This window comes from Kitasatospora sp. NPDC059160 (genome assembly GCF_042755465.1).
Classification (GTDB): domain Bacteria; phylum Actinomycetota; class Actinomycetes; order Streptomycetales; family Streptomycetaceae; genus Kitasatospora.
The window spans coordinates 1-54,857 of sequence record NZ_JBHZCN010000043.1 but is presented as its reverse complement, the minus strand read 5'-3'; the positions used below and the strand labels follow the sequence as shown (position 1 = coordinate 54,857).

Annotated in this window: 55 protein-coding genes (1 of these 55 running past the window's edge); 40 read left to right on the top strand and 15 right to left on the bottom strand. The window is 73.6% G+C overall.

The features are described 5' to 3' along the window. Window positions 1-476, bottom strand: the 5' portion of a protein-coding gene (locus tag ACFXOZ_RS20180; protein WP_380591769.1) for a HipA family kinase. The gene continues 427 nt to the left of window position 1, outside the view; 476 of the gene's 903 nt are visible here — the first part of the coding sequence; its start codon is at window positions 474-476; its stop codon lies beyond the left edge, outside the window. Window positions 477-566: 90 nt separating this feature from the next. Between ACFXOZ_RS20180 and ACFXOZ_RS20175 the strand changes: the two genes are divergently transcribed. The 9 genes from ACFXOZ_RS20175 to ACFXOZ_RS20135 all read left to right on the top strand — a co-directional run bounded on the left by ACFXOZ_RS20175 (window position 567) and on the right by ACFXOZ_RS20135 (window position 11,335). Beyond that, a complete protein-coding gene (locus ACFXOZ_RS20175; RefSeq protein WP_375893977.1) occupies window positions 567-1,007 on the top strand; it encodes an SRPBCC family protein in 441 nt (146 codons plus the stop codon). A gap of 156 nt (window positions 1,008-1,163) precedes the next feature. Then, window positions 1,164-2,318 (top strand): glycosyltransferase, encoded by a 1,155-nt coding sequence (locus tag ACFXOZ_RS20170; protein WP_380591767.1) that lies wholly within the window; start codon window positions 1,164-1,166, stop codon window positions 2,316-2,318. Window positions 2,319-2,711: 393 nt separating this feature from the next. Continuing rightward, entirely contained in the window at window positions 2,712-4,235 is a 1,524-nt protein-coding gene (locus ACFXOZ_RS20165) for a sugar transferase (RefSeq protein ID WP_375893972.1), read from the top strand. Between the two features lie 6 nt (window positions 4,236-4,241). After that, window positions 4,242-5,558, top strand: a complete 1,317-nt coding sequence (locus tag ACFXOZ_RS20160; RefSeq protein ID WP_380591765.1) for an O-antigen ligase family protein — start codon at window positions 4,242-4,244, stop codon at window positions 5,556-5,558. After that, window positions 5,555-7,324: a lipid II flippase MurJ gene (locus tag ACFXOZ_RS20155; RefSeq protein ID WP_380591763.1), complete on the top strand. Its 1,770-nt coding sequence runs from the start codon at window positions 5,555-5,557 to the stop codon at window positions 7,322-7,324. The genes ACFXOZ_RS20160 and ACFXOZ_RS20155 overlap by 4 nt, the downstream gene beginning before the upstream one ends. Beyond that, window positions 7,314-8,165, top strand: coding sequence for a polysaccharide deacetylase family protein (locus tag ACFXOZ_RS20150; protein WP_375893967.1), 852 nt, complete (start codon window positions 7,314-7,316; stop codon window positions 8,163-8,165). Before ACFXOZ_RS20155 ends, ACFXOZ_RS20150 begins: the two co-directional genes overlap by 11 nt. Continuing rightward, window positions 8,162-9,277 (top strand): glycosyltransferase, encoded by a 1,116-nt coding sequence (locus ACFXOZ_RS20145; protein ID WP_375893964.1) that lies wholly within the window; start codon window positions 8,162-8,164, stop codon window positions 9,275-9,277. The genes ACFXOZ_RS20150 and ACFXOZ_RS20145 overlap by 4 nt, the downstream gene beginning before the upstream one ends. Before the next feature lie 46 nt (window positions 9,278-9,323). Further along, complete coding sequence (locus tag ACFXOZ_RS20140; protein WP_380591761.1) at window positions 9,324-10,178, top strand: Wzz/FepE/Etk N-terminal domain-containing protein; 855 nt, start codon at window positions 9,324-9,326, stop codon at window positions 10,176-10,178. Next, window positions 10,175-11,335: a GNAT family N-acetyltransferase gene (locus ACFXOZ_RS20135; RefSeq protein WP_380396292.1), complete on the top strand. Its 1,161-nt coding sequence runs from the start codon at window positions 10,175-10,177 to the stop codon at window positions 11,333-11,335. The genes ACFXOZ_RS20140 and ACFXOZ_RS20135 overlap by 4 nt, the downstream gene beginning before the upstream one ends. Before the next feature lie 7 nt (window positions 11,336-11,342). On the opposite strand, the gene ACFXOZ_RS20130 is transcribed toward ACFXOZ_RS20135, so the two are convergent. Further along, the gene (locus ACFXOZ_RS20130) at window positions 11,343-12,572 is read right to left on the bottom strand and encodes a glycoside hydrolase family 26 protein (RefSeq protein ID WP_380591759.1); all 1,230 of its coding nucleotides are present in this window, start codon (window positions 12,570-12,572) and stop codon (window positions 11,343-11,345) included. A 370-nt stretch (window positions 12,573-12,942) separates the two neighbouring features. Here ACFXOZ_RS20130 and ACFXOZ_RS20125 point away from each other — a divergent pair, with 370 nt between their 5' ends. From ACFXOZ_RS20125 to ACFXOZ_RS20085, 9 genes are all read left to right on the top strand, one after another. Next, complete coding sequence (locus ACFXOZ_RS20125) at window positions 12,943-13,923, top strand: hypothetical protein (RefSeq protein WP_375893955.1); 981 nt, start codon at window positions 12,943-12,945, stop codon at window positions 13,921-13,923. Window positions 13,924-14,129: 206 nt separating this feature from the next. Then, complete coding sequence (locus ACFXOZ_RS20120) at window positions 14,130-15,728, top strand: ABC-F family ATP-binding cassette domain-containing protein (RefSeq protein ID WP_375893952.1); 1,599 nt, start codon at window positions 14,130-14,132, stop codon at window positions 15,726-15,728. A gap of 327 nt (window positions 15,729-16,055) precedes the next feature. Beyond that, the gene (locus ACFXOZ_RS20115; protein WP_030059940.1) at window positions 16,056-16,289 is read left to right on the top strand and encodes a helix-turn-helix domain-containing protein; all 234 of its coding nucleotides are present in this window, start codon (window positions 16,056-16,058) and stop codon (window positions 16,287-16,289) included. Window positions 16,290-16,520: 231 nt separating this feature from the next. Beyond that, window positions 16,521-17,327, top strand: coding sequence for an enoyl-CoA hydratase/isomerase family protein (locus tag ACFXOZ_RS20110; RefSeq protein ID WP_380591757.1), 807 nt, complete (start codon window positions 16,521-16,523; stop codon window positions 17,325-17,327). A gap of 158 nt (window positions 17,328-17,485) precedes the next feature. After that, entirely contained in the window at window positions 17,486-18,019 is a 534-nt protein-coding gene (locus ACFXOZ_RS20105) for an Asp23/Gls24 family envelope stress response protein (protein WP_375893945.1), read from the top strand. A gap of 65 nt (window positions 18,020-18,084) precedes the next feature. Next, complete coding sequence (locus ACFXOZ_RS20100) at window positions 18,085-18,276, top strand: hypothetical protein (protein WP_063349611.1); 192 nt, start codon at window positions 18,085-18,087, stop codon at window positions 18,274-18,276. A 110-nt stretch (window positions 18,277-18,386) separates the two neighbouring features. Further along, the gene (locus ACFXOZ_RS20095) at window positions 18,387-18,665 is read left to right on the top strand and encodes an Asp23/Gls24 family envelope stress response protein (RefSeq protein WP_380591755.1); all 279 of its coding nucleotides are present in this window, start codon (window positions 18,387-18,389) and stop codon (window positions 18,663-18,665) included. Window positions 18,666-18,763: 98 nt separating this feature from the next. Continuing rightward, window positions 18,764-19,333 (top strand): DUF6286 domain-containing protein, encoded by a 570-nt coding sequence (locus ACFXOZ_RS20090; RefSeq protein ID WP_380591753.1) that lies wholly within the window; start codon window positions 18,764-18,766, stop codon window positions 19,331-19,333. Continuing rightward, window positions 19,330-20,001 (top strand): alkaline shock response membrane anchor protein AmaP, encoded by a 672-nt coding sequence (locus tag ACFXOZ_RS20085; RefSeq protein WP_375893937.1) that lies wholly within the window; start codon window positions 19,330-19,332, stop codon window positions 19,999-20,001. Before ACFXOZ_RS20090 ends, ACFXOZ_RS20085 begins: the two co-directional genes overlap by 4 nt. A 45-nt stretch (window positions 20,002-20,046) precedes the next feature. On the opposite strand, the gene ACFXOZ_RS20080 is transcribed toward ACFXOZ_RS20085, so the two are convergent. Further along, on the bottom strand, window positions 20,047-20,808 hold the full coding sequence (locus ACFXOZ_RS20080; RefSeq protein WP_375893936.1) for an SDR family oxidoreductase: 762 nt from the start codon (window positions 20,806-20,808) through the stop codon (window positions 20,047-20,049). Between the two features lie 108 nt (window positions 20,809-20,916). Here ACFXOZ_RS20080 and ACFXOZ_RS20075 point away from each other — a divergent pair, with 108 nt between their 5' ends. Further along, window positions 20,917-21,333 carry a MerR family transcriptional regulator gene (locus ACFXOZ_RS20075; protein WP_375894023.1) on the top strand — a complete coding sequence of 139 codons (417 nt, stop codon included), beginning with the start codon at window positions 20,917-20,919 and terminating at the stop codon, window positions 21,331-21,333. A 3-nt stretch (window positions 21,334-21,336) separates the two neighbouring features. Beyond that, entirely contained in the window at window positions 21,337-21,669 is a 333-nt protein-coding gene (gene trxA, locus ACFXOZ_RS20070) for a thioredoxin (RefSeq protein WP_375893934.1), read from the top strand. On the opposite strand, the gene ACFXOZ_RS20065 is transcribed toward trxA, so the two are convergent. Together ACFXOZ_RS20065 and ACFXOZ_RS20060 are read right to left on the bottom strand one after the other, a co-directional pair. Then, window positions 21,666-22,469 (bottom strand): SURF1 family protein, encoded by an 804-nt coding sequence (locus tag ACFXOZ_RS20065; RefSeq protein ID WP_380530845.1) that lies wholly within the window; start codon window positions 22,467-22,469, stop codon window positions 21,666-21,668. The genes trxA and ACFXOZ_RS20065 overlap by 4 nt on opposite strands. A 31-nt stretch (window positions 22,470-22,500) precedes the next feature. Then, window positions 22,501-23,496: a DEDDh family exonuclease gene (locus ACFXOZ_RS20060; protein ID WP_380396302.1), complete on the bottom strand. Its 996-nt coding sequence runs from the start codon at window positions 23,494-23,496 to the stop codon at window positions 22,501-22,503. Between the two features lie 145 nt (window positions 23,497-23,641). Between ACFXOZ_RS20060 and ACFXOZ_RS20055 the strand changes: the two genes are divergently transcribed. The 4 genes from ACFXOZ_RS20055 to moaA all read left to right on the top strand — a co-directional run bounded on the left by ACFXOZ_RS20055 (window position 23,642) and on the right by moaA (window position 27,990). After that, window positions 23,642-24,685 (top strand): zinc-dependent alcohol dehydrogenase family protein, encoded by a 1,044-nt coding sequence (locus ACFXOZ_RS20055; protein ID WP_375893927.1) that lies wholly within the window; start codon window positions 23,642-23,644, stop codon window positions 24,683-24,685. A 266-nt stretch (window positions 24,686-24,951) separates the two neighbouring features. Then, window positions 24,952-25,308 carry a DUF485 domain-containing protein gene (locus ACFXOZ_RS20050; protein WP_375893924.1) on the top strand — a complete coding sequence of 119 codons (357 nt, stop codon included), beginning with the start codon at window positions 24,952-24,954 and terminating at the stop codon, window positions 25,306-25,308. Then, complete coding sequence (locus ACFXOZ_RS20045) at window positions 25,305-26,924, top strand: cation acetate symporter (RefSeq protein ID WP_380396304.1); 1,620 nt, start codon at window positions 25,305-25,307, stop codon at window positions 26,922-26,924. The genes ACFXOZ_RS20050 and ACFXOZ_RS20045 overlap by 4 nt, the downstream gene beginning before the upstream one ends. A gap of 76 nt (window positions 26,925-27,000) precedes the next feature. After that, window positions 27,001-27,990, top strand: coding sequence for a GTP 3',8-cyclase MoaA (gene moaA, locus ACFXOZ_RS20040; protein ID WP_375894020.1), 990 nt, complete (start codon window positions 27,001-27,003; stop codon window positions 27,988-27,990). Window positions 27,991-28,166: 176 nt separating this feature from the next. Here the strand turns inward: moaA and ACFXOZ_RS20035 are convergent, their stop codons facing one another. The 6 genes from ACFXOZ_RS20035 to ACFXOZ_RS20010 form a co-directional block, all read right to left on the bottom strand. Continuing rightward, window positions 28,167-28,385, bottom strand: coding sequence for a hypothetical protein (locus tag ACFXOZ_RS20035; protein WP_375893920.1), 219 nt, complete (start codon window positions 28,383-28,385; stop codon window positions 28,167-28,169). 267 nt (window positions 28,386-28,652) lie between these two features. Beyond that, entirely contained in the window at window positions 28,653-29,036 is a 384-nt protein-coding gene (locus ACFXOZ_RS20030; protein WP_375893917.1) for a DUF3099 domain-containing protein, read from the bottom strand. Window positions 29,037-29,181: 145 nt separating this feature from the next. Beyond that, a complete protein-coding gene (locus ACFXOZ_RS20025) occupies window positions 29,182-29,730 on the bottom strand; it encodes an RNA 2'-phosphotransferase (protein ID WP_380530851.1) in 549 nt (182 codons plus the stop codon). 32 nt (window positions 29,731-29,762) lie between these two features. Next, the gene (locus tag ACFXOZ_RS20020; RefSeq protein WP_380530839.1) at window positions 29,763-31,160 is read right to left on the bottom strand and encodes a metallopeptidase TldD-related protein; all 1,398 of its coding nucleotides are present in this window, start codon (window positions 31,158-31,160) and stop codon (window positions 29,763-29,765) included. Beyond that, a complete protein-coding gene (locus tag ACFXOZ_RS20015; RefSeq protein WP_380591783.1) occupies window positions 31,160-32,713 on the bottom strand; it encodes a TldD/PmbA family protein in 1,554 nt (517 codons plus the stop codon). The genes ACFXOZ_RS20020 and ACFXOZ_RS20015 overlap by 1 nt, the downstream gene beginning before the upstream one ends. Before the next feature lie 156 nt (window positions 32,714-32,869). After that, window positions 32,870-34,015 (bottom strand): MBL fold metallo-hydrolase, encoded by a 1,146-nt coding sequence (locus ACFXOZ_RS20010; RefSeq protein WP_375893912.1) that lies wholly within the window; start codon window positions 34,013-34,015, stop codon window positions 32,870-32,872. 330 nt (window positions 34,016-34,345) lie between these two features. On the opposite strand from ACFXOZ_RS20010, the gene fabG reads away from it, so the two are divergent. Next, on the top strand, window positions 34,346-35,065 hold the full coding sequence (gene fabG / locus ACFXOZ_RS20005) for a 3-oxoacyl-[acyl-carrier-protein] reductase (RefSeq protein ID WP_375893910.1): 720 nt from the start codon (window positions 34,346-34,348) through the stop codon (window positions 35,063-35,065). A 2-nt stretch (window positions 35,066-35,067) separates the two neighbouring features. After that, window positions 35,068-35,835, top strand: coding sequence for an enoyl-ACP reductase FabI (gene fabI / locus ACFXOZ_RS20000; protein WP_375893907.1), 768 nt, complete (start codon window positions 35,068-35,070; stop codon window positions 35,833-35,835). Between the two features lie 95 nt (window positions 35,836-35,930). Here fabI and ACFXOZ_RS19995 read toward each other — a convergent pair whose 3' ends face one another. Continuing rightward, window positions 35,931-36,605 (bottom strand): FadR/GntR family transcriptional regulator, encoded by a 675-nt coding sequence (locus ACFXOZ_RS19995; RefSeq protein WP_375893905.1) that lies wholly within the window; start codon window positions 36,603-36,605, stop codon window positions 35,931-35,933. Window positions 36,606-36,731: 126 nt separating this feature from the next. Here ACFXOZ_RS19995 and ACFXOZ_RS19990 point away from each other — a divergent pair, with 126 nt between their 5' ends. The 3 genes from ACFXOZ_RS19990 (at window position 36,732) to ACFXOZ_RS19980 (ending at window position 38,880) form a co-directional block, all read left to right on the top strand. Further along, entirely contained in the window at window positions 36,732-38,021 is a 1,290-nt protein-coding gene (locus tag ACFXOZ_RS19990) for a CynX/NimT family MFS transporter (protein ID WP_380530834.1), read from the top strand. Window positions 38,022-38,096: 75 nt separating this feature from the next. Continuing rightward, window positions 38,097-38,219, top strand: a complete 123-nt coding sequence (locus ACFXOZ_RS19985; RefSeq protein ID WP_375893902.1) for an SGM_5486 family transporter-associated protein — start codon at window positions 38,097-38,099, stop codon at window positions 38,217-38,219. 133 nt (window positions 38,220-38,352) lie between these two features. Beyond that, window positions 38,353-38,880 (top strand): histidine phosphatase family protein, encoded by a 528-nt coding sequence (locus ACFXOZ_RS19980; RefSeq protein WP_375893899.1) that lies wholly within the window; start codon window positions 38,353-38,355, stop codon window positions 38,878-38,880. A gap of 77 nt (window positions 38,881-38,957) precedes the next feature. Here ACFXOZ_RS19980 and serB read toward each other — a convergent pair whose 3' ends face one another. Next, a complete protein-coding gene (serB, locus tag ACFXOZ_RS19975; protein ID WP_375893896.1) occupies window positions 38,958-40,208 on the bottom strand; it encodes a phosphoserine phosphatase SerB in 1,251 nt (416 codons plus the stop codon). A gap of 235 nt (window positions 40,209-40,443) precedes the next feature. Between serB and ACFXOZ_RS19970 the strand changes: the two genes are divergently transcribed. The 3 genes from ACFXOZ_RS19970 to ACFXOZ_RS19960 all read left to right on the top strand — a co-directional run bounded on the left by ACFXOZ_RS19970 (window position 40,444) and on the right by ACFXOZ_RS19960 (window position 45,030). After that, window positions 40,444-43,017 carry an FHA domain-containing protein gene (locus ACFXOZ_RS19970; RefSeq protein WP_380591750.1) on the top strand — a complete coding sequence of 858 codons (2,574 nt, stop codon included), beginning with the start codon at window positions 40,444-40,446 and terminating at the stop codon, window positions 43,015-43,017. Between the two features lie 170 nt (window positions 43,018-43,187). Continuing rightward, window positions 43,188-44,384 carry a GAF domain-containing sensor histidine kinase gene (locus tag ACFXOZ_RS19965; protein WP_375893892.1) on the top strand — a complete coding sequence of 399 codons (1,197 nt, stop codon included), beginning with the start codon at window positions 43,188-43,190 and terminating at the stop codon, window positions 44,382-44,384. After that, on the top strand, window positions 44,377-45,030 hold the full coding sequence (locus ACFXOZ_RS19960; RefSeq protein ID WP_360241205.1) for a response regulator transcription factor: 654 nt from the start codon (window positions 44,377-44,379) through the stop codon (window positions 45,028-45,030). Before ACFXOZ_RS19965 ends, ACFXOZ_RS19960 begins: the two co-directional genes overlap by 8 nt. Window positions 45,031-45,084: 54 nt before the next feature. On the opposite strand, the gene ACFXOZ_RS19955 is transcribed toward ACFXOZ_RS19960, so the two are convergent. Then, window positions 45,085-45,888 carry a hypothetical protein gene (locus tag ACFXOZ_RS19955; protein ID WP_380531449.1) on the bottom strand — a complete coding sequence of 268 codons (804 nt, stop codon included), beginning with the start codon at window positions 45,886-45,888 and terminating at the stop codon, window positions 45,085-45,087. A 150-nt stretch (window positions 45,889-46,038) separates the two neighbouring features. Here ACFXOZ_RS19955 and ACFXOZ_RS19950 point away from each other — a divergent pair, with 150 nt between their 5' ends. The 7 genes from ACFXOZ_RS19950 (at window position 46,039) to ACFXOZ_RS19920 (ending at window position 52,198) form a co-directional block, all read left to right on the top strand. Beyond that, the gene (locus tag ACFXOZ_RS19950; RefSeq protein ID WP_380591748.1) at window positions 46,039-46,830 is read left to right on the top strand and encodes an ABC transporter ATP-binding protein; all 792 of its coding nucleotides are present in this window, start codon (window positions 46,039-46,041) and stop codon (window positions 46,828-46,830) included. A 119-nt stretch (window positions 46,831-46,949) separates the two neighbouring features. Next, complete coding sequence (locus ACFXOZ_RS19945; protein WP_380591746.1) at window positions 46,950-47,372, top strand: NfeD family protein; 423 nt, start codon at window positions 46,950-46,952, stop codon at window positions 47,370-47,372. A 10-nt stretch (window positions 47,373-47,382) separates the two neighbouring features. After that, window positions 47,383-48,435, top strand: coding sequence for an SPFH domain-containing protein (locus ACFXOZ_RS19940; protein ID WP_350506797.1), 1,053 nt, complete (start codon window positions 47,383-47,385; stop codon window positions 48,433-48,435). Window positions 48,436-48,694: 259 nt separating this feature from the next. Continuing rightward, the gene (locus ACFXOZ_RS19935) at window positions 48,695-49,453 is read left to right on the top strand and encodes a sulfite exporter TauE/SafE family protein (protein WP_375893878.1); all 759 of its coding nucleotides are present in this window, start codon (window positions 48,695-48,697) and stop codon (window positions 49,451-49,453) included. A gap of 73 nt (window positions 49,454-49,526) precedes the next feature. Further along, window positions 49,527-49,706, top strand: coding sequence for a DUF1272 domain-containing protein (locus tag ACFXOZ_RS19930; RefSeq protein WP_360241223.1), 180 nt, complete (start codon window positions 49,527-49,529; stop codon window positions 49,704-49,706). Between the two features lie 59 nt (window positions 49,707-49,765). Then, window positions 49,766-50,071 carry a 4a-hydroxytetrahydrobiopterin dehydratase gene (locus tag ACFXOZ_RS19925; protein ID WP_375893876.1) on the top strand — a complete coding sequence of 102 codons (306 nt, stop codon included), beginning with the start codon at window positions 49,766-49,768 and terminating at the stop codon, window positions 50,069-50,071. A 165-nt stretch (window positions 50,072-50,236) separates the two neighbouring features. Then, window positions 50,237-52,198, top strand: coding sequence for a PQQ-binding-like beta-propeller repeat protein (locus tag ACFXOZ_RS19920; protein WP_380591744.1), 1,962 nt, complete (start codon window positions 50,237-50,239; stop codon window positions 52,196-52,198). An 83-nt stretch (window positions 52,199-52,281) separates the two neighbouring features. Here ACFXOZ_RS19920 and ACFXOZ_RS19915 read toward each other — a convergent pair whose 3' ends face one another. Further along, the gene (locus ACFXOZ_RS19915) at window positions 52,282-52,812 is read right to left on the bottom strand and encodes an HNH endonuclease (protein ID WP_375893871.1); all 531 of its coding nucleotides are present in this window, start codon (window positions 52,810-52,812) and stop codon (window positions 52,282-52,284) included. Window positions 52,813-53,110: 298 nt separating this feature from the next. On the opposite strand from ACFXOZ_RS19915, the gene tyrS reads away from it, so the two are divergent. Continuing rightward, window positions 53,111-54,415 (top strand): tyrosine--tRNA ligase, encoded by a 1,305-nt coding sequence (gene tyrS / locus ACFXOZ_RS19910; protein ID WP_375894013.1) that lies wholly within the window; start codon window positions 53,111-53,113, stop codon window positions 54,413-54,415. The last annotated feature ends 442 nt before the right edge of the window (window positions 54,416-54,857 follow it).

The window sequence follows — 54,857 nt, the reverse complement described above, 5'->3', positions numbered from 1 at the left end:
AAGATCAGTGCGGCGCCGTTGTCGATCAGCCAGAGCCGCTGGTGCCAGACCATCAGGTTGGGGTTGTGCACGGTGCGGTCGACGTTGCCGGTGAGCGCGTCCAGCCAGACCACCCGCCCCGCCTCTGTGGAGTCCACCGGGATCGCCCCGGGCCGGTAGTCGGCGGCCCCGGGCAGCAGGTCCATCCCGAGGTTGAGCCCGGCGCTGGCCTTGAGCAGGTCCTGGATCTCGGTGTCCGGTTCGTCGGCGGCCACCGCCGGATCGAAGTCCACCAGCCGCAGCTCCGGCACCCGCAGTCCGAGCCGCCGGGCCAGCTCGCCGACGATCACCTCGGCCACCAGTGCCTTGCGGCCCTGGGCGGCGCCGGTGAACTTGACCACGTACGTTCCCAGGTCGTCGGTCTCCACGACGCCCGGCACCGAGCCCCCGGCCCGCAGCGGGTCCACGTAGCGCAGCGCAGTCACCAGATCGAGCACACCCGCCACCCTATCCCGCCGTGCCACGTGATTGGCTTGCCGCTGAGACCGGTACGCAGAGCGGTACCCACCACACGAGGAGAGCAAGGCATGGGACAGGTGCAGGCCACCACCGAGCGGATCTACGACGCCGCGCCCGAGCGGGTGTACGAGGCGCTGGCCGACTACCAGGTGACCCGCCCGAAGCTGCTGCCCGCGCAGTACAGCGAGTACGAGGTCCGGGTCGGCGGTACCGGCGCCGGCACCCAGGTGCACTGGAAGCTGCAGGCCACCGAGAAGCGGGTGCGCGACTGCCTGTTCACCGTCTCGTCGCCGCAGCCGGACCAGCTGGTGGAGAAGGACGCCAACTCCAGCATGGTGATCACCTGGACCGTCGCGGCCGCCGGCGAGGGCCGCACCAAGGTCACCGTCACCGCCACCTGGCAGGGCGCCACCGGCATCGGCGGCTTCTTCGAGCGCACCTTCGCCCCCAAGGGCCTGAACCGGATCCACGACCAGGTGCTGGCCAACCTGGCCGCCGAGGTGCGCTGACCCGGGGTTCCCGCCCGACCCGGGGGAATCGCCCGGAGTTTCGAGCGGCTCGTCCGCCCGTACGAGCCGAAAGCCGTACGGGTGGACGGCCCACCACCTGCGGGTGACGGGGGCCGCCCCGCACGGGGGAGCCATCCTAGGCTCGCCGCCGTGCATATGACGATCCTTCACATTTCACAGCCGGTGGACGGCGGAGTCGCCCGCGTCGTCGTCGATCTGGTCCGGGGGCAGCGCGAGGCCGGGCACCGGGTGCTGGTCGCCTGCCCGCGCGGCGGGCGGCTGGCCGAGGAGGCCGCCGCGGTCGGCGCGCTGGTCCAGGACTGGCCCGCGGACCGCTCGCCCGGCCCGGGCACCGCCGCCGAGGCCTGGCGGCTGCGCCGGATCGTCCGGGCCGCCGGACCGGACGTGGTCCACCTGCACAGTGCCAAGGCCGGGCTGGCCGGCCGGCTGGCCGTGCGCGGCGCGGTGCCGACCGTCTTCCAGCCGCACGCCTGGTCCTTCGCCGCCGTGGACGGCGCGATGGCCGCCGCGACCCTGCGCTGGGAGCGCTTCGCGAGCCGCTGGGCGCACCGGCTGCTGTGCGTCAGCGTCCAGGAGCGGGCCGACGGCGTGGCCGCGGGGGTGCACGCCGACTGGGCGGTGGTGCCCAACGGCGTCGACGTCCGCCACTACGCGCCGGCCGACCGCCGGGCCGCCCGGATCGCGCTCGGGCTGGACCTGGACGCCCCGCTCGCGGTCTGCGTCGGGCGGCTGTGCCGGCAGAAGGGCCAGGACGTGCTGCTGGCCGCCTGGCCGGAGGTGCTGCGCCGGGTGCCGCAGGCCCGGCTGGCGCTGGTCGGCGGCGGGCCGGACGAGCAGCGGCTGGCGGAGACGGTCCGGGAGTCGGCCGAGCCGTGCCGGGTCCGGCTGGTCGGGGACGTACCGGATCCGCGCCCGTGGCTGGCGGCGGCCGACCTGGTGGTGCTGCCCTCGCGCTGGGAGGGGATGGCGCTGGCGCCGCTGGAGGCGATGGCGGCGGCCCGGCCGGTGCTGCTGACGGACGTGCCGGGGGCCCGGGAGTGCCTGCCGCCGGCGGAGCGCACGCAGTCGGTGCTGCCGCCCGAGGACGCGGACGCGCTCGCCACCCGGATGGCCGAAGCGCTGTCCGACCCGATCGAGTGCGAGCGACGCGGTGCCCGGCTGCGCGAGCACGTGACGGCCCGGCACGACGTCCGCACGGTGGTCGAACAGGTGGACGTCCTGTACCGCCACCTGCTGGGGGCCGGACCGGCGGCCGGACGGCGCAGGACCCGTGTCCCAGAGCGGATCTGATCGTTTCACATGCCGTGAATCCCCGCCGTTCCGGCGCCGGCGCATTCGCACCCTCAACCGGAAATGGAAGAGGCGTTAAATCCGAAATACCTATTAATGGGCGGCTGGAATGAAACGGCAAGTCAACTTCCGGCGCACATGCCTTGGTTCGGTATTGTCGGATTTTGCCTGCTTCGTTTCGATTTCACCCCGGGAATTCCTGTCCGGGCCCTTCGCAGCCGCGTCCGTGGTGACCAGCCCTTCCGCGATCGGCCCCCTCACCGGAGAACCGAAAGCCGCCAGCGATGGCAGGTGCTGTCAGGACCGCGCCCACCGGGCCGGGACGGCCGCCCCGTGCCGATCGGTGCCGGGGCACCGCCACCCCGGGCACACAGCAGGGGAGTTCGTGCGCTGATGACCATTGACCACGACAGCGTGCCGCGATCCGGAGGGCCCCTGTCCGGACCGCGGCTGCGCGGCACCGGGCTGCTCGACCGGCCGACCCGTACGGCGTACACCCGGGCGGTGGCGTCGCCCCGCCGGCACCGCCGGGCCTGCCGCTCCCGGCTCGCCCTGCCGCTCGCGCTGGTCCAGGTCGACGCGATCGCACTCTGCACCGGCACCGGCATCGCCAACCGCGCGATCGACCCGACCGCCCCGCTCGCCCCGCTGCTCGGCGCCGCCGCCGTCCTGCCCCTGCTCCTGCTGCTCAACCTGGCCGGCGGCCTCTACCGCACCCGGCTCACCCTGTCGGTCCTGGACGAACTCCCCGCCCTGGCCGTCCGCGCCGTGGTCGCCACCGCCTTCGCCGTCACCCTGGCCGGCTGCCTGGACGGGCGCTGGCCCGACTGCGGCCCGGCCACCCCGGCCCGGCTCACCGTCCTGCTCGGCGCCCAACTGCTGATCGCGGCCCTCGGCCGCGCCGTCCTCTACCACCTGGTCCGGCGGATCCGCCGCGGCCGCCCCGCCCCCGTCCTGGTGCTCGGCGCCGGCCGGCTCGGCCGCAAGGTCGCCGCCGCGCTCAGCCAGCACGGCGAGTACGGCATGCGCCCGGTCGGCTTCCTGGACGCCGACCCGCCGCTGCTGGCCGACGACACCGACCCGCCCGTGCTCGGCGGCCGCGAGGTGCTGGAGCGCGAGGTCCGCCGGCACCGGATCCACCACGTCATCGCCACCGCCGGCGCGGCCGACGAGGCCGAGACCGCCGCCGCCCTGCGCGACGCCGTCCGGCTCGGCTGCCAGGTCTGGCTGGTGCCCGCGCTGCGCGAGCACGGCTCGCTGCCCACCGCCCCGATCGCCGGCGGCGACCACCTCTGGGGCTTCCCCTGTCTGCGCCTCGGCAGCCCGGCCATGCGCCGCCCCGGCTGGGCCGCCAAGCGCGCCCTGGACGTCACCGCCGCCGGGTTCGGCCTGCTGCTGCTCGCCCCCGTCCTGGCCCTGTGCGCCCTCGCCGTCCGCTTCGACACCGGCCCCGGCGTGCTCTTCCGCCAGCAGCGCACCGGCCTGGACGGCCGGGTCTTCACCGTCCTCAAGTTCCGCACCCTGCGCCCCAGCAACGAGCACGAGTCGGCGACCCGCTGGAACATCTCCCAGGACCACCGGATGGGCGCCGTCGGCCGCCTGCTGCGCAAGAGCTCGCTGGACGAGCTGCCGCAGCTCTGGAACATCCTGCGCGGCGACATGAGCCTGGTCGGCCCGCGCCCCGAACGCCCCTACTTCGTCATGCGGTTCAGCCAGGCCTACCCCGAGTACGGCGACCGGCACCGCGTCCCGGTCGGCCTCACCGGCCTCGCCCAGGTCAACGGCCTGCGCGGGGACACCTCGATCGAGGAGCGGGCCCGCTTCGACAACCGCTACATCGAGAGCTGGAGCCTCTGGCAGGACGTCAAGATCCTGTGCCGCACGGCGGCCCTGATGCTCCACCCGGACGGGAGCTGACCCCGCGTGGCCCTGACCTTCCCGGCCCTTCCCCGGCCCGTCTTACGGCGGGCCCTGCCGGCCCTCGCGGACCGGTCCAGCCTGCTCGCCGCGGCCACCGTCCTGCTGGTGTGCGTGCCCGCGGGGGAGAAGGACGTCACCGCGGCCGTCCACGTCACCGCCGCCGACGTCGCCTCGCTCGCCCTGGTCGCCCTCACCGCGCTCAACCTGCTGCGCGGGCGCCTGCCCGCGATCAGCCGCACCACCTGCGCGCTGTTCGGCGGCATCGTGGCCGCCGCCGCCGTCGCCACCCTCGGCTCGATCGACCCGGCCACCAGCCTCACCGGCTTCGTCCGGCTCACCCAGGTGTTCGTCCTGGTGCCGGCCGCCGTGCTCTGCTCGCTGCGCGACCGCACCGACCAGCGGCTCGTCCTCGGCTCCTTCGTGCTGGCCGCGCTGATCCAGGGCGTGGTCGGGGCGAACCAGTACCTCACCCGCACCGGCGCCTCCTACACCGGCCAGCCGATCCGGGCCGTCGGCACCTTCGGCGCGCTGGACATCATGGCGATGTCCACCGTGGTCAGCTACGGCCTGCTCGCCGCCCTCGCCCTCGCCCTCGGCGAGCGCGCACCCGGCGGCGACGTACGGCTGCGCCGGGTGATGTTCGCCGCCGCCGCCTTCCTGGCCTTCCCGCTCGCCGTCTCGTTCAGCCGTGGCAGCTGGATCGCCACCGGCGCCGCCGTCACCGTGCTGCTGCTGCGCGCCGACGCCCGGCTGCTGGTGCGCAGCGCCGTGCTGGGCCTGGCCGCCGCGGTCGTCCTGATCGGCGGCCTCGGGCTCGGGGCCTCCGGCGTCACCGAGCGGCTCAGCTCGATCGGCTCCGTCTCCGCCGCACCCGACCAGTCCGTCTCCGACCGCTACGACCTGTGGGCCACCGCCGGGCGGATCTGGCAGGACCACCCCGTCCACGGCGCCGGGCCGAAGGCCTTCCCCAGGCTGCGCGACAGCCACGCCCCGCTGCGGCTCTCCTCCGGCAGCGACGCCGCCGACTCCACCATCGGCTTCCAGCGCGAACCGCTGCTCTCCCCGCACAACATGTACTTCCTGGTGCTCAGCGAACAGGGCCTGATCGGCATCACCGCCTACGCAGCGCTCTTCCTCGGCCTGCTGCTCGGCTGCCTGCGGCGCCGCCACACGACCTCGCTCGCCGCGCTCGCGCTGCTCACCTGGGTGCTGGTCGACTTCCTGTACGCCGACATCGGCGGCACCACCACCGTGCTGACCTCCGTCGTCCTCGGCCTCGCGGCCCGCGCCGCCGTCCAGGAGCGGGCGATGCCCCGGTGACCACCGACCAGCCCGCGCTCGCCCCCGCCCTCCCGGCCCCGCGCAGCGCTCCCGCCGGGCCGCCCGCCGCCGCCGAGCCGCCCGCGGCCGGGCCGGAGCGGCCGCCCCGGGGCGGCTTCCTCGTCAAGGCCTTCGGCGTCACCGCCGTGCTCAGCGCCGCCGGCTCGGGCCTCGGCCTGCTGCGCGACCTCCTGCTGGCCCGCTACTTCGGCGCGAGCCAGGGCACCGACGCCTTCCTGGTCGCCTGGACCGTGCCCGAGACGGCCGCACCGCTGCTGATCGAGGACGCCATGTCCTTCCTGATGGTGCCCGCCTTCGCCCTCGCCCTGGTGCTGCGCGAGGAGGACCCGGACGCCCCCGACCCGGTCCGCCAGCTGGTCCGCGCCACCCTGCCCTGGCTGCTGCTGGCCCTCAGCGGGCTCGCCCTGGCCGCCGCCCTCGGCGCCCCCCAGCTGGTGGAGCTGCTCGCCCCCGGCCTGCCCGACCCGGGCCTGGCCGTCGCCTGCACCCGGATCACCGCGATCACCGTGCTGCCCTTCGGCGTGGCCGGCTACCTGGCCGCCGCGCTGCGCGCCCACCACAGCTTCACCGCCCCCGCGGGCATCTACGTCGCCTACAACCTCGGCATCCTGGCCCTGCTGTTCGGCTTCCACGGCGTCCTCGGGGTCCGCTCCGCCGCCCTCGGCGTGGCGCTCGGCAGCCTGCTGATGGCCGTCCTGCTGGTCGGCCCGTTCCTGCGGCACCTGCGGACCGGGCCGGCCGCGGCCGGCCGCACCCGGCGCAGCCGCAACGCGCTGGTGCTGATGCCGCTGGCCCTGCTGCCGGTGGCCGCCTTCACGCTGACCCGGCAGTCCCAGGTCTTCGTCGAGCGCTACCTCGGCTCGGCGCTGCCGCCCGGCACCATCTCGCACCTCAACTACGCCGCCAAGGTCTCCCAACTCGCCATGACGGCGGGCATCCTGATCTGCACCGTCACCTTCCCGCTGGTCGCCCGGGCACTCGCGGCGGGGGACCTCACCGCGGCCCGCGACCGGGTCGAGAAGGACCTCGGGCAGGCCGCCGCGGTCGTGCTGCTCGGCACCGCCTTCCTGATGGCCTGTGCCCCCTCGGCGGTCTCGCTGCTGTTCGAGCGCGGCGCCTTCGGCCCGGGGGACACCGCCGCCACCGCCGCCGTCATCCGGGTGTACAGCTTCGGCCTGCCCGCCCAGGCGCTGATCGGCGTGATGATCCGCCCGTACTTCTCGCTCCGCCCGGTGGTCCGCCGGGCCGACGACCCGCGCCGCGAGGACGGCGGGCGCCGGCTGCTGGACTGGTACCCGGTCGCCGCGATGCTGCTCGGCCTCGGGGTGACCGTCACCGTCGGCCTGCTCGCCACGCCCCGGTTCGGGGCGCTCGGCCTGGCCGCCGGCAACGCGAGCGGGATCACCGCCACCGCCGCGCTGCTGCTGCGCGGGCTGGTGCTGCGCGGCATCCCGCTGCGGCTGCGCCGGGTGCTCGGCGACCACGGCCGGCTGGTGCTGGCCGCCGCCGGGGGCGCCGTCGCGGGCGCCGCCGCCGCGAGCCTGTCGGCCGACCCGCTGCTCTCGACCCTCTCCGGTGGCCTGACCGTGGTGCTGGCCTTCGCCGCCCTCGGCACCGGGCTCCGGGCCCGCGAGGTGCGCGGTCCGGTGCTGGCCGCCGCCCGGGCCGTGGGGCTCGGGCCCGACCGGCGGGCCCTGAACCTGCCGACCGTCCCCGACGAAGGGAAGTCTCCCCATGGACGATGAGCGGGGATCCGTCCGTCCGGCCCTGGCGGGCGTCACCGACGCCCCGCCCGACCGGGCGCGACTGCCCAGAAGCCGCCGCCAGGCCGGCGGACCCGCCCTGCCCGGCTCCTCCTCGCCGTGGATCCTGATGTACCACTCGGTGGCGGTCGAGGAGGAGGACCCGTACCAACTCACCGTCAGCCCCGAGCGGTTCGCCGAGCAGATCGCCTGGCTGCACCGGCGCGGCCGGCGCGGCGTCTCGGTCCGCGAGCTGATGCGGGCCCGCGCCCAGGGGCAGGACGACAAGCTGGTCGGCCTGACCTTCGACGACGGCTACGCGGACTTCGCCCGGTACGCCGTCCCGATCCTCCAGGCGTACGGCTTCACCGCCACCGCGTACGTGGTCGCCGACCTGCTCGGCCAGGACAACGGCTGGGACACCGAGGGTCCGCGCAAGAAGCTGCTCACCGTCCAGGAGGTCACCGAACTCGCCTCCGCTGGCTGGGAGATCGGCTCGCACGGCCTCGGCCACCAGGCGCTGCCCGGGCTACCCGCCGAGGTCCTCGGGGTGCAGACCCGGGAGAGCCGGCGCCTGCTGGAGGAGGTCGTCGGCGGTCCGGTCACCGGCTTCTGCTACCCGTACGGTGCCGTCGACCGGCCCGCCGCCGAGGCGGTGCGCGAGGCCGGCTACGACTACGCCTGCGCGATCGCCCACTCCCCGCTCACCGGCCGCTTCGCGCTGCCCCGCTGCTACGTCGGCGACCGGGACGGCGCCTGGCGGCTGCGCGCCAAGAAGGCCCGGCACCGGCTGCGCGACGCCGTCACCTCGCTCAAGCGCGGGCGGCGGGAGCGTCGGCCGTGAAGGTGCTGCACATCGTCACCGGGCTCGCCTCCGGCGGTGCCGAGCGCCAACTGCACCTGCTGCTGCGGCACCTGCCGCCGCACCAGCGCTGCGAGGTGCTCGCGCTGACCAACCCGGGCACGGTCGCGGACGCGCTGCGCGCCGACGGCGTGACCGTCCACCACCTCGGCATGCGCGGCAACCGGGACCTCGGGGCGCTGCCCCGGCTGGTGCGGGTGGTCCGGGCCGGCCGCTACGACCTGGTGCACACCCACCTCTACCGCGCCCAGCTGTACGGCCGGCTGGCCGCGCGGCTCGCCGGGGTGCGGGCGGTGGTGTCCACCGAGCACTCGCTGCACGCTGGGGTGATCGAGGGCCGCCCGGTCACCCGGGGCGTCAAGGGCCTCTACCTGGCCGCCGAACGGCTCGGCAGCACCACCGTGGCGGTGTCCCGGCAGGTCGCCCAGACCCTGCGCTCCTGGGGCGTCCCGCCGGCCCGGATCGAGCTGATCCCCAACGGCATCGACACCGCCGGCTACCGCCGGCCGCCCGCCGAGCGGGCCGCCGCTCGCCGCCGGATCCGGGCCGAACTCGGCCTGCCGGAGGGCGGTTGGGTGGTCGGCGGGGTCGGCCGGCTGGTGCCGGGCAAGCGCTTCGAGGTGCTGCTGGCGGCGCTCGCCGAACTCGACCCGGGGACCAGGCTGCTGCTGGTCGGCGAGGGCCCCGAGCGGGCCGGGCTGGAGCGCCGGGCGGCCGAACTCGGCGTCCGGGAGCGGCTGGTGCTCACCGGCGAGCGGGACGACGTGCCCGACCTGCTGGCCGCGATGGACGTGCTGGCGGCCCCCTCCACCGCGGAGACCTTCGGCCTGGGCGTACTGGAGGGCCTCGCGGCCGGGCTCCCGGTGCGGCACAGCGCCTGCCCGGCGCTGGACGAACTGCCGCCCAGCGCCGCCCCGCAGGCCCGCCGGATCCCCTCCGAGCCCGCCGCGTACGCCGCCGCCCTGCGCGACCTGCGGCAGCTGAGCGGCCACATCGCCGACCCGCTGCCGCACCCCCCGGCCGTCGGCCACTACGACATCGCCCGGGTCGCCGCCGACCTGGGCGCCCTCTACGACCGGCTGGCCCGCGCCTGAGCCGCCCGCCGCCGGACCGCCGTACCAGACCCAAGGAGCCACACCCATGACCACACCGCGCCGAAGCGCCCGCCACCTGGTCCGCCGCTGGTGGCCGGTGGCGCTCGCGGTGCCGCTCGGCGCCGCGGCCGGCGCCGGGTACGCCGTCGTCTCGCCCCCCTCGTACGCCGCCAGCGCCTACGTCCTCGTGGTGCCGCAGAACCCGGGGGAGGCGTCGACCGCCACCAACTTCGCCCAGGCGTACGGCCGGCTCGCGGGCCAGCCGCAGGTGCTCACGGTCGCGGCCGCCGAGACCGGCCACACCCGGTCCGAGCTGGAGTCCCTGGTCTCCGGGACGACCTCCCCGGACGCCCCGATGATCGAGATCACCGGCACCGGGAGGAAGGCCCAGGAGGCCGCCCGGACCGCCGACGCGGTGGCCCGCTCGCTGGTCGCCTTCGCCAACACCAGCAGCAGGGACACCAACGTCCGGCTGGTCACGCTGGCCCCGGCCGCCGAGCCGGACAAGCCGACCACGCCCTCCGGCAAGCTGGACGTCGCGGTCGGCGCCGCGGCCGGGCTGCTGCTCGGGTCGCTGGTGCTGATGACCCGCCGGCGCGGCGGCCCGGACGGCCCCGGGGCCGCGGAGGCCCCGACGGCTCCCGCGCCGACCGGGACCGCCGAGCCGACCGGGACTCCCGAGGCCCCCGCCCCGGCCCCCGCCCCGGACCCGGCCCCCGCCGCGCCCCGCCCGCGGGCCGAGGAGCCGGCCGGCAAGGCCCGCCCGAGGACCGGGCCGACGCCGGAGCCGGCGGGCGAGCCGAAGGCCGGTACGAAGGACGGGGCGAAGCCCGAGCCCGAGCCCGCCGCCGCGCCCGAGCGTCCGGCCAAGGAGAAGGCCGCGGCCCGGAGCGGACGATGAGCACCGAGACCCGCGCCGCCGGCCTCCCGGCCCAGTCCGCCGCGCCCGTCTGGACCACCGAGCTGCACCGCGAGGACGACGCGCTGGACACCGTCGCCGAGGAGTGGGACGACCTGGCGGCCCGCTGCCGCACCGCCACCTTCTTCCAGGCCGCCGCCTGGCAGCGCTCCTGGTGGCGCCACTACGGCCGCCCCGGCGCGCTGCTGGTGGTGCTGGTCCGGCGGGACGGCCGACTGGTCGGCGCCGGTGCCTTCCTGCGCCGCGGCGGCCCGTTCGGCGGCCTCACCGGCCTCGGCGCCGGGCTGGTCGACTACGGCGACGTCCTGCTGGACGACGACTGCGCCGACCGGGCCGCCGCCGAGTTCGCCGCCGCCCTTCCGCTCACCCGCCCCTGGCACTGGCTGGAGCTGCGCGAGGTGCACCCCGAGGCCGCGGTGCAGCGGGTCTACGAGCACTGGCGCGGCACCCGCCGCAGCCACCAGGACTCGCTCTGCCAGTACCTGCCGGCCGTCCCGATGGAGCGGCTGCTCAAGCGGGTGCCCGGCAAGACGGCCCAGCGCAGCCGGGTGAAGCTGCGCAAGATCGCCGAGGCCGGGGTGCAGGTCCGGTCCACGCCGGTCGAGGAGGTCCCGGCCGCGCTGGAGGGGCTGCTGCGGCTGCACTTCCTCCAGTGGCAGCAGCGCGGCGTCACCGCCGAGCACCGCACCGAGCGCTTCGCCCGGCACCTGACCGAGTCCACCACCGGCCTGGTCGCCACCGGCCGGGCGGCCGTCCACCAGTTCCACCTGGACGGCGAGCTGGTCGCGGTCAACCTGCTGCTGCTCTGCCCGTCCTTCGGCGGGCTGTACATGTACGGCGCCCACCCGGCGTTGCGCGAGCGGCTGGACATCGCCGGGCTGCTGTTCAGCGCGGCCCTGGACGAGACGGTCGGCGCGGGCATCCCGGTGCTCGGCCTGCTGCGCGGCCAGGAACCGTACAAGCAGCGCTGGCGGCCGGACCGGATGCCCAACCGGCGGCTGCTGCTGGGCCCGGCCGGAGCGGCCCCGGCGGCCGTCGCCCGGTCCGCTGCGGTGCTGGCCCGGCAGGCGGCGGCGCACCAGCTGCGCACCCGCTTCCCCCGGCTCAAGGAGGCGCTGCTGGCCCGCCGCCGGGCCTGACCGCCGCTCAGCGCCGGGACGGCGTCCGGGCCGGGGACGGGCTCGGCGAGGCCCCGGCCGACGGGCTCGCCGTGGCGGCGGGCGCGGTGGCCGGTGCGGTGGCGTCCGGCGTGGCGGTCCCCGACGGGGTGGGCGCGCCGGGCGGCCTCGGGACGACCGGCACGATCGGAGCGGGGGGCGCCGTCGGCACGACCGGCGGCGCCCCTTGCGAACCCGCCATCAGCTGCTTGAACGCCGCCGTCGAGCGCGGATTGCTGCGGCACTGGAAGAAGCCGTGCGGGCAGTAGTCGGTGACGGTCTGGTAGGCGGTGTCGTGGGTGCGCATCCAGTCGACCATCCGCCGGACGAACTCGGGGTTGTCGCCGTTGCGGAACAGCCCCCACTCCGGGTACGAGACCGGCTTGCCGTGCTTGGCCGCGAACTCCACCTGGTCCTGGAGGCCGTACGGCTCGCGCACGTAGTCGTCGAAGGTGCTCCCGGCCGGCTGGTCGTAGCTGTCCGTGCCGACGATGTCGACCACGTCGTCGCCGGGGTAGCACTTGGTCCACGGGATGGCGTCCAGGCCCCGGTTGGGGGTGAAGTCGAAGCGGAAGCGCTGCCCGGGCACCGAGCGCATCACCCCGACGATCCGGCGCCAGTAGGCCTTCCAGGCGGCCGGGTCGGGCTTGCAGCGGTGGGTGTAGGTGACGCCGTTCATCTCCCAGCCGAGGGTGAGCACGGTGTCCGCGCCGCCGAGCGCCACCAGCCGGCGGGCGAGCCGCAGGAAGTGGCTGTCGAAGTCCCCGCGGGCGCCCTGGCCCAGCAGCCTGGCGACCTCGCCGTCCGGCACGTTCGCCTCGTTGGGCACCAGCATCGGCACGCCGAGCACCAGCAGCCGGGACGGGTCGGCCAGCCGCCACTGCGACCACAGGCCGAGCACCACCGGCTCGCCCTCGATGTCCGCCCAGCTGTTGCCCGCCAGGTAGGTGTGGCCGACCTGCATGTTCGCGTTGCCCAGCCACTGGGCGTACTTGCCGATCTGCGGGATGTAGTCGTCCCAGGAGCCGACGAAGGCGCCGAACGGCGGCTCGTGCCGGGGCCGCTGGACCGGCGGGCGGGGGGCCGCGCCGCGCGGCTCGAAGGCGTCCGAGGAGAGGCTGTGCCGTTCGGTCCGGCTGAGCGGTGTCCCGGCCGGGACACTGGCCGTGGCCATCAGCAGCAGAGCGGCGGCGGCCAGCGTCAGGCGGCCCATGCGCATGGTCTCTCCTCCGGACGTCGCGGGAGCGGGGCGGGCGGGAGACGACACCGACGGACCGTCGCGCCACGCTCGCCGACAGTAGGCCCGGCGGAGGACGGAAAAGCCGAATGTCACCCTAAAGTGGGCGATATTCGAACGCCGTCTGCCGCAACACCCGTCCGGCCCGGCCCCGTGTATCAGCTCTGTAACGGTCCGGCGGGGTCCGCGGGGCCCGCCGCGCGGGGCCCCGCCGACCGGCCGGGGAGCCGACGGCGCAGGTGGGCGGGCGGGCGCACCGGGCGGGCGCGCACGGTCCGCCGTGCGGTCGCCGGTGGGCCCGGGCGGCGATTCCAGGCTGACTGGCGCACCCGCCGAAAGGTACGCTCCGGCCGTGTCCTGGAAGCCGCCGCGTGTCCTCACCCCCCGCTCGATCCTGCCTGCCCTGGCGGTGATGCTGGTCCTTGCGGCCGGTGCTGCGGCGCACGCGAACAAGCCGGTGCCGTTCGGCGACCGGGTGGCGGGGCCGGGGGACGCGGAGGCGACCCCGGTCAACTCGCAGTCGGTCAGCTCGGCCGACCTGGACCTGCGGGTGGTCGGCCCCGGCCTGGAGGCGTACCACAAGCAGACCGGCGAGCGGGCCTGGACGTACCGCCGCGAGGGCGCCGAGGCGCTCTACCTGGCGATGGCCGGGGACAACGCGATCGTGGTCTGGGACGACGGCCTGGTCACCTCCGTCCGCCCGGGCGACCACGAGGTGCGCTGGCACCGCGCCGTACCCGGCCTGGCCGACTACCTGCGCGCCGACGGCGAGCCGGGCGCCGACAAGCGCACCGACGCCCAGCGCAAGGACACCGCCAAGCAGCGGGCCGCGGCCGCGCTGCACACCGTGCAGCGGGACGGCTCGCCCTGGCTGGCCGTGGTGACGCCGACCCTGACCATGGGCCTGCGCGACGCCGACGGCGACCTGCGCTACAACGACCGGCCCTCCAACGGCTGCCTCTACGACCCGCTGCGCACCGTGCACACCGACTACGCCGTGCTCATCCCGCGGACCTGCACCAACAGCAGCGGGGTGGCCGTCTCCGGCGGCATCACCGGCTACCGGCTGGACAGCAACGGCTGGTCGATGATCACCGGCCCGGCCGCGACGGTGAAGGCGCTGGACGCCGGCCGGGTGGAGATCACCGACGGCCCGATCGTGCCGCCCAAGGTCTTCGACACCAAGGCGGCCGCCCCCGAGACCGGCTGCGCCAACCCGGACGCCCCGTTCGCCGCGGTCCGCCCCCAGGGCGGCTGCGCCGATCCCTCGGCGAGCCCGGCCGCCCCCGCCCCGAGCACCCCGGCGGACCCGGCGGCCACGCCGCAGCAGTAGCCGCGGGCGGGCCGGCGGGTACCCCGGGGCGGTACGCCCCCGGGGCGTTTCGCGCGGCCCGGTAGACTGGCCGTCATGGCTATCTTCTCCGGGCAATAGCGGGTGGTGGCGCCCGGTCCCGGCGCGCCGACCGCCGATGAAGCCCCCTTCCCGCCGCCCGGGTCCGCACCCGGCCGCCCGCCCACGTCCCAGGAGCAGTCCCAGCCATGATTTCCGCCAACGCCCTAGAGCTGCGCGCCGGTGCCCGGATCCTGATCGAGTCCGCGAACTTCAAGGTCGCCGCCGGCGACCGGATCGGCCTGGTCGGGCGCAACGGCGCCGGCAAGACCACGCTCACCAAGGTGCTGGCCGGTGAGGGCCTGCCCGCCGCCGGTACCGTCACCCGCTCGGGCGAGGTCGGCTACCTCCCGCAGGACCCGCGCACCGGCGACCTGGACGTCCTCGCCAAGGACCGCATCCTCTCCGCCCGCGGCCTCGACACCGTGCTGAAGAAGATGCGCGAGAACGAGGACCGGATGGCCAACGGCCAGGGCGCCACCCGGGACAACGCGATGAAGAAGTACGCGCGCCTGGAGACCGAGTTCCTCACCAAGGGCGGGTACGCCGCCGAGGCCGAGGCCGCCACCATCGCCGCGGCGCTGGGCCTGCCGGACCGCATCCTGGCCCAGCCGCTGCACACCCTCTCCGGTGGTCAGCGCCGCCGCGTCGAGCTCGCCCGGATCCTCTTCTCGGACTCCGACGTGCTGCTGCTCGACGAGCCCACCAACCACCTGGACGCGGACTCGATCGTCTGGCTGCGGGACTTCCTCAAGACGTACAAGGGCGGCTTCATCGTCATCTCGCACGACGTCGACCTGGTCGAGACGGTCGTCAACAAGGTCTTCTACCTGGACGCCAACCGCTCCGCCATCGACGTCTACAACATGGGCTGGCGGCAGTACCAGCAGCAGCGCGAGGACGACGAGAAGCGCCGCAAGCGCGAGCGGGCCAACGCGGAGAAGAAGGCCGCGACCCTGAACGCCCAGGCCGACAAGATGCGCGCCAAGGCGACCAAGACGGTGGCCGCGCAGAACATGGCCCGCCGCGCCGACAAGCTGCTCGCCGGCCTGGACCAGGTCCGGGTGAGCGACAAGGTCGCCAAGCTGCGCTTCCCGGACCCGGCGCCCTGCGGCAAGACCCCGCTGACCGCCAGCGGCCTGTCCAAGTCCTACGGCTCGCTGGAGATCTTCACCGACGTCGACCTGGCGATCGACCGGGGCTCCCGGGTCGTCGTGCTGGGCTTCAACGGCGCGGGCAAGACCACCCTGCTGCGGATGCTGGCCGGGGTGGAGCAGCCGGACACCGGCGAGGTGATCCCCGGCCACGGCCTCAAGATCGGCTACTACGCCCAGGAGCACGAGACGCTCGACCCCGAGCGCAGCGTGCTGGAGAACATGCGCTCGGCCGCGCCGGACACCGACCTGGTGCAGATCCGCAAGATCCTCGGCTCCTTCCTGTTCTCCGGCGACGACGTGGACAAGCCGGCCGGGGTGCTCTCCGGCGGTGAGAAGACCCGTCTGGCCCTGGCCACCCTGGTGGTCTCCTCGGCCAACGTGCTGCTGCTGGACGAGCCCACCAACAACCTCGACCCGGCCAGCCGCGAGGAGATCCTGGGCGCGCTGCGCGAGTTCTCCGGCGCGGTCGTGCTGGTCACCCACGACGAGGGCGCGGTCGAGGCGCTCGACCCGGAGCGGATCATCCTGCTGCCCGACGGGGTCGAGGACCTGTGGAACCCGTCGTACGCCGATCTGGTCTCGCTGGCCTGACCGGAAGTAGACGCCGGATCCGCTTTTCGGCCCAGAATATCTAGTCCTTTCGGCGTGTCCGGGAATGAAGAAGACCCGGATTCCGTTTAAGCACTTCCCGTCGGCCCGCCACTCGAACGTGGTCGGGCCGACGCTGCTGATCAGCTATTTCTCGGCATTCGGCGGCAGCCGCCCGGGGGCGTGCACTCTGCGTGAGCGCCCTGGTGCGCTCGGATCACCACCGCAGGACCACGCATTTGCGACATCGACCTTGTCGAATGGGTGGCCAGGACGCGGTGGATGGGTGATCATGGGAATCTGACCGAGCAACGCTACGAGGAGGCACGGGTGGCCGAGACTCTGAAAAAGGGCAGCCGGGTGACCGGTGCCGCGCGTGAGAAGCTCGCGGCCGATCTCAAGAAGAAGTACGACTCCGGGGCGAGCATTCGCGCTCTCGCGGAGGAGACCGGTCGTTCGTACGGCTTCGTGCACCGGATGCTGAGCGAGTCCGGAGTGATCCTCCGGGGCCGCGGCGGTGCCACGCGGGGCAAGAACAAGGCGACTGCCGGGGCCGGTTCCTGACGGTCAATCAGCTCTGAGCTGGATGGCGCGGCGGCCTGACGCCCGCCGAGGAGACGACGGCCGACCACGGCCGGGCGTCCGCCCTCGGGTCGAGTGGACCGGCCGCCGATCGTCATGTCCGCCCCCGGGCGCCGGGGGCCGTTCCGATCTCTGCGGGCCGGGGGCCTGCCCGTCCGCGCCCAGGTTTGTTACTCTCCGGTAGCCACGTCCCCAGCCACCGGAGGTTCCCGCATGACCGCCCCCGCCACTGACCCGCAGGCCCCGAGCTGGGAGCGGGACGGCGTCCGGCTGGAGACCGACGGCGAGCTCGCCGTTGTCACCCTCTGTCAGCCCAAGCGGCGCAACGCCCAGTCGCCCGCACTCTGGCGCGCCCTCGCCCAGGCCGGTCGCGAACTGCCCGGCAGCGTGCGGGTGGTGCTGCTGCGCGCCGAGGGCGTCTCCTTCTCCGCCGGACTGGACCGGGCGATGTTCACCCCCGAGGGCATCCCCGGCGAGCCCACCTTCCTGCAGCTGGCCGGCTCCGCCGACCAGGAGCTGGACGACGCCATCGCCGCCTACCAGGAGGCCTTCACCTGGTGGCGCCGCGCCGACCTGGTCTCCATCGCCGTCGTCCAGGGCCACGCCGTCGGGGCCGGCTTCCAGCTCGCGCTCGGCTGTGACCTGCGGGTGGTCGCCGACGACGTGCAGTTCGCCATGAAGGAGACCTCGCTCGGGCTCGTCCCCGACCTGGCCGGCACCAAGCCGCTGGTCGACCTCGTCGGCTACGCCCGGGCGCTGGAGATCTGCGCGACCGGCCGCTGGGTCGGCGCCGAGGAGGCCGCCGCGACCGGGCTGGCCAACCTGTCGGTGCCCGGCGCCGAACTCGACGCCGCCGCCCGGGACCTCGCCGCCGCCCTGCTGGCCGCCCCGCGCGGGGCCGTGACCGAGACCAAGGCCCTGCTCCAGGGGGCCTCCGGACGGTCGTACGAGGAGCAGCGTTCGGCCGAACGGGCGGCCCAGGCCCGCCGGCTGCGGGAACTCGCCGGGATCGGCGACTGACCCACCCGCCATTGCGCGCAGGCCCGGCCCCGGGGGAGCACCCCGGGGCCGGGCCTGCGGCGTTCCGGGGCGTGCTCGGCGGGCGGGGGTCGTGGCGGAATGCCAGAGTTGGGGAGGTTTGCGATATAGCTGGAGCCGCTACGAGGGAGATGCGCCCCATGCCTGACACTCCGACGCCCGCGACCCTGCACAAGAACCCCGGTGGCGGGCCCACCCCCGGCCCGCCCGCCGGTGCCCGGCCCGCGCCCGGCGCGGGCGGGGACGGCGGTCGGCCGTCCGCCGAGCGCGGCCGCACGGCGCTGGCGGTCGGTGTGGTGGAGAAGATCGCCGGGATGGCCGCCCGGGAGGTCTCCGGCATCCACGCGCTGGGCTCCGGACTGGCCCGCACCTTCGGCGCGATGCGGGACCGGGTCCCCGGCGGCAGGTCGAGCATCGGGCGCGGGATCAAGGCCGAGGTCGGCGAGAAGCAGACCGCGATCGACATCGCCCTGGTGGTCGAGTACGGCGTGGTGATCCCCGAACTCGCCCGCCAGGTGCGGGAGAACATCATCGACGCGGTGGAGCGGATGACCGGCCTGGAGGTCGTCGAGGTCAACATCGCGGTCAACGACGTCCACCTCCCGGACGAACCGGAGTTCGAGGAGGAAGAGGAGCCGGTGGCGTCGTCGGGGCAGCGGCCCAAGCTCAAGTAGCGCCCGGCCGCGGGACCGCCCGGGGTGTTGGTGTCGGCGTTCGGTGGAGGACGAGGGAGTAGCGGATGAACCTGGCCATCGTCGGCCTGGTGGTGGGCATGGCCCTCGGCTTCGCCGGGTACTTCGGCGGGTTCGCGGCGTTCCTGCTGGTGGCGGCGCTCGGGCTGGTCGGCTTCGTGGCCGGGCGGCTGCTGGAGGGCGACATCGAGCTCGGCGACCTCGGGGACCTGCTCCGCGGTCGCGACCGGCGGCGCTGATGGGGGCCGCCGTACCGGCGCCTGGTCCCGGCCCTAGCCCCGTCCCTGGTCCCGTCCCCGGTCCCGCCTCCGGTGCGGTGCGCCGGGGGCGGTTGCGGGTCGCCGACCGGGTGTACGAACGGATCGCCGGGCAGGCGGCGCGGGAGGTGGTCGCCGAGGCCTGGGGCGGGCGGTCGGTGAAGGGGGAGCCGCCGAAGGTCTCGGTGGCGCGGCCGGGCAGCACGGTGACCGTCCGGGTGGCGGTCGAGCTGCCCTTCCCGGCGGACCTGGCCGGACTCGCCCGGCGGGTGCGGGACCGGGTGGCGGCGCAGGTGAACGGGCTGACGGGGACGAAGGTGTCCGAAGTGGTCGTGGTGGTCGAGAAGTTGGTCGCCGGGGGAGCGTGGTGAAGGGGGACGCGGTGGCGGCGTCGGGGCCGGAGGGGTCGGGTTCGGAGGGGTCGGGTTCGGAGGGGTCGGGTTCGGAGGCGGTGGGGAAGGTGCCCCGGTTGCGGTCGGGGCGGGCGGCCGTCGCGGCGCCGGTCGCCACGCTGGTGCTGGTGGTGGCGGGAGCGCTGCTGTACGACGCGGTCGCGGTCCGGGCCGGGCAGCCGGCCCGGCGGTGGCGGGCGCAGATCGCGGACGAGCTGGCCACCCGGCACCTGGACGACCTGTGGGTGCTGGTCGGCGCCGGTGCGGCGGCCCTGGTCGGGCTGGGGCTTCTGTGGCTGGCGTTCGCACCCGGGCTGCGGCGCTGGCTGGTGCTGCGGCCGTACGGCGGGACGGGGGCGGCGATCGACCGGGCCGGGGTCGGGCACCTGCTGGCGGACCGGGCCGCCGGGCTGGCTGGCATCGAGCACCTGAGGGTCAAGGTCGGGCGGCGGCGGGTGCGGGTGTCGGTGAGCGGGCCGGTGGACCCGGCGGGGGTGCAGCGGCAGTTGCGGGAGGAGCTGGCGCGGGTGGGGTTGGCGCGGCCGTTGCGGCTGGACGTGCGGTCCTGGCGGGGGCCGGCGGGTGGGGGCGTGGCCGGGGAGTCGGCGGACGGGGTGGGGGAGCGGACCGGGGAGGCGGCGCGGTGAAGCGGACGGTCGTCAACCGGGTGCTGCTGGCGGTGGTGGGGGCGGTGCTGGTGGGAGTCGGGGTGCTGGTGCTGGCGGGCGGGCTCGACCTGTACCGGCGGCTGGGGGTCGATCCGCCGAGCTGGTGGCCGTTGACCTCGCCGGACCAGCCGGTGGTCAGCGCACGCTCCCGGGTGCGGTGGGTCGGCTCCTCGTGGTGGTGGCCGACGGTGATCGGGGGGCTGTCGCTGCTGGTGCTCGGGACGGCCTGGTGGCTGGTGGCGCAGCTGCGGCGGACCGGACTCGCCCACATCACGGTGCCGACGCCAGGGGCGCGGGGGCTGCGGATGCGGGTGAACTCGCGGGCGCTGGAGGAGGCGCTGGAGCACGGTACGGCGGTGCTGCCGGAGGTGCAGCGGGCCGGGGTCCGGCTGGTGCGGGCCCCCGGGCACCCGCGGCTGCGGGGCGCCGTACGGCTGACCCCGGGCGGGGACCCGGTCGGGCTGGTGGAGCACTTCGAGGACGGGCCGCGGACGGACGCGGTACGGAGTCTGGGGCTGGCGGAGCTGCCGGCCGACCTGCGGATCCGGGTGTTGCAGGAGGCTCCCGCCGGGGAGCGGCGGTCCGGGCGGCGTGGGTCTGGGCGGCGCGGGGTCGGGCGGCGGCGGGAGCGTCGTCAGCTGGAGTAGTGCGGGGGTCGAGGGGGCGAGGGAGTGGGAGCGGAGGGGCGGGGGCTAGAGGGAGCGGAGGGCGCCGCCGTCGACCGGGACCATCAGGCCGGTCAGGTAGGAGGCGGCGGGGGAGAGCAGGAAGGCGGCGACCTTGCCGAACTCCTCCGGGGTGCCGTAGCGGCCCAGCGGGATGTTGGCGCTGTGCTGGGCGCGGGCGGCCTCCGGGTCGGGGGCGAGGGCGTCCAGCTCGCGGACCCGGTCCGTGTCGATCCGGGCCGGGAGCAGGCCGAGCACCCGGATGCCGCGCGGGCCGAGCTCGTCGGCGAGGCTCTTCGCGGCCATCGCCAGACCGGGGCGCAGACCGTTGGAGATGCCGAGGCCGGGGATCGGCTGGCGGACCGAGCTGGAGAGCACGAAGCCGATCACCCCGCCGGAGGGGAGGGCGGCGGCCGCGGTGCGGGCGAGGCGGAGGGCGCCGAGGAAGACGGACTCGAAGGCGTCGCGCCAGGCGGACTCGGGGGTCGTCTCGACCGGGCCGGCCTGCGGGCCGCCGACGCTGATCAGGATGCCGTCGAAGCGGCCGAAACGGGAGTTGGCCTCGGCGATCAGGCGGTCGGCGGTGTCGGGGGCGGCGTTGTCGGCGACCAGGCCGTGGGCGGAGCCGAGCGTGTCGAGCTCGGCGACGGCGGCGTCGACGGCCTGCGGGGTGCGGCCGCTGATCAGTACGTGGGCACCGTCGGCGGCGAGTTCGCGGGCGGCGGCGAGGCCGAGGCCTCGGGTGGCGCCGGTGACGATGTAGGCCTTGTTCTTGAGTCCTAGGTCCATGGGGGACATTTTGCCGCCGTAGGGGCCGCTGTGCGGGGTTGGGGCTGGCGTTGACGTTGGGGGGAAGGTTTAGCGTCGGTGGTGGTTGTTCGGGAGGAGTGGGGCGGTATGCGGATCGGGGAGTTGGCGGAGCGGGCGGGGACGACGACGCGGGCGTTGCGGTACTACGAGCAGTTGGGGCTGTTGCCGGCCCGGCGGGCTGGGAACGGGTACCGGGCGTACGGGGAGGAGGACGTGCGGCTGCTGCGGGAGATCCGGATGCTGCAGGACTTCGGGTTCGGGTTGGAGGAGACCCGGCCGTTCGTGGAGTGTCTGCGGGCGGGGCACCCGGAGGGGGATTCGTGTCCGGCCTCGTTGGAGGTCTACCGGCGGAAGTTGGCCGAGTTGGACGAGTGCATCGCGCGCTTGCGGGACGTCCGGGTGCAGGTGGCCGGGCAGTTCGAGCGGGCGGTGCGGGCGCGAGACGAGCTCGCGGCCTCCGAGCAGCCGCCCGAGTGTGAACTGGCCAGGGAGCAGAGGGAGTAGACGATGGTGGAGATCGCGGGTGTGCCGGCGGTGACGGACGAGACGTTCGCCGTGGAGGTGCTGGCGGCGGAGGGGCCGGTGCTGGTCGACTTCACGGCGGACTGGTGCCCGCCGTGCCGGATGATGGCGCCGGTGCTGGCGGACGTCGCGCGGGAGGAGGCGCACCGGTTCCGGGTGGTGAGCGTCGACGTGGACCGCAACCCCCGGACCCAGGCGGCGTACGGGGTGCTGTCGATGCCGACGTTGATGCTGTTCCGCGACGGGCAGCCGGTGCGGTCGGTGGTGGGGGCGCGGGCGAAGGCGCGGTTGTTGCGGGAGTTGGAGGACGCGCTCTAAGCCGGGAGGGCGTCGAGGGGGACCTCGGGTTCGGCGGCCTGCTTGGCGCGGTCCTTGGCCTCGCGGCGGACGAGGACCCAGAGACCGACCGGGATCATCGCGGTGAACAGCCACCACTGGATGGCGTAGGCCATGTGCGGGCCGATGTCGGAGTGGTTGGGCTCGGGGATCAGCTGCGGCTGGTCGGCCGGGGACGGGGTGGTGGCGGTGAGTTCCAGGTAGCCGCCGAGGAGGGGGCTGCCGGTCTCCTTGGACTGCTGTTCGGTGTTGATCAGGTTGAACTGGCGGTCGGGGAGGCCGGCCCGGTCCTTGACCCAGCCGCCGCTGCTGCCGGTGGTCTCGTCGGCGCGCATCCGGCCGGTGAGGGTGACCTCGCCGGTCGGGGCGGCCGGGACGGGCGGGTACTGGGTGGCGCCGTCGCCGGAGGGGACCCAGCCGCGGTTGATCAGGACGGTGCCCTTGCCGTCGGAGAGCTTGAGCGGGGTGAGGACGAAGTAGCCGAGGGTGCCGTTGGCGTCGGTCCGCTTGCGGACGACGAACTCGTGTGCCGGGTCGTACTGCCCGGTGGCCGTCACGGCGCGCCAGGTGAGGGCGGAGGGTACGGCGGTGCCGGGGGCGGCGGAGAGGCTGTCGAAGGGCACCGGCGAGGCCGTGAGGGCCTTGCCGATCAGCTCGTTCCGGGCCACCCGCGCCTCGTGGCGGTGCAGCTGCCAGAAGCCCAGCTTGATCGTCGCGGGGATCAGCAGCAGCGCGATCAGCATGGTGATCAGCCACTGGCGGGTCAGCAGAAAACGGTACACATGGGAACGGTACGCCGACCTCACAACGGGCTCACGCACCGGGGTGCGGGGCGACCTCGCGCAGCAGCTGGAGGAAGGCGTCCTCGGTGACGATCGGGGTGCCGACGTCGCGGGCCTTGCGGGCCTTGCCGCTCCAGCTGGTCGGCTCGTTGGTGACCAGCAGGCTGGTGAGCCGGCTGACGGAGGTGGCGATGTGCAGGCCGGCCTCGACGGCGCGGTCCTCCAGCACCTCGCGGTCGGTGGCGGTGTCCCCGGTGAAGGCCACCCGCATGCCCTGGACCAGCGGCTTGCCGTCCTCCCAGCGCCCCGGGTTGGGGTACGGGCAGGCCGGGCGCTTCTTGGCCTGGCGGTACTGGGCGCCGGTCCAGTTGCCACGGCCGGGGGCGGCGGGCTCGTCCTCGCCGAGGTCGGTGACCGCGACGCAGGTCTGGAAGGGCAGCGGGATGCCGTGGGTGCGGGCCAGGCGGAGGCTGGGGCGGAAGGCCTCGGCGAGCACCCGGGCGTCGTCCAGGGCGTTGTGGGCCTGGCGCTGCTGGACGCCGAAGTGGGCGGCGAGGGAGGAGAGCTTGCCGTTGGGCAGCGGGAGGCGCAGGTCGCGGGAGAGGACCATGGTGCACAGCCGCTGCTCGACCGGGGCGCTGCGGCCGGCCCGGGAGAACTCGCGGGAGATCATGTTCCAGTCGAACAGCGCGTTGTGCGCGACCAGGACGCGGTTCGCCAGGCGGGTGGCGAACTCCTCGGCGATCTCGGGGAAGGTCGGCGCGCCGGAGAGCAGCTCGGCGGTGAGGCCGTGGATCCAGACCGGGCCCGGGTCCCGTTCGGGGTTGACGAGGGTGTACCAGTGGTCGGTCACCTCGCCGTCGCCGTCCAGCTGGTAGACACCGGCCGAGATGACGCGGTCGGAGCGGCCGAGACCGGTGGTCTCGACGTCGACGACCGCGAAACCCTCGGCGGGGGCGGCGGAACGCTGGGCGGGGACCGGGGCGGTCCGCGGCGCGCCGTACGTCTCGGGCTGGATCGGTTGCATGGTCCAACAGGATAAGGGGCGAGTCGGCCGGGGCCGGTCGAAATGTTCCGACGGGGTAGCCGGAATAGAGTGGTCCGCATGGGTGTCGTACACCTGGTCGAGATCGTTTCCGGCCGGTGGGCCGGTTCTGTGTGAGGAAGAACGCATGCGCGCCACGGTGATCCACGGACCGAACGACATCCGGATCGAAGAGGTACCGGACCCGGTGATCCAGCAGCCGACGGACGTCGTGCTCCGGGTGGTCAACGCCTGTATCTGCGGCAGCGACCTGTGGGCCTACCGCGGGGTGGCCCAGCGGGTGCCCGGGCAGCGGATCGGGCACGAGTTCCTGGGCGTGGTCGAGGAGGTCGGCGCCGAGGTCCGGGGCTTCGCCAAGGGTGACTTCGTGGTCGCGCCCTTCGTCTGGTCGGACGGGGTCTGTGAGTTCTGTCTCGAAGGCCTCCAGACGTCCTGCCCGCACGGCGGGTTCTGGGGGTCGGTGGGTTCGGACGGCGGCCAGGGCGAGGCGGTGCGGGTGCCGTTCGCGGACGGGACGCTGGTGAAGCTGCCGAAGGAGGCGGTGGGCGACGAGAAGCTGCTGCCGGGCCTGCTGGCGCTGTCCGACGTGATGGCGACCGGGCACCACGCGGCGGTCTCGGCGGGGGTGCGCCCGGGCGCGACGGTCGCGGTGGTCGGCGACGGCGCGGTGGGCCTGTGCGGCGTGCTCGCGGCGAACCGGCTGGGCGCGGGCCGGATCATCGCCCTGGGCCGGCACACCGCCCGGACGGAGCTGGCCCGGCGCTTCGGGGCGACGGACGTGGTGGCCGAGCGCGGTGACGCGGCGATCGAGGCCGTCAAGGAGCTGACCGGCGGCCTGGGCGCGCACGCGGTGCTGGAGGCGGTCGGCACCGAGGAGTCGATGCGGACGGCGGTCTCGATCACCCGGGACGGCGGCGCGGTCGGCTACGTGGGCGTGCCGCACGGCGGCAGCGCGGGCGTCGACATCGGTCAGATGTTCGGCCGAAACGTTTCGCTCAACGGTGGCGTGGCCCCGGCCCGCGCGTACATCCCCGAGCTGCTGCCGGACGTGCTCTCCGGTGCGATCGAGCCGGGTCTGGTCTTCGACCGGACGGTCGATCTGGACGGCGTTCCGGACGGCTATCGCGCCATGGACGAGCGGTCCGCGCTGAAGGTCCGGATCGCCTTCTGATTCTGACGCTTCGTCAACAGGGGCGGCACCGTTGGACGGTGCCGCCCCTTTCGGTTGTGGTGACCCCGGTCCGGATGTGACGCGAGTGGTGGTTTTCGGCCAATTGGGTGGTTCGAGAGGGTGAACGACTGGCTGATCGCGGTCAACCCCTTCCGGGGTGGGCACGACGCTCCTAGCATTGCGCGGCGCGCACGAGGAATGTGACGTCCCTCACGTTCGAATTGTCCCCCCGTGTGACCGCTACGCCGAAGGAGTGAGGAGACAGAGTGGATTCGCCGCCGATCACCACTACTGCTACGGAAGTCCAACTCATCGATGACAGTGAGGAGTTCCGTACCCTGCGGCGCTCGTTCCGGAGCTTCGCCTTTCCGGTCACCATCGGTTTCGTGCTCTGGTACCTGCTCTACGTCCTGCTCTCCTGCTACGCCCCCGGGCTGATGGGCACCAAGGTCGTCGGGCACATCAACGTGGCCCTGGTGCTGGGGCTGCTGCAGTTCGTCACCACCTTCGTCATCGCCGCCTGGTACGCCCGCTACGCGGACCGGCGGATCGACCCGCCCGCCGCGGCGATCCGCGAGGCCTACGGAGCCGTCGTCCACGCCCCCCGGGAGTCCGCCGAATGACACCGCTCGCCAGCTCCGCCACGGAGCACCGCGGTCTGATCATGTCCTTGTTCGGGCTCTTCGTGGTGGCCACCCTGGTCATCACCGTCTGGGCCGGGCGGCAGAACCGCAGCGCCGCCGACTTCTACGCCGGCGGCCGCGGCTTCACCGGCTTCCAGAACGGCCTGGCCATCTCCGGCGACTACATGTCCGCCGCGTCCTTCCTCGGCATCGCCGGGATCATCGCCCTCACCGGCTACGACGGCTTCCTGTACTCGATCGGCTTCCTGGTCGCCTGGCTGGTCGCGCTGCTGCTGATCGCCGAGCCGCTGCGCAACTCCGGCCGGTTCACCATGGCGGACGTGCTCGCGTTCCGGATGCGCCAGCGCCCGGTGCGCACCGCGGCCGGGATCTCCACCATCGTGGTCTCGATCTTCTACCTGCTCGCCCAGATGGTCGGCGCCGGCGCCCTGGTGGCGCTGCTGCTGGGGGTCACCGGGGAGGGCGCCAAGCGCTGGACCATCCTCGCGGTCGGCGCGCTGATGATCATCTACGTGGTGATAGGGGGTATGAAGGGCACCACCTGGGTGCAGATCGTCAAGGCCGTGCTGCTGATCGCCGGCGCCGCGCTGATGACCGTCCTGGTGCTCGCCAAGTACCACTTCAACCCCTCCGAACTGCTCGGCGCGGCCGCCTCCGCGAGCGGCAAGGGCTCGGCCTTCCTGGAACCGGGGCTGAAGTACGGGGCCACCAACACCTCCAAGCTCGACTTCATCAGCCTCGGGATCGCCCTGGTGCTCGGCACCGCCGGCCTGCCGCACATCCTGGTCCGCTTCTACACCGTCCCCACCGCCAAGACGGCCCGGAAGTCCGTGCTCTGGGCGATCGGCATCATCGGCGTCTTCTACCTGATGACCCTGGCGCTGGGCTTCGGCGCGGCCGCGCTGGTCGGCCGCAGCGGCATGGTGGCCGTCGAGGGCAAGACGCCCTCCGGCAACACCGCGGCGCCGCTGCTCGCCGAGCAGCTCGGCGGCGGGGCCGGCACCACCGGCGGGGCGATCATGCTCGCGGTGATCTCGGCGGTCGCCTTCGCCACCATCCTCGCCGTGGTCGCCGGGCTCACCCTGGCCTCCTCGGCCTCCTTCGCCCACGACCTCTACGCCAATGTGATCCGGCGCGGCAAGGCGACCGAGAAGGAGGAGGTGCGGTCCGCCAAGTGGGCCGCCGTCGCGATCGGCGCCGTCGCCATCGTGCTCAGCCTCTACGCGGGCAAGCTCAGCACCGCCGCCCTGGTCGCGCTGGCCTTCGCGGTGGCCGCCTCGGCCAACCTGCCGACCCTGCTCTACTCGCTGTTCTGGAAGCGCTTCACCACCACCGGCGCGGTCAGCTCGGTCTACGCGGGCCTGGTCTCCTCGGTGGTGCTGGTGGTGTTCTCCCCGGTGCTCTCCGGGGCCAAGAACTCGCTCTTCCCGGACGCCGACTTCCACTGGTTCCCGCTGGAGAACCCCGGCCTGGTCTCCATCCCGATCGGCTTCCTGGCCGGCTGGCTCGGCACCCTGCTGTCCAAGGAACGTCCGGACCCGGCGAAGTACGCTGAACTGGAGGTCCGCTCGCTCACCGGGCTGGGCGCCCACTGATCGATCCGGCATGACTATGCTGGCCCGGCCCGCCGTGACGGTGGCCGGGCCGGCGGTTTTTCGGGAAGGGACGCACGTGCTGCTCGACACCTTCGGACGACGCGCCGTCGACCTGCGGGTCTCCCTCACCGACCGGTGCAACCTCCGCTGCACGTACTGCATGCCGGAGGAGGGGCTCCAGTGGCTGGCCAAGCCGGACCTGCTCACTGACGAGGAGATCGTCCGGCTGGTCACCCTCGCCGTGCGCGACCTGGGCGTGCGCGAGGTCCGCTTCACCGGCGGCGAGCCGCTGCTGCGCCCCGGTCTGGTCGCGATCGTCGCCGCCTGCTCCGAGCTGGAGCCGCGCCCCGAGCTGTCGCTGACCACCAACGGCATCGGACTGGCCCGCACCGCGACGGCGCTGCGCGAGGCCGGACTGGACCGGGTCAACGTCTCGCTGGACACCCTCGACCCCGAGGTGTTCCTCACCCTCACCCGCCGCCGGCGCCACCAGGACGTGCTGGACGGGCTGGCCGCCGCTGAGGCGGCCGGGCTGGCGCCGGTGAAGCTGAACGCGGTGCTGATGCGCGGGGTCAACGACCACGAGGCGGCCGACCTGCTGGCCTGGTGCCTGGAGCGGGGCTACGAGCTGCGCTTCATCGAGCAGATGCCGTTGGACGCCCAGCACGGCTGGGACCGCTCGTCGATGGTCACCGCGGAGGAGATCCTGGAGCTGCTGCGGGCCCGGTTCACGCTCACCGCGGAGCCGTCCGGGCGCCGGGGCGCGGCGCCCGCCGAGCGCTGGGTGGTGGACGGCGGCGCCGGCCGGGTCGGCGTGATCGCCTCCGTCACCCGGCCGTTCTGCCGGGCCTGCGACCGGACCAGGCTGACCGCCGACGGACAGGTGCGCAACTGCCTGTTCGCGACCGGGGAGACGGACCTGCGCACCGCGCTGCGCTCGGGAGCGGACGACGCGGAGCTGGCCGCGCTGTGGCGGGCGGCGATGTGGGGAAAGAAGGCCGGGGCCGGGATCGACGACCCGGAGTTCCACCAGCCCGAGCGGCCGATGTCGGCGATCGGCGGTTAGGGCCTGTCCGGCGGATCTTGCCAGGCGCGCGACGCCGGGCATCCCGCCTGGACGCACGCCCGAATCGCCCAAGTACGTCCAGTACGAAGCCGACTCGGGCGCACGCCCAGCCGGGCGCCCAACGCCGCGCGCTGATCTGCCAAGATCCGCCGGACAGGCCCTAGGCCGGACGGGCCTCAGGCCTCTTCCGGGGTCCAGTCGGCGAAGGCGACGACCTCCTTGAGGAAGCCGCGCACGCCCAGGAACTGGGACAGGTGCTCGCGGTGCTCCTCGCAGGCGAGCCAGGTCTTGCGGCGGTCCGGGGTGTGCAGCTTGGGGTTGTTCCACACCAGCACCCAGTGGGCGTCCGCCCGGCAGCCCTTGGCGGAGCAGATCGGGGTCTGCGGGGTGTCCATCGGGGGCCGTCCTCCGGGGTTCGGCGGGTGCGTGGTCACCGCCAGTCTGTCACGCCGCGCGGGCCCGACCGGATCCGGGCATGGCGACGCCGGGCAGCCACGGGGGGAGCCGCCCGGCGTCGGTCCGTCGCTCCGACGGGGGATGCGGAGCGCGTACGCAGTATGTCACGCCGAAGGCCTCGGATGGGGAGGTCTTGCATGATTAATCTGAGCTTCTTCTGAGCTTTCGCCGACCTGATTCCGGCTCAATCCCCGTAAACCGGGCGGTCAGTCCGCGCTCGGTGACGTTCCGGTGCCGGAGGGCTTTGCCTGTCCTGTACCAGGAGCCGCACCAGCCCCACCCGTACCACCGGGGCCGAGCATCAGCGGGGTGTCGGACGGGAAGTCGAAGGAGCTCGGCAGGCCCGGTGCCCGCTCCCGGCCGGCGTTGGCGATCAGCACCGCGAAGTACGGCAGCAGCACCCCGCCCGCCAGCGCCCCGAAGGCCAGCCAGCGCTCGACGTTCCACAGCACCACCGCGAGCAGTACGCAGACGGTGCGCAGCAGCATCGAGATGACGTAGCGGCGCTGGCGCCCCCGGACGTCCTCGGAGAGGCTGCTGCGCGCCCCCGTGATCCGGTGGATCTGTCCGCCGCCGGCGCTCTTGCCCATGTGTCCAACCGCCCTCGTCCAGGCATCCGCGCGCTGTTCCGCACGGCCTCCTCACGGTACGCCCGGGCGCCCGGGACGACGAGACCGGGTGGGCGGGGCCCACCCGGTCGGGCGTGATAGGGGAGCCGTACGGCGTCAGGAGCGTCTACGAGCGCCGGGAGAGGTAGAGCGGGGGCACGGCGTCGGTGAGCCAGACGCCGTTCTCGCTGAGCCGGAACTCGTGGCCGGCCGCCGCCATCGCGGCCGCGTTGACGGTCAGCACGACCGGGCGGCCGTGCCGGGCGCCGACCCGGGTGGCCGTCTCGGTCTCCGCCGAGAGGTGGACGTCCCGGCGGGTCATCGGGCGCAGCCCCTCGCGGAAGATCGACGCCAGGTGGCGGTCGGCGGTGCCGTGGTAGAGCACCGGCGGCGGCACGGTGGCGGTCAGACCGAGGTCGACCGCCACCGTGTGGCCCTGGTTGGCGCGGATCGAGAGGCCGTCCGGGGAGTAGCCGAAACGGCGCTTGTTGTTGGTGGCCACGACGTGGTCGAGCTCGGGCCTGGTGAGCGGCCTGCCCTTCGCCGCGAGGGCGCCGAGCAGGACGTCGATCCGGACCCAGCCGGAGTCGTCCAGCGTGATCCCCACCAGCTCCGGCTCGTGCCGCAGGATGCGCGACAGCATCTTGCTCGATCTGACCAGCCGCTTCTCGTCCATCATGTTCTTTCCATCCCCCCGTTGGTCAGTGGCTATGAGGCCGGGCTGACCGAACTCATGTTGAAGTCCGCGACACGCACGGGTGGCATCGCGGTGCGGGTGAAGTAGTCGGTCCACTCGCGGGGCAGGCAGGGCTCGGTGCGGCCCGCCTCGGTGATCCGGCCGAGCAGGTCGACCGGGGACTCGTTGAACCGGAAGTTGTTGACCGCGCCGACCACCTCGCCGTTCTCCACCAGGTAGACGCCGTCCCGGGTGAGGCCGGTGAGCAGCAGCGTCGCCGGGTCCACCTCGCGGATGTACCAGAGGCAGGTGAGCAGCAGGCCGCGCTCGGTGCGGGCGATCATCTCGTCCAGGGTCGGCGCGGACTCCTGGTCGGCCGTCTCCAGCACCAGGTTGTCGATGCCCGGGCGCAGCGGCAGGCCGGTGAGGCCGGCCGTCCGGCGGCTGGTGACCAGCTCGGTCAGCACGCCCTCGCGGATCCACTCGGTGGCCTCGATCGGCGCGCCGTTGTCGAAGACCGAGACGTCGCCGCCGGTGCGGTGCGCCAGCACGAACGGGGCGGCCTCCAGGCCGGGCTCGTCCGGATCGGCGCGCAGCGTCAGCGGCAGCGCGGCGAGCTTGTCGCCGACCCTGGTCCCGCCGCCGGGCCGGGAGAAGACCGACCGGCCCTCGACGGCGTCCCGGGCGCCGGCGGCCCAGTGCAGGCAGAGCAGCAGGTCGGCGACGGCCGCGGGCGGCAGCAGCGTCTCGTACCGCCCGGCGGGCAGGTCGATCCTGCGGGCGCCCCAGCCGAGCCGCTTGGTGAGCTCGGCGTGCAGGGCGGGGACGTCGACGTCGGTGAAGTCCCGGGTGCCGGCGCCGACCCAGGCGGAGCCGCTGAGGTCGGCGGTCTTGCCGTTGATCTCGACCATGCCGGTGGGCTGGTCGTGGCGCAGCCGCAGGCCGGTGGAGCTGCCCAGGTAGCTGGTGGTGATCTCGTGCCGGGCGAAGCCGTACAGCAGCTCGCCCTGGGCGGCGGCGCGGGCGAAGGCCTCGCCGAGGGCCGGGCCGAAGGCCTCGAACACCTCGATGGAGGTCTCCGCGGGCGGCGCGGTGAAGTCCGGGGACGACGGCCGGCCGTCGACCAGCGGCTGGGCGTCCTCGGCCGGTCCGGCCGCGCGGGCCGCCGCCTCGGCGGCGCGGACCAGGCCCTCGACGTCCTCGGCGGTGACGGCCTCGCGGGCGACCACGCCGGAGGCGGTGCCCTCGGCGCCGGCCACGGTGGCGATCACGGTGAGGCGGCGGCCGCGGGTGACGCCGTTGGTGGTCAGGGCGTTGCCGGCCCAGCGCAGGTTGGCGGTGGACTCCTCGTCGGCGATCACCACGCAGCCGTCGGCGCGGGACAGGCCGAGGGCCAGCTCGACGAGTTCGTGGGGCTGCATCGCGGTCATCAGTGACCCGCCTCCTGCTGGGTGTTGAGCACGTTGACGTTGCGGAACAGCGCCGACGGGCAGCCGTGGCTGACCGCCGCGATCTGGCCGGGCTGCGCCTTGCCGCAGTTGAAGGCGCCGCCGAGCAGGTAGGTCTGCGGGCCGCCGACGGCCGCCATCGAGCCCCAGAAGTCGGTGGTGGTGGCCTGGTAGGCGAAGTCCTTGACCTGGCCGGCGAGTTCGCCGTTCTTGATGGCGTAGGCGCGCTGGCCGGTGAACTGGAAGTTGTAGCGCTGCATGTCGATCGACCAGGAGCGGTCGCCGACGATGTAGAGGCCGTTCTCCACCCCGGCGAACAGGCCCGCGGTGTCCGGGCCGTCGACGGCGGGCTGGAGCGAGACGTTGGCCATCCGCTGGACCGGGACGTGCGCGGGGGAGTCCGCGAAGGCGCAGCCGTTGGAGCGCTCGAAGCCCTTCAACTTGGCCATGCCGCGGTCGAGTTGGTAGCCGACCAGGACGCCGTCCCGGATCAGGTCCCAGGACTGGGTGGCGACGCCCTCGTCGTCGTAGCCGATGGTGGACAGGCCGTGCTCGGCGGTGCGGTCGCCGGTGACGTTCATCAGCTCGGAGCCGTAGCGCAGGCTGCCGAGTCGGTCGAAGGTGGCGAAGGAGGTGCCGGCGTAGGCGGCCTCGTAGCCGAGCGCGCGGTCCAGCTCGGTGGCGTGGCCGATCGACTCGTGGATGGTCAGCCAGAGGTTGGACGGGTCGATGACCAGGTCGTAGCGGCCCGGGCGGACGCTCGGGGCCTTCATCTTCTCGGCCAGCAGGACGGGCAGTTCGGCGAGCTCGGCGTCCCAGTCCCACTCGGTGCCGGTCAGGTACTCGTAGCCGCGGCCGACCGGCGGGGCCAGGGTCTGCATCGAGTCGAAGGCGCCGGTGCGCTCGTCGACCGAGGTGGCCTCCAGGTCGGAGTGGAGCCGGATCCGCTGCTGGGTCGTCACGGTGCCCGCGGTGTCGGCGTAGAACTTGTTCTCCTGCACCGTCAGCAGCGCCGCCTGGACGTGCGAGACGCCCGGGGCGGCGAGCAGCCGGGAGCTGCGCTCGGCGAGCAGCGCGGTCTTGTCGGCGTCCGGCACCTCGAAGGGGTTGACCTCGTACGAGGAGACCCAGGTGACGTCCGCGTGGACGGGTTCGTCGGCCAGCTCGACCCGCTCGGCGGAGCCGGCCGCCCGGCTGATCCCGCCGGAGAGCCGGGCCACCGCGACGGCCTGGGCGGCGACCTCCGCCGCGGCCCCCGGGGTGAGGTCGACTCCGGCGGCGAAGCCCCAGGCGCCGTCCAGCAGCACCCGGACGGCGAAGCCCAGCTGGACGGTGTCGGAGGTGCCGGCCGGCCGGGCGTCGCGCAGCCGCCAGGAGGCGCTGCGGACCCGCTCCAGGCGGAAGTCGGCGTGGGTGGCGCCGAGTTCGCGGGCCCGGGTGAGGGCGGCGTCGGCGAGGGCGTGCAGCGGCAGGGCGAGGAACAGCGGGTCGACGGCGCGTCCGTGCGCGGCGCCGGCGCTGTCGGCCGGAGGGATCGGAGGCAATCGGGCTCCCAGGTCGCGGAGGGTGGCGGTGCGGCGCCACAGGGGCGTCCGCACCGCATCATTTCCCTTCCACCGGGTTCCCGGCCAGCGCATTTGGTCCGGTGCGTTGCGGTTTCGGCCAGGGGGGTCCGGGGGCGTGCGCGGCCGTCAGGAGACGGACTCCCACCAGCCGTCCAGCTCCGGCGGGTTGTCCACGTCGATCCGCTCGCCGGGGCGCGGGACGGCCAGCGGGACGGCCTGGGCCTTGGCCTCCTTGAGCAGCCGTTCGATCGGCTCGGCCCAGGGGTGCAGGCCCAGGTTGAAGGTGCACCAGTGGACCGGCACCAGCAGCCCGGCGGTGAGGTCCCGGTGGGCGAGGACGGCGTCCTCGGGGGTCATGTGGATGTCCGGCCAGGCCGCGTCGTAGGCGCCGATCTGCACCAGGGCGGCGTCGAACGGGCCGTGCTGCGCGCCGATCCGTGCGTAGCCCTCGAAGTAGCCGGAGTCGCCGGTGTAGAAGACCTTGCGGGTGGGCCCGGCGATCACCCAGGAGCCCCACAGGGTGGTGTTGCGGGTCAGGCCGCGGCCGGAGAAGTGGTGCGCGGAGGTGAGGGTGAGGACCAGCTCGCCCAGGGTGCAGGTCTCGTCCCAGTCCAGCTCGATGATCCGGTGCTCGGGGACGCCCCAGCGGCGCAGGTGGCCGCCGATGCCGAGCGGCACCGCGAAGGGCGCGGACTGGCTGCGCACCAGGCGCTTGACGGTCGCCATGTCGAGGTGGTCGTAGTGGTCGTGGGAGATCAGCACCGCGTCGACCGGCGGCAGCTCCTCCAGCTCGACCGGGACGGGGTGCAGCCGCTTGGGGCCGACGTGGGCGGAGGGGGAGCAGCGGTCGCTCCAGATCGGGTCGAGCAGCACCCGCGAGCCCTCGATCTCGACCAGCGCGGAGGCGTGCCCGTACCAGGTGATCTCCACGCCCTCGGCGGCCGGGCCGGGGGCGGCGGCGGGGCGGACGGTGGGCACCGGGTGGGCCGGGACGCGGCCCTCGCGCTGGAACAGCATCCGGCGGACGGTGTCGCGGTCGACGCTGGGGGCGCTCCCGGCCCGGGCGAGGGTCGAGGGCGCGTTGTGGAAGACGCCGTCGCGGTACTGGGCGGAGTCCCGCACCCGCTCCTCGCGCCCGCCGTCGGGGCGGCGCCCGAACGCCGCCGGCAGGTCGCGCAGCGCCCAGGCGGTCGCGCCCAGGCCCGCGGCCAGGGCGGTGAGGGCGAGCAGTCGTCCGCGTCCGGTGGTGCTCCCGGGCCGTGCCTTGGTCATGCGCCCTGCCTTCGTTTCCTCGCCGGGACTCTTCGGGGGAAGGGTACGTCCGGCCCCGGGGTCGGCCCGCACCACGGGGGCAACGGGCACGCCCGCCCCCGTTGTTCCCGCACAGCGTTCCCGCACGGTCCGTTCTTTCGCGGCGGTGCCCCGGCCTGCGGCGGACGGCCGGCGGGCGCGGGGCGCCGGGGGCGCGGATTGTCGGATTGCGACAGTTCCTCCGGTGCGGCGCTGTGGGAGCTCGATTCGCCGCCGCCGCCGACCGCCCGATAGCGTCACACTGCGTACGCGTTCGGACGTACCCGCTCAGACACGGAGAGAGGTGGATCGTTGAGCCGCTCGGTTCTCGTCACCGGAGGAAACCGGGGCATCGGCCTCGCGATCGCCCAGGCCTTCGCCGAGGCGGGCGACAAGGTCGCCATCACCAGCCGTTCGGGCGAGGTGCCCGAGGCCCTCGCGAAGTTCGACGTCCTCGCGGTGCGCTGTGACATCACGGACGCCGCGCAGGTCGACGCCGCCTTCACCGAGATCGAGGAGAAGCACGGCGCGGTCCAGGTGCTGGTCGCCAACGCGGGCATCACCAACGACACCCTGCTGCTGCGGATGTCCGAGGAGGACTTCACCTCCGTCGTGGACACCAACCTGACCGGCACCTTCCGGGTGGTCAAGCGCGCGTCGAAGCTGATGATGCGCGCCAAGAAGGGCCGCGTGGTGCTGATCTCCTCCGTGGTGGGCCTCTCCGGCTCGCCGGGCCAGGCCAACTACGCCGCCTCCAAGGCCGGCCTGGTCGGCTTCGCCCGCTCGCTGGCGCGCGAGCTCGGCCCGCGCAACATCACCGTCAACGTGGTCGCCCCCGGCTTCGTCGACACCGACATGACCGCCGTGCTCAGCGACGAGCGCCGCGCGGAGATCGTCTCGGGCGTGCCGCTGGGCCGCTACGCGGCGCCCGCCGAGGTCGCGTCCACCGTGCGGTTCCTCGGTTCGGACGAGGCCGCGTACATCACCGGAGCCGTCATTCCCGTCGACGGCGGATTGGGCATGGGTCACTGATCATGAGTGGAATCCTCGAGGGCAAGCGGATCCTGATCACCGGTGTGCTGATGGAGTCCTCCATCGCCTTCCACACCGCTCGGCTGGCCCAGGAGCAGGGCGCCGAGATCATCCTCACCGCCTTCCCCCGCCCGAGCCTGACCGAGCGCATCGCCAGGAAGCTGCCGAAGCCGGTCAAGGTGCTGTCGCTGGACGTCTCCAGCCCGGAGGACCTGGCCGGCATCGCCGAGCAGGTCCGCGAGACCCTGCCGACCCTGGACGGCATCGTCCACTCGATCGGTTTCGCCCCGCAGGACGCCCTGGGCGGCAACTTCCTGGACACCCCGTGGGAGTCCGTGGCGACCGCGATGCACGTCTCGGCGTACTCGCTCAAGTCGCTCACCACGGCGCTGCTGCCGCTGATGCAGGACGGCGGCTCGGTCGTCGGCCTGACCTTCGACGCCCAGTACGCGTGGCCGCAGTACGACTGGATGGGCCCGGCCAAGGCCGCCCTGGAGTCGACCAACCGCTACCTGGCCCGCTACCTGGGCGAGCGGGACATCCGCTGCAACCTGATCTCGGCGGGCCCGATCGGCTCGATGGCCGCCAAGTCCATCCCGGGCTTCGGCGACCTGGCCGACACCTGGAACCACCGCTCCCCGCTCAAGTGGGACCTGAGCGACCCGGAGCCGGCCGGCCGCGGCGTCGTCGCCCTGCTGTCGGACTGGTTCCCGAAGACCACCGGCGAGATCATCCACGTCGACGGCGGTCTGCACGCGATCGGCGCCTGACCGACTGCTGTCCGCCACTGCCCGGCACCCCCGCGACGGGGGCGCCGGGCAGTGGCGTTTCCGTCGCGGGGGCGCCGGGGGCGCCGGGGGCGCGCCTACGCGTCGGCGGTCGCGCAGGCGCCGATGGCGCGGCCGGCCTCGACCGAGGCGCGCTGGGGGTCGCCGTCCCGGATGGCGTCCCGGATGGTGTGGTGGCCGATGTAGCGCTCGGCGATCAGCTCGGGGCCGACGTCGTTGCGCAGGTGCTCGCGGGTGACCTCGCCGAGGTCGGAGTAGACGGCCAGCAGCACGTCGTTGTGGGCGGCGGCCACCACGGCGTGGTGGAAGGCGGCGTCGGCCTGGACAAAGTCCTCGGCGTCGCCGGAGTGCCAGGCGGCCTCGCGCCGTTCGAGCGCGGCGTCCAGCAGGCCGAGGTCGCGCTCGGTGCGGCGGGCGGCGGCCAGGCCGGCGGCGGAGGTCTCCAGCGCCGCCCGGAGCTCGGCGACCTGCCCCTGGTCGGCGTCGGCGAAGCGGCGGTGCATCACCCCGGCCAGCTCGCTGGTGGCCAGGACGTACGTGCCGGAGCCCTGGCGGATGTCGAGCAGCCCGTTGTGGGCGAGGGCCCGGACGGCCTCCCGGACGGTGTTGCGGGCCACCCCCAGCTGCTCGACCAGGGCGGCCTCGGTGGGGATGCGCGAGCCGACGGGCCACTCCCCGGAGGTGATCTGGGCGCGCAGCTGCGCGATCACCTGGTCGGACAACGGGGTGCGCCTCGGCGAGGACAGCGCCACGGGGACTCCTAGCGACTACGGGGTTGGGTGGGCCGTGGGGGGAAAGTGGCTGATGGACGAACGGGTCGGGACATCATGCCAATTCCGAGGTGCATCAATTCATCCCATCATTCTATGATGGCGCCCATGCCTCCCGCAGCAGACACCACCACCACCTCCTCCCCACGGAGCGGAGAGCGGCCGCAGACCGAGCGGCCGTCCGTCCCCGGCAAGTACCTCGGCGTGCTGTTCGCCGTCGCGATCGCCGCCGCCGCCTTCAACCTGCGCCCCGTGGTCACCAGCCTCGGGCCGCTGCTCGACCAGGTCCGCGACGACCTCGGGATGAACCCGACGCTCGCCGGGCTGCTGACCGCCGTCCCCTCGCTGTGCTTCGCGCTGTTCGGCCTCGCCGCTCCGAGCGCGGCCCGCCGGATCGGCCCGATCGCCGTGATCACGGCCGGCATGGCCGCCATCACGGCGGGCGTGCTGGCCCGCTCCTTCGCCGGCGGTACGGCGGTGTTCCTGCTGTTCACCGCGCTCGCCCTGGCTGGGGTGGCGGTCTCCAACGTGCTGCTGCCGGTGGTCATCAAGCGGTACTTCCCGGAGAAGGTCGGTCCGATGATCGGCCTGTACTCCATGGCGCTGTCCGCGGGCACCGCGCTGGCCGCCCTGGTCAGCGTGCCGCTGACCAGCTCGCTCGGCGGCGACTGGCGTTACGGCCTGGGCAGCTGGGCCGCCCTGGGGGCGCTCGCCCTGCTGCTCTGGCTGCCGCTGCTGATCGCCAAGCGCGAGCGCGGCGAGCGGGCCGGCGGCGCCGCCGCCCCCGCCAGGCTGCCGATCACCCGCAGCCGCACGGCCTGGGCGATGGCCTGCTTCTTCGGCCTCCAGGCCACCGGCGCCTACGTGGTGATGGGCTGGCTGCCGAAGATCTTCCAGGACTCCGGCATCGACAAGGGCACCTCCGGGGTGCTGCTCGCGGTCACCATGGTGATCGGCGTGCCGGTCTCCTTCGTGCTGCCCAACCTGGCCGCCCGGCGCGGTGACCAGCGGATCTTCGTGGTGCTGCTGGCCTGCTGCGGCATCGCCGGGTACTCCGGGCTGGCGCTCGCCCCGGCCGGGGCGCCGTGGGTGTGGGCCGTGCTGGTGGGCCTGTCCAACTGCGCCTTCCCGCTGGTGCTGACCATGATCGGGCTGCGTGCCCGGACGGCCGGCGGGGTGGCCCAGCTGTCCGTCTTCGCCCAGGGGCTCGGCTACCTGATCTCCGTCCCGGGCCCGATCCTGATCGGCCGGATCTACGACGTCACCGGTGAGTGGTACTGGCCGCTGGGCTTCCTGGCCCTGCTGCTGGTGCCGCAGATGCTGTTCGGCCTGCGCGCCGCCCAGGCCCGGCACATCGAGGACGAGGCCGTCCTGCCCGCCGCGCGGGTCAAGGCCTGACCGGGAAGGTCAAGGCCTGGCCAAGGCGGTGGGGCCCGCCGTGGACGGGCGTGTTCGGGGTGGGAGAATCCCGACATGCCCGTTCTCGACCCGAACCCCACCGACGGCCGCAAGCAGCTCGGCCGCATCGCCCTCCTCTTCGGCGGCATCGTGGTGCTGGTGGCGATCATCGCCACCGTCGCCGCCCAGATCGGTTGACCGCCGCCCGTAGCGCCGCCGCACTCCCGGTGACACCCGGCCGACGGGGCATGATGGCACCCGCCACCCCGGGGAGTGGCGGCAACCGGGAGCATCGCGCCCCCGGCCCGCTTTTCTGCCAAGCTTGCTGGGTATGAGCGCCGACACGCCCCGCAGGATCATCGTTCTCCGCCACGCCAAGGCCGACTGGCCGAACGGCGTGGACGACCACGAGCGGCCGCTGGCCGACCGGGGCCGTCACCAGGCCCCGGACGCCGGCCGCTGGCTGGTCGACTCCGGCATCAACCCCGACTTCGTGCTCTGCTCCACCGCCCTGCGCACCCGCGAGACCTGGAAGCTGGCGGCGCACGAGCTGCCCAAGCGGGCCCGCCGGACGGTGTACGAGGACCGGATCTACGAGGCCAGCCCGGGCGAGATCATCGCCGTCCTCCAGGAGACCCCGGAGGAGTACGCGGACGTGGTGCTGGTCGGCCACAACCCCGGGGTGCTGGGCCTGACCCAGGTGCTCGCCGGGGACGCGGGCGACCCGGACGCGCTGGAGCGGCTGCGCCTGGGCGGCTTCCCGACGGCGGCGGTCGCGGTGCTCAGCTTCGGCGGCTCGTGGAAGGGCGTCGAGCCGGGCGTGGCCGAGCTGGTCTCGTACTACACGCCGCAGGACTGACCTCCGGGCCCGGCCGGGCCGCGGAACACCGAGGGGCGTGCGGATCGATCCGCGCGCCCCTCGGCCGTCGGCACGCCTCAGTCGACCGAGAGCCCGCCGTCGGCCGCCTCGACCTCCTCGCGGGTGATCCCGAGCAGGTACAGCACGGTGTCCAGGAAGGGCACGTTCACCGCGGTGTCGGCGGCCTCGCGCACCACGGGCTTGGCGTTGAAGGCCACCCCGAGCCCGGCCGCGTTCAGCATGTCCAGGTCGTTGGCGCCGTCGCCGATCGCCACCGTCTGCGACAGCGGCACCTTCGCCTGCTCGGCGAACCGGGCCAGCCAGCGGGCCTTGCCCGCGCGGTCCACGATCTCGCCGACCACCCGGCCGGTGAACCTGCCGTCCACCACCTCCAGGGTGTTGGCCGCCGCGAAGTCCAGCCCCAACTGCTCCACCAGGTGGTCGGTGACCTGGGTGAACCCGCCGGACACCACCGCGACCTGGAAGCCCAGCCGCTGGAGCGTACGGATCAGGGTGCGCGCCCCCGGCGTGAACCGGACCTCCGCGCGCACCTTCTCGGTCACCGAGGCGTCCAGCCCGGCCAGCAGGGCGACCCGGGCCCGCAGCGACTCGGCGAAGTCCAGCTCGCCGCGCATCGCCGCCGCCGTCACCTCGGCGACCTCCTCCTCGCAGCCCGCGTGGGCGGCGAACAGCTCGATCACCTCGTCCTGGATGAGCGTGGAGTCCACGTCCATCACCACCAGGCGCTTGGCCCGGCGCTCCAGCCCGGCGGCCACCACCGCGACGTCCACCCGCTGGGCGGCCGCCTCCTGGGCCAGTTCGGCCCGCAGCTCCTCGGTGGCCACACCGGAGACGGCCAGTTCGACCGCCGTCACCGGGTACTTGGCGAGGCGGAAGACGCGGTCGATGTTGCCGCCCGCCACGGTGATCCGGGAGGTCAGCGCGGAGACGGCGGCCGCGGTCAGCGGGTGGCCGAGCACCGTCACGTGCGAACGGCCCTCACGGCGCGGGCGGTTGTCGCCGATGCCGGAGAGGATCTCGGCCTGGAGCTTCTGCTCCTCCGCCCAGCGGTGCACGGTGGCCCGCAGGCCGCCCTCCGCGTCGGGCGAGCGGGGCGGGGTGACCAGGGCGCAGAGCGTGATGCGACCACGGGTGACGACCTGCTCGATGTCGATGACGTCGACGCCGAAGCCGGCCAGGGTGGCGAAGAGGCCGGCGGTGATGCCGGGGCGGTCCTTGCCGAACACCTTGACGAGCAGGGTGCGCTCGTCCGCGGTCCGGGGCTGGGCGGCGGGGAGGGGCTCAGCGGCCAGGGGCGATGCGTTCATGGTGGCTCCCACGCTACCGGTCGGCCGCCCCGCCGGGGGCACCTGTCCCACCTCGCGGGACACCCGTGCCCGCGGCCCGACCGGCAGCCCCGGGTAGCAGCCTGGTCACAGTCACCCGGGGTGACTTTCACCTGCGGACGGCGGGCTGGAATGATTCCCCCCGTCAGTCAGAGGAACAGTGCACCCCCGGTCGGGGGCCAAATCGGGGGAACCGAGAGAGCGGGGCAGGCAAGCAGTGCCGCAACTCGTCATTGATATCAACGGACAGCAGCGGACTCTTGAGCCCGGGCGGTCCTACACCATCGGGCGCAACCCGCAGTCGGACTTCACGTTCGACGACGCCAGGGTCTCCTGGCAGCACGGGACCATCGGCTTCAACGGCAGCGGTTGGCAGCTGGACGACCACGGCAGCACCAACGGCACCTACGTGGCCGGCGCCCGCACCATGCAGGCCCAGCTGTTCCCCGGTGCCGTGGTGAACCTGGGCAACCCGGAGAACGGCCCCCGACTCGCCTTCTCCGCACCCGCCCACGCCGCCGCCCCGCAGCCCACCCCGGTGCACGAGGCCGTCACCAGCCGCAGCCCCGCCCCGACGCCCCAGCAGCCCGCCCCGCAGCAGGCCTGGGCGGGTCAGGACCCGTACCAGCAGCAGCCGCAGGCGCAGCAGGCCTGGCCGCAGCAGCAGCCCGCGCAGCAGTACGTGCCGCAGGACCAGCGGGCGGCGCAGCACGGCGGCTTCCCCGGGCAGCAGGGCTTCCCGGCCCCGCCGGAGCACGGCGGCGGCCCGCAGCCGACGGTGATCCGCAACCTGACGGCCGGGATGCGCACCGTCCGGATCGGCCGCGCGCTGGACAACGACGTCGTGGTGTCCGACCTCCAGGTCTCCCGGCACCACGCCGAGCTGCGCCAACTGCCGGACGGCCGCTACGAGATCGTCGACCTCGGCAGCCACAACGGCATCTTCCTCAACGGCCAGCGGGTGCAGCGCCAGCTGATGGGCCCGCAGGACCGGCTGACCGTCGGCCACTCCGGCTTCCAGCTGGTCGGCGACCAGCTGCAGGAGTTCGTCGACACCGGCGCGGTCTCCTTCTCCGCCCGCCACCTGACCGTCGAGGTCGACCACAAGGGCGGCAAGAAGGTCCTGCTCGACGACGTCAGCTTCGGCGTCCCGGAGAAGTCCCTGGTGGCCGTCATCGGCCCGTCCGGCTCCGGCAAGTCGACCCTGCTGCGCGCCCTCACCGGCTACCGCCCGGCCGACCGCGGCGAGGTGCTGTACGACGGCCGCAACCTCTACAAGCAGTTCGCCGAACTCCGCTCCCGGATCGGCCTGGTGCCGCAGTCGGAGATCCTGCACCGCGAGCTGACCGTCCGGAAGGGCCTCAAGTACGCGGCCCAGCTGCGCTTCCCCGGCGACACCGAGGCGAGCGAGCGCAACGCCCGGATCGACGAGGTGCTGTACGAGCTGCGCCTGGACAAGCGCGCCGACAACAAGATCACCGCACTCTCCGGTGGCCAGCAGAAGCGCGTGTCGGTCGCCCTCGAACTGCTCACCAAGCCCTCGCTGATCTTCCTGGACGAGCCCACCTCGGGCCTCGACCCGGGCATGGACCGCGAGGTCATGCAGATGCTGCGCGGCCTGGCCGACGACGGCCGCACCATCCTGGTCGTCACCCACTCGGTGGCCGAACTCGCGCTCTGCGACCGGCTGCTGGTGATGGCGCCGGGCGGCGCGGTGGCCTACTTCGGCCCGCCGGACGAGGCGCTGCACTTCTTCGGGTACGAGACCTGGGCGGACGTCTTCCAGGCCTTCGAGAACTACCCCGACCACGACTGGGCCGGCCGCTACCGCGGTTCGGTGCACTACCAGCAGTACTCCGCCCCGACCGTCGAGGCGGGCGAGGTGCAGCACGTCCAGGTCGCCCAGGAGGCCGTCCGCCCGCCCAAGCCGCAGAGCTGGGGCTCGCAGCTGTGGACGCTGATGCGCCGCTACATGTCGGTGCTCGCCTCGGACCGCGGCTTCCTGGCGCTGTCGGTGCTGCTGCCCGCGGTGATCGGCGCGGTCAGCGTGCTGATCCCCAACGAACCGGGGCTCGCCCCCAACCCGAAGACCCAGCTGCACCTCAACAACGGGGCCGCGACGATCCTGCTGATCCTGGCGATCGGCGCCTGCTTCTCCGGGGCGGCCAACTCGGTCCGCGAGCTGATCAAGGAACGGGCGATCTACGAACGGGAACGGGCCACCGGCCTGTCCCGGTCGGCGTACATGATGTCCAAGATCATCGTGCTGGGCGTCTTCTCGGTCATCCAGGGCGCGATCATCTCCGCCGTCGGCTTCCTGCCGCGCAAGCTCCCCGAGCACGGCCTGATCGTCAAGAACATCCCGATGATCGAGATGACCATCGGCATGATCCTGCTCAGCTTCGCCGCGATGATGTTCGGCCTGATGATCTCCGCGCTGGTGAAGACCGCCGAGAAGACCATGCCGCTGCTGGTCATGTTCGCCATCGTCCAGGTCGTGTTCACCGGCTGCCTCTTCCAGATCTTCGGCAAGCCCGGCCTGGAGCAGGTCGCCTGGCTGATGCCGGCCCGCTGGGGCACCGGCATGGTGTCCACCACGCTCGACCTGTCGCACCTCATGGGCCCCTGGAACAAGGACTTCCAGAACCCCAACTACGACCCGCTGTGGTCCCACAGCGTCGCCCAGTGGTCGATCGACGCGGGCGTGCTGATCGTCATCTCGGTCGTGATCGGCGTGATCGTGACCCGGCTGCAGCGCCGGCACGAGCCCGAGGTCATGCAGAAGGGCTGACGTCCGCAGCCGCCGAAGGGCGCTCCACCCGGTTCCGGGGGAGCGCCCTTCGGCGTTGCCGGCCACCCGCCCGCCCGCCGGGTGGGCCCATCGGCCTAGGTCCCCGGACCCGCGCCCGGAGCGGCCGGGGACGGACGCGGACGCCCCCGCGCCGGCGGTAGTTTGGCGGTATGCCCAGCCCGACCGGTGACCACCGGACCCCCCTCGACCCGCGCTCCGCCTGCGACCCGCTGGCCGGCATCGAGGCCGTCAGCCAGGCCCTGCTCGCGATGAGCCGGCACCTGGAGGTCCGCGAGGTGCTGCGCCGCATCACCGCCTCCGCCCGCGACCTGCTCGGCGCCGAGTACGCGGCCCTCGGCGTGCCCGACGACCACGGCGGCTTCGCCCAGTTCGTGGTCGACGGCATCACCGACGAGCAGTGGCGGGCCATCGGCCCGCTGCCCCGCCAGCACGGCGTGCTCGCCGAACTGCTGCACGAGACCGGCCCCACCCGCCTCACCGACGTCCGCAAGGCCCCGGCCTTCGAGGGCTGGCCCGCCGCCCACCCCGAGATGGACGCCTTCCTCGGCATGCCGATCCTCGACACCGAGGCTGGCGAGGACGAACCCCGGGTGACCGGCGTCATCTTCCTCGCCAACAAGCGCGGCGGCGGCCTGTTCACCGACCACGACGAGGAACTGCTGCGGATCCTCGCCGCCCACGCCGCCCTCGCCCTCACCAACGCCCGGCTGTACGAACGCAGCCGCGAACTCACCCTGGCCGGCGAGCGCGCCCGGATCGCCCACGACCTGCACGACGCCGTCTCGCAGAAGCTGTTCTCGCTGCGGCTGACCGCCAAGGCCGCCGCCAAGCTCGTCGACCGCGACCCGGCCCGGGCCCGCGCCGAGCTGGAGGAGGTCGCCCGGCTCGCCGCCGAGGCCGCCGACGAACTGCGCGCCGTGGTGGTCGAACTTCGCCCCGCCGCCCTGGAGGAGGACGGGCTGAGCGCCACCCTCGCCTCCCAGGTGCAGGTCCTCGACCGCGCCCACACCGCCGACCTCGCCTTCGCCGCCGACGGCGTCCGCGCCCTGCCGCCCGCCCAGGAGGCCGCGCTGCTGCGGGTCGCCCAGGAGGCGCTGCACAACGCGCTGCGCCACTCCGGCGCCGGCCGGGTCACCGTCACCCTGGCCGGCACCCCCGCCCGCGGCGCCGTGCTGCGGGTGCGCGACGACGGCCGGGGCTTCGACCCCGAGTCCGTCCGGCGGGCCGGCCGCCACCTCGGCCTGGCCTCGATGCGCGACCGCGCGGCCGCCGTCGGCGGCACGCTCACCCTGGAGTCCGCCCCCGGCAAGGGGACGCTCGTCGAGATGGAGGTCCCCGGTGCCTGAGAGCACGCCGTCGATCCGCGTCCTGCTGGTCGACGACCACCAGGTGGTCCGCCGCGGGCTGCGCACCTTCCTGGAGGTCCAGGACGACATCGAGGTGGTCGGGGAGGCCGCCGACGGGGCCGAGGGCGTCGAGCGCGCCCGCGAACTCGACCCGGACGTCGTCCTGATGGACCTCAAGATGCCCGGCGTCGACGGCATCGAGGCGCTGCGCACCCTCAAGGACGGCGGCAGCCGGGCCCGGATCCTGATCGTCACCAGCTTCACCGAGCACCGCACCATGGTCCCCGCGCTGCGGGCCGGCGCCGCCGGATACGTCTACAAGGACGTGGACCCGGAGGCGCTGGCCGGGGCGATCCGCTCGGTGCACGCCGGGCACGTGCTGCTCCAGCCCGAACTGGCCGAGGCGCTGCTCGCCGACGACGGCCCGCGCGCCCCGCAGGGCCGCGGCGGCACCCTCACCGAGCGCGAGCGCGAGGTGCTCGGCCACATCGCCGACGGCCGCTCCAACCGGGAGATCGCCCGCAGCCTGCACCTGTCGGAGAAGACGGTGAAGACCCACGTCTCCAACATCCTGATGAAGCTGGACCTCGCCGACCGCACCCAGGCCGCGCTGTGGGCCGTCCGCAACGGCGAGGCCCGGGCCTGAGGCCCCTCGCCCGGTTCCCTCCCGGCGATTCCCTCCCCGCCGTTCCCGCGACCGTCAGTGGTCCTCGCGCTCGTCCACCAGGGCGTTGTAGGCGGCGACCTGGGCCCGCCGGGCGGTGCGCCGCAGCGGGGCCAGCACCGACTGCCGGGCGGCCATCTCGGAGGCGCTCACGGCGGCGCCGTGGCCGCCCGCGGCGATCGCCAGCAGGGCGGACACCTGGCGGGCCGACTCCAGCACCCGGACGGCGCGCGGCGGGTAGCCGGGGGCCAGCAGCTCGGCGTGGCCGCGCCGGCGGTACGCCTCCAGGGCGCGCAGCGCCTCCGGGCCCGCGCCCGCCACGTCCAGCCCGGCCAGCAGGACGGTCGCCTCGCGCAGCCCCTCCGCCAGCTCGCGCTCGGCCTCGTGCAGCGAGGGCACGTCCGCCGGCGGGGCGTCGCCGACCTCGGCGCAGCGCCACAGCACGGTGGCCGAGCGGTCGCCCGCCGGACCGAACACCGTGATCTCCGGCACCAGTCCCAGCGGTGCGCCGACCGCGAGCACGGCCTCGCCGGCCGCCATGGCGCGCTCGTTGAACACCGCCGGGCCGGTCAGGCCCAGCGGGTGCCCGGCCGAGGGCAGCGCCAGCCGCAGGCCCTTCACGCCCAGCACCCGCAGCCGCCCCAACGCCCAGGTCAGCGCGTGCTGCTCGCCCGGGGCGTCCCCGGGCAGCCCGGTCACCCGGTGGCCCTCGTCGGCGCCGAGCACGGCCTCGGCGGCGTCGTCCGGCGCCACCAGGCCGCTCAGCAGAGCGTTGCCCCAGGCGGTCAGCCGCCCCGAACGGGGCTCTTCGTACGGATTGTCGGCAGGAGTCACGAGCATCCGGCCAGCCTACGGAATCGGCGGTCATCCGCGTGGCGTAGGTTTGCCCATGCGCGTGCGGCGCACCCATCCCGTGCCCACCGGCTGCCGGGGTCGGTCCGCCGCCCGCACCGACGGCCGACATTTTTGGTATTTGGGGAAGGCGTGGGCATGAGCGACGTGCTGGAGCTGGTGGACGTATCCGTGGTCCGGGAGGGGCGCGCGCTGGTCGACCAGGTCTCGTGGTCCATCTCCGAGGGTGAGCGCTGGGTCATCCTGGGCCCGAACGGCGCCGGCAAGACCACCCTGCTGCAGATCGCCTCCTCGTACCTCTTCCCGACCTCGGGCAAGGTCTCGGTGCTGGGCGAGAAGCTGGGCGAGATCGACGTCTTCGAGCTGCGCTCCCGGATCGGCCTGGCCGGCGCCTCGATGTTCGACAAGCTGCCGGCCGAGCAGACCGTGCTGCAGACCGTGCTCACCGCGGCGTACGGCATGACGGTCAGCTGGCAGGAGTCCTACGAGCAGTCCGACGAGGGCCGCGCCCTCGCCCTGCTCGACCGGATGGGCATGGCCAGCCTGACCGGCCGCAAGTTCGGCACCCTCTCCGAGGGCGAGCGCAAGCGCACCCTGATCGCCCGCGCCCTGATGACCGACCCCGAGCTGCTGCTGCTCGACGAGCCGGCGGCCGGCCTGGACCTCGGCGGCCGGGAGGACCTGGTCCGCCGGCTCGGCGCGCTGGCCCAGGACGAGTTCGCGCCGGCCATGGCGATGGTCACCCACCACGTCGAGGAGATCGCCCCCGGCTTCACCCACGTGCTGATGATCCGCCAGGGCAGGGTGCTCACGGCCGGCCCGATCGACACCGAGCTGACCGCCCGCAACCTCTCCAAGTGCTTCGGCCTGCCGCTCACCCTGGAGCGCCACGGCGACCGCTGGTCGGCGCAGGGACTGCCGCTGGGCTGACCCCGGGTCCGTCCGCTTCGCCGAGGCTGTCGGAACCGGTCGCACGTGCGACCGGTTTCCGCCCCTCGACCTGCGGGAACTGTCCGCCTCGAAGGCCCTTCGCTCCCTAGGATGGTCGTGTGGACAGTTGGACCTCGTGGCTCCTGGCCGCCGCAGCGCTCGGCATACCGCTGGTGCTCACCGCGATGCCGGAGTTCGCCATGTTCGCGATCGGCGCGCTCGTGGCCTCCGGCGCGGCCGGTCTGGGCGCGGGGGTGGTCCTCCAGGCCGTGACCTTCCTGGTGGTCTCGGTCGCACTGGTGGCCTTCGTCCGGCCGATCGCCTACCGGCAGCTCCAGAAGGGCCCGCAGGTCAAGATGGGCATCGAGGCGCTGCACGGCGCCACCGCGGTCGTCGCGGAAACCGTCGACGGGGAGGGCGGTCGGATCAAGCTCAACGGTGAGATCTGGTCGGCCCGCGCGCTCCACCCGGACCAGGTCTACCAGCCCGGGCAGCAGGTCGACGTCGTCGAAATCCAGGGCGCGACCGCCCTGGTCGTCTAGGGGAGAGTCCGTGGAACCCGTCCTTATCGTTTTGGTCGTCCTGGTCGTGGTGGCCTTCATCGCGCTGATCAAGACGATCCAGGTCATCCCGCAGGCCAGCGCCGCGATCGTGGAGCGCTTCGGCCGCTACACCCGGACGCTCAACGCGGGGCTGAACATCGTCGTGCCGTTCATCGACCGGGTCCGCAACCGGATCGACCTGCGCGAGCAGGTCGTCCCGTTCCCGCCCCAGCCGGTGATCACCCAGGACAACCTGGTCGTCAACATCGACACCGTCATCTACTACCAGGTCACCGACCCCCGGGCCGCCACCTACGAGGTCGCCAGCTACATCCAGGCCATCGAGCAGCTGACCGTCACCACGCTGCGCAACATCATCGGCTCGATGGACCTGGAGTCCACCCTGACCTCGCGCGAGGTCATCAACGCCGGTCTGCGCGGGGTGCTGGACGAGGCCACCGGCAAGTGGGGCATCCGGGTCAACCGCGTCGAGCTCAAGGCGATCGAGCCGCCGACCTCCATCCAGGACTCGATGGAGAAGCAGATGCGCGCCGACCGTGACAAGCGCGCCGCGATCCTCACCGCCGAGGGCCAGCGCCAGGCGCAGATCCTCAAGGCCGAGGGTGAGAAGCAGGCGGACGTGCTCCGGGCCGAGGGTGAGGCGCAGGCCGCGGTGCTGCGCGCCGACGGTGAGGCGGCCGCGATCCGGACGGTCTTCGAGGCCATCCACGACGGCGACGCCGACCAGAAGCTGCTCGCCTACCAGTACCTGCAGACCCTGCCCGAACTGGCCAAGGGCGACTCCAACAAGCTCTGGATCATCCCCAGCGAGGTCGGCGACGCGCTCAAGGGCCTCGGCGGGGCCTTCGGCGGCCTGACCGGCAACGGCGGCGGGATGAACGGCGGCGCGGTGGCCGCGCCGAGCGTCCCCCAGGCGCCCCCGGCGGCGACCCAGGTGCCGCTGGACCCGGCGGCCGGGCCGCGGCCGGTGGACGTCGAGAAGGGCGCCGCCCGCCCCCGGGTGGACCCGGCGCGGGAGTACCGCAAGATCGACCCGGAGTGATCGACCCGGAGTGATCGGATCGGAGTGACCGACCCGGAGTGGTCGGACCGGTCCTCCGGTCGGGGCCCGCTGCCTGCTGGTGGCGGGCCCCGCTGTTTCTCCGGTCGGCGTCCGGGCGGCGTCCCGCGTGGCGCCCGGGCCGCGTCCCGCGTGCTGCCCCGGCGGTGTGGCGTACGTCCCGAATGGTGGTCGGGCCTGGTCGGGCCGGTGCGCCGTCCGGCATGATCCCCTCGGACAGGACCACGAGGAGGGGTGACCCATGACGCTCTGGGAGGCGATCGCCGTCCTGGTGGCCGGCGTCGGTGCCGGGATGATCAACGTGATCGTCGGCTCCGGCACCCTGATCACCTTCCCGGTCCTGCTCGCGGTCGGCATCCCGCCGGTGACCGCCAACATCTCCAACTCCTTCGGCCTGGTGCCCGGTTCGCTCAGCGGCGTGTTCGGCTACCGCCGCGAACTGGCCGGCCAGGGCCGCCGGCTGCGCCGGATGGGCACCGCCTCGCTGCTCGGCGGGCTGCTCGGTGCGCTGCTGCTGACCAGACTGCCCAGCGGCGCCTTCGACGCGATCGTCCCGGTGCTGATCCTGCTCGCCCTCGTCCTGGTGGTGGTCCAGCCCCGGGTGGCCAAGGCCGTCGCGGCCCGACGGCGCGCCGACGGCGATCCGGACGGCGGCCCGGTGCTGCTGGCCGGGGTGTTCCTCACCGGCATCTACGGCGGCTACTTCGGCGCCGCCCAGGGCGTCCTGCTGATGGCGCTGATGGGCATGCTGCTCCAGGAGGAGCTGCAGCGGATCAACGCGGTGAAGAACGCGCTGGCGCTGATCGTCAACGGGGTCGCCGCCCTGTTCTTCCTGTTCACCTCGACGGTGAACTGGACGGCCGCCGGGCTGATCGCGGCGGGCTCGCTGGTCGGCGGCCTGATCGGCGCCAAGGTCGGCCGCCGCCTCCCGCCGGCCGCGCTGCGCGGGGTCATCGTGGTGGTCGGGCTCGCGGCCGTCACCAAGCTGCTGCTGAGCTGAGTTGACCGGGCTTCGGACGGCTGTGGGATCGTACGACCGACCGAACCGTCGTCCGTGAACCGGAGAGTGTGCCATGGCCCTGGAGATGCGCGAGATCTGCGAGCGCTGTGAGGTGTCGCTGACCGCCGACGGCCCCGCCTCGATATGTTCCTTCGAGTGCACCTTCTGCGCCGACTGCACCGAGGCCATGGCCGCCAACTGCCCCAACTGCGGCGGCGAACTGGTGGTCCGTCCGCGTCGGAAGGCCGCCTGACCGGCACCCCGCCCGACCGGCACCCCGCCGGTCCGACCGACGACCCCCGGAGCGCACCGATGAGCAGCAGGGCCCGACTGAGCGAGGACGAGACCGTGGCGGCCCTGGCGGCGGTGCCGCTGTGGCGCCGGGACGGCGACAGCATCGTCCGCAGCGCCGACGCCCCCGACTTCCCGGCCGCGATCCGGGTGGTCGTCGCCGTCGCCGAACAGGCCGAGGCGCTCGACCACCACCCCGACGTCGACATCCGCTGGCGCACCCTGCGCTTCGTGCTGTCCACGCACAGCGCCGGCGGTCTCACCGGCCTGGACTTCACCCTCGCCGCCCGGATCGACGAGGCCTTGCGCGCGGAGTCCGCGGCCTGAGGGTCGCTCTGTCCTGGTCCGGCCCGCGCATGCCCGCGCCGGCCCGTTCCGGCCCGCTGTGGCCCGCTGTGGCCCCGCGCCCAGGGGCCGGGCGGTCGGTCGGGGCGGGCGTGAGATGCTGACTGCCGCAATCGGCAGGCAGTGGGGGCAGGGAGGGACGGAACGGTGGCGCAGGAGCCCTTCGGAGACCCCCACGCCCAGCAGCAGCCGTGGTACCCCCAGGGCCCGCAGCAGGGCTGGCCGGGGTACCACGACCAGCAGCAGGCGCAGTGGCAGCAGCAGTCGTCGCAGTCGCCGTCGGAATCGCACGGGCAGTGGCCCCAGGCGCCGCACCACGAGCAGCCGGGCGGTCACTGGCAGCCGGCCTACGACCAGCAGGGCGGCTACGGGCAGACCGGCCACGTCGAGGGCGGGTACGCCCAGGAGCAGCCGCACCAGCCGTACCAGCAGCCGCACTCCGGGTACCCGGAGTACTCGGAGTACCCGGAGTTCCCGGACTACGGGCAGCAGCCGTACGCCGTCGAGCCGCAGGAGCGACCGGTGGCGGACGGACTGTACGTCCCGGCGGGGGCGGAGTACTCGGCCGACGGGTACGTGCGGCTGGAGGAGTCCCCGGCGGAGCCGGCGACCTCCGTGGGGGAGACCGGTGACCACGGTGCCGTGCCTGCCGAGCCGGCTGAGCCCGCCGAGCCCGCCGCATCGGCCGGGCGCTCGCGGGCGGGCCGGCGTGGTGGCAGCGCTTCCGCGTCGTCTTCGTCTTCCGCTTCCGCCGGTGCTTCCTCGCTGGTGGGCAAGGTCCGGTCGGCCGTCCTGACCGGGGAGCACGTGCCCAGTCGACGGGCCCTGCTGGTGCGGACCGGTGCCGGGGTGGCGGCGCTCGGGGTGCTGATAACCGCCGCGCTGACGGTCGGTGCCGAGGGCGGCGGGAGTGCGGCGGCGAGCAGCGGAGGCGAGCCCGGGTTCGCGGTGGCGCACACCAAGGCCTGGTCCGCGCAGCCCGTCGCCGCGCAGCCCGCGGGTGACGACACGCTGGTCGGCAGCTGGCTGCTGGCCGACGCGGTGGTCCGCGCCGACGGTTCCGGCGTGCACGCCTACGACCGGACGGCGGGCAAGCCGACCTGGTCGGTCGAGCCCCCGGCGGCCGGGGCCGTCCCGTGCGGACTGTCGGCGGGCGTGAACCAGGCCGGGCTGGGCGTCGTCCTGTTCCGGCCGCAGGCCGACCCGAAGAGCCCCTGCACGCTGGTCGCCGCCGTGGACACCAAGACCGGCAGGACCGTCTGGACCAAGACCGTCTCGGACGCCAAGGGCGCCTACTCGGCGCGGATCGGTGTCACCGAGGACATGGTGATCGCGGTCGGCGACGACCGGGCGGTGGCCTGGGCGTCGGCCGACGGGAAGGACGTCTGGCAGTACACCGGCCAGGGCAAGTTCTGCACCCTCTCCGGCGGCGTCACCGGGAAGACCGTGCTGGTCGCCTCGACCTGCGCCGACTCCACACCCGCCGACCAGGCCGTCTCGCTGAACGCGGCGGACGGCAAGGTCGGCTGGTGGCGGGGCCTGAACAACCAGCCGAAGACCGTCACCGTGCTCTCCGCCGAACCCGCCGTGGTGCTCACCACCGGAGCGAAGCCCGAGGACGACCGGGTGTTCGCCTGGGGGCCGGCCGGAGACCCGGCCGCCGAGATCCCGGTGGTCACCGACGGCGGCCGGCTGGTCCTCACCCACGGAACGTTTTCGGCCACCCCCGAGGTCTTCTTCGAGGGCCGCACGATGGTGGCCGCGATGACCCCGGCGAACCCGGGCGGGCCGGTGTCCGCGGTCGGCTACGACCTGGACACCGGCAAGCAGCGCTGGAAGGCACCGACCGCCGCCAAGGGCACCGCCCGGGCCGTCGGCATCGACGGCGGCTCGCTGGTGCTGGCCGCCGACGAGCGCCGCGACCAGCCCGCCCGCCTCGGCCGCTTCCCGCTTGCGGGCGGCCAGGAGGCGGTCGGCGGCAACTTCCCGTCCGGTACCGGCTCGCTGCTGCTCTCCGGGCGGGTGCTGATCGGTGGCGGGCAGGTGGTCGTGGTGCCCGAGCACGCGGCCAACTACGGCACGGCCGCGGGCTTCCAGGCGAAGGGCTGAGCCTGCGGGGCCCGGCCGCGTGGGTGGCCGGGCCGTCGCCGGGATGCCCCCTAGGCTTTCCCAGGGCTCTTCCAGGGCCGTGGCTAGGCCGCAGTGACGGGCTGCCCCGGTACGGCCGGCAGCCAGTCGGCGAGCTCCCGGGCCTCCGACCCGCGCAGACCGAGCGCCAGCATCAGAGTGGCCTGGGGCGTCGGGACGAACGGGCGCCGGAGCAGTTTCATCCCGGCCTGCTCGGGTGTCCGGTCGGCCTTGCGCTGGTTGTCCTCGGCGCACGCGGCCACGGTGTTCAGCCAACTGTCCTCGCCACCGCGTGACTTGGGGTGCAGGTGGTCCACCGTGGTGGCCCGGTGCCCGCAGTACGCGCACAGGTGTTGGTCCCTGGCCAGGACACCCCGCCGCGACCACGGGGCCTGTTGTCGGAACGGCACCCTCACGTACCTCTGCAGTCTGATCACCCGGGGCACCGGAACGGCTACACCGGTACCCCGGATCGAGCGCAACGGATGCGCCTGCTCCACCACCGCCTTGTCCTGGAGCACCAGGACGACGGCGCGCTGGAGCGACACCGTCGTCAGGGGCTCGTAGCTCGCGTTCAGAACCAGCGTGTTGCGCACTCGGCACACCCTTCCCACGGGCGTGCCACGGCGGCACGACCGTCTCCACACACGTCACTGCCGCCGCGCGGCGGTGAAACCACTCTGAATGGGCCCACAGCCGACTAACAACGGAATTTCCGGTATCGGGGAGGAACCCGGGGGAGGGACACCGCCCGACGGACCCGGTGCCTCGGGGAAAACTCGCTGGCCGGAACCGCGTAGGCTCTATCAGGCTGGAGTCGTACCGACCCGGGGCCCGACCGAACCGAACCGGGCCGACAACGGGCGGACGCCCGATCGAAGGAGAAGCGTGACCGTGACGGACATCGTCGACGAGCTGCAGTGGCGTGGGCTGATCGCCCTGTCCACCGACGAGGACGCACTGCGCAAGGCGTTCGCGGACGGCCCGGTCACGTTCTATTGCGGCTTCGACCCGACGGCCCCCAGCCTGCACCTCGGCAACCTGGTGCAGATCCTCACCATGCGCCGCATCCAGCAGGCGGGGAACCTCCCGCTCGGCCTGGTCGGTGGCGCCACCGGCCTGATCGGCGACCCGAAGCCCACCGCCGAGCGCGTGCTCAACGACCCCGAGACGGTGGCCGCCTGGGTCGAGCGCCTGCGCGGCCAGATCTCGCGCTTCCTCGACTTCGAGGGCCCGTACGCGGCGCGCATGGTCAACAACCTGGACTGGACCTCCGGGATGTCGGCGATCAGCCTGCTGCGCGACGTCGGCAAGTACTTCCGCGTCAACAACATGATCGCCAAGGAGGCCGTCGCCCGACGCCTCAACTCCGACGCGGGCATCAGCTACACCGAGTTCAGCTACCAGATCCTCCAGGGCATGGACTACCTGGAGCTGAACCGTCGCTACGGCTGCACCCTGCAGACCGGCGGCAGCGACCAGTGGGGCAACCTCACGGCCGGCACCGACCTGATCCGCAAGGCCGACGCCAAGTCCGTGCACGCGCTGGCCACGCCGCTGATCGTCAAGGCCGACGGCACCAAGTTCGGCAAGACCGAGTCCGGCACGGTCTGGCTCGACCCCGAGCTGACCACCCCGTACGCCTTCTACCAGTTCTGGCTGAACGCGGACGACCGGGACGTCTCCAACTTCCTGCGGATCTTCAGCTTCCGCTCGAAGGAGGAGGTCGAGGAGCTGGAGCGCGAGACCGCCGAGCGCCCCGCCGCCCGCCTCGCCCAGCGCGCCCTGGCCGAAGAGCTCACCACGCTGGTGCACGGCGCCGAGCAGTACGAGCGCGCGGTCGCCGCGTCCAAGGCACTGTTCGGGCAGGGCGACCTGGCCGACCTGGAGGCGCCGACCCTGGCCGCGGCCCTCGCCGAGGTCCCGAAGGCCGAAACCGCCGAGCTCCAGCCGATCGTCGACCTGCTGGTCGCCGTCGGCCTGGCGCCGAGCCGTTCGGCCGCCCGTCGGACGGTCAAGGAGGGCGGCGCCTACCTCAACAACGTCAAGGTGACGGACGAGGAGGCGGTGCCGACCGAGGCCGACCTGCTGCACGGGCGCTGGCTCGTGCTGCGGCGCGGCAAGCGGAACCTGGCGGCGGCGGAGCTGGTGCCGGCGTCGTCGGCGGTGGCGGCCGAGCCGGCCGACTCGGTGGAGTGACCGAGCCGCCGAAGGACCGAGTGACTGAAAACCGACGCCGCTGAACTGCGGCTTCGATGATCGAGGGCGGGATCCAGCCGGATCCCGCCCTCGACGTTTGACGATGTCCTCCAGGTGGCCTAGTGTTGAACGAGTCGCTGGAGCGGCCACCCCACTCAGCAAGACCCACTCTCACACTTCGAAGCCCATTCAATTGGGTTCGTCGGCGTATTCGTCGACACGGTGTGATCGTGAATTTCGAGTCACTCTTGAAATGCGCTAAAGTGGTGGTCGTCGCGAAAAGCGGCCCGACCAGTTCGGAAAATCGGATGAATGAAACTCCGGAAAACGGAGCGGAAAACGTCTGGTAAGCTGGAAACACGAAAGAACGAAGCGCCCGGAGGGCCCGCTGGAAGGCGGTCCGAAGGAAGCGTCCGTTCCTTGAGAACTCAACAGCGTGCCA

What these genes read in the sequence shown, in the direction of transcription:
- ACFXOZ_RS20175 (WP_375893977.1), top strand. Translation starts at nt 567, where the DNA reads ATGGGACAGGTGCAGGCCACCACCGAGCGGATCTACGACGCCGCGCCC.
- ACFXOZ_RS20170 (WP_380591767.1), top strand. Translation starts at nt 1,164, where the DNA reads ATGACGATCCTTCACATTTCACAGCCGGTGGACGGCGGAGTCGCCCGC.
- ACFXOZ_RS20165 (WP_375893972.1), top strand. Translation starts at nt 2,712, where the DNA reads ATGACCATTGACCACGACAGCGTGCCGCGATCCGGAGGGCCCCTGTCC.
- ACFXOZ_RS20150 (WP_375893967.1), top strand. Translation starts at nt 7,314, where the DNA reads ATGGACGATGAGCGGGGATCCGTCCGTCCGGCCCTGGCGGGCGTCACC.
- ACFXOZ_RS20140 (WP_380591761.1), top strand. Translation starts at nt 9,324, where the DNA reads ATGACCACACCGCGCCGAAGCGCCCGCCACCTGGTCCGCCGCTGGTGG.
- ACFXOZ_RS20135 (WP_380396292.1), top strand. Translation starts at nt 10,175, where the DNA reads ATGAGCACCGAGACCCGCGCCGCCGGCCTCCCGGCCCAGTCCGCCGCG.
- ACFXOZ_RS20130 (WP_380591759.1), bottom strand. Translation starts at nt 12,572, where the DNA reads ATGCGCATGGGCCGCCTGACGCTGGCCGCCGCCGCTCTGCTGCTGATG.
- ACFXOZ_RS20120 (WP_375893952.1), top strand. Translation starts at nt 14,130, where the DNA reads ATGATTTCCGCCAACGCCCTAGAGCTGCGCGCCGGTGCCCGGATCCTG.
- ACFXOZ_RS20110 (WP_380591757.1), top strand. Translation starts at nt 16,521, where the DNA reads ATGACCGCCCCCGCCACTGACCCGCAGGCCCCGAGCTGGGAGCGGGAC.
- ACFXOZ_RS20105 (WP_375893945.1), top strand. Translation starts at nt 17,486, where the DNA reads ATGCCTGACACTCCGACGCCCGCGACCCTGCACAAGAACCCCGGTGGC.
- ACFXOZ_RS20100 (WP_063349611.1), top strand. Translation starts at nt 18,085, where the DNA reads ATGAACCTGGCCATCGTCGGCCTGGTGGTGGGCATGGCCCTCGGCTTC.
- ACFXOZ_RS20080 (WP_375893936.1), bottom strand. Translation starts at nt 20,808, where the DNA reads ATGGACCTAGGACTCAAGAACAAGGCCTACATCGTCACCGGCGCCACC.
- ACFXOZ_RS20075 (WP_375894023.1), top strand. Translation starts at nt 20,917, where the DNA reads ATGCGGATCGGGGAGTTGGCGGAGCGGGCGGGGACGACGACGCGGGCG.
- trxA (WP_375893934.1), top strand. Translation starts at nt 21,337, where the DNA reads ATGGTGGAGATCGCGGGTGTGCCGGCGGTGACGGACGAGACGTTCGCC.
- ACFXOZ_RS20060 (WP_380396302.1), bottom strand. Translation starts at nt 23,496, where the DNA reads ATGCAACCGATCCAGCCCGAGACGTACGGCGCGCCGCGGACCGCCCCG.
- ACFXOZ_RS20055 (WP_375893927.1), top strand. Translation starts at nt 23,642, where the DNA reads ATGCGCGCCACGGTGATCCACGGACCGAACGACATCCGGATCGAAGAG.
- ACFXOZ_RS20045 (WP_380396304.1), top strand. Translation starts at nt 25,305, where the DNA reads ATGACACCGCTCGCCAGCTCCGCCACGGAGCACCGCGGTCTGATCATG.
- ACFXOZ_RS20035 (WP_375893920.1), bottom strand. Translation starts at nt 28,385, where the DNA reads ATGGACACCCCGCAGACCCCGATCTGCTCCGCCAAGGGCTGCCGGGCG.
- ACFXOZ_RS20030 (WP_375893917.1), bottom strand. Translation starts at nt 29,036, where the DNA reads ATGGGCAAGAGCGCCGGCGGCGGACAGATCCACCGGATCACGGGGGCG.
- ACFXOZ_RS20025 (WP_380530851.1), bottom strand. Translation starts at nt 29,730, where the DNA reads ATGGACGAGAAGCGGCTGGTCAGATCGAGCAAGATGCTGTCGCGCATC.
- ACFXOZ_RS20020 (WP_380530839.1), bottom strand. Translation starts at nt 31,160, where the DNA reads ATGACCGCGATGCAGCCCCACGAACTCGTCGAGCTGGCCCTCGGCCTG.
- ACFXOZ_RS20010 (WP_375893912.1), bottom strand. Translation starts at nt 34,015, where the DNA reads ATGACCAAGGCACGGCCCGGGAGCACCACCGGACGCGGACGACTGCTC.
- fabI (WP_375893907.1), top strand. Translation starts at nt 35,068, where the DNA reads ATGAGTGGAATCCTCGAGGGCAAGCGGATCCTGATCACCGGTGTGCTG.
- ACFXOZ_RS19990 (WP_380530834.1), top strand. Translation starts at nt 36,732, where the DNA reads ATGCCTCCCGCAGCAGACACCACCACCACCTCCTCCCCACGGAGCGGA.
- ACFXOZ_RS19985 (WP_375893902.1), top strand. Translation starts at nt 38,097, where the DNA reads ATGCCCGTTCTCGACCCGAACCCCACCGACGGCCGCAAGCAGCTCGGC.
- ACFXOZ_RS19980 (WP_375893899.1), top strand. Translation starts at nt 38,353, where the DNA reads ATGAGCGCCGACACGCCCCGCAGGATCATCGTTCTCCGCCACGCCAAG.
- serB (WP_375893896.1), bottom strand. Translation starts at nt 40,208, where the DNA reads ATGAACGCATCGCCCCTGGCCGCTGAGCCCCTCCCCGCCGCCCAGCCC.
- ACFXOZ_RS19965 (WP_375893892.1), top strand. Translation starts at nt 43,188, where the DNA reads ATGCCCAGCCCGACCGGTGACCACCGGACCCCCCTCGACCCGCGCTCC.
- ACFXOZ_RS19955 (WP_380531449.1), bottom strand. Translation starts at nt 45,888, where the DNA reads ATGCTCGTGACTCCTGCCGACAATCCGTACGAAGAGCCCCGTTCGGGG.
- ACFXOZ_RS19950 (WP_380591748.1), top strand. Translation starts at nt 46,039, where the DNA reads ATGAGCGACGTGCTGGAGCTGGTGGACGTATCCGTGGTCCGGGAGGGG.
- ACFXOZ_RS19935 (WP_375893878.1), top strand. Translation starts at nt 48,695, where the DNA reads ATGACGCTCTGGGAGGCGATCGCCGTCCTGGTGGCCGGCGTCGGTGCC.
- ACFXOZ_RS19930 (WP_360241223.1), top strand. Translation starts at nt 49,527, where the DNA reads ATGGCCCTGGAGATGCGCGAGATCTGCGAGCGCTGTGAGGTGTCGCTG.
- ACFXOZ_RS19925 (WP_375893876.1), top strand. Translation starts at nt 49,766, where the DNA reads ATGAGCAGCAGGGCCCGACTGAGCGAGGACGAGACCGTGGCGGCCCTG.